We start from the raw sequence: 57671 nt of genomic DNA on the forward strand, positions 1-57671 counted from the left end.
CCCCGCCGCCGCGCCGAAACCGAGCCGACCAGGCCCCGGACGACCGCCCGGACACCCCAACCGCCACCGAGCAGCCCGCCACGACGTCCACATCGTCACAGCGGCCACCAGCAATAAGCCGAACAGCAACACCAAGAAACGAAGACCTCGAATAACCCGAGACCACGCCGCACAGGTTAAAGATCAAGCTAGGACCCAGACGGTGACCGGCAGCCCGGGGGTGTCGGTGACGATGAACCGTTTCCGGCCGTTGATCTTCTTCCTGCAGTCATACCACGGCTGTCGCGGTGCACGGCGTCGGCGGCTCGCACGCTCTGGGAGTCGATGACCCCCACCGTCGGTTCGGGTTGCCGAGCGATAGCCCGCCGGACCTGTTCCCGTAGTTTGGTGAGGATCCAATCGGTCACACCCCGCCGGTTCCACCGTTTGAAGTGGAAGTACACGGTCTGCCAGGGCGGAAAGTCCACCGGCAGGTACCGCCACGCCCGCATGTCGCGTGGGCGCTCGCGCGCCTGTTAGCCTACGAGGCGTAATCCGGCCACGACAGAGGGCTGGAAGTAGCGCAGGCCATTGCCCCGGACGTGGCGGGCGTTACGACCAAGGGTGTGCTACGCCCACTCTGTCAGCTCAAACTCACTCCTGTACTCGACGTGTGTGACATCGCTGGCCGGGCAGCATGGAGGGTCACGCATGCCTCACACAGCCCACACTGCCCACGCCCGACTCCGGGCGGCCTACACCGGCGAGCACATCACTGCAGCGCGGCAGGGAGTCGGACATGTAGGCGACCTCGGTCTGGACCGCTGCACGATCCCTCAACAGCGGTTGCGCGCGCTGCTCGCGACGTACCTGTTCGACGGAGCCGTTGCCGGCGCCTCGATTGTCAGCCGCTTGACCCACTACTCGCTTACGATGTCGCCCCGCATCGACGAACTCGTCGTGGTATCCGACTGCCCCACCAACGTCCTCGGCTACCTCGTCCCCAACGGAGAGGGCTCCGGATCGGCGGGCCTGCCGGGCCTACGACTTAGCCGCACGATCGGCACGGGGACCTATCAGCTGGTGCACCTACCCACCGGCGCGCGTATGACTCTCACTGATCAACGCCGTGGGGTCTTCGACGAGACCCGCTTCGCGGTGTACTCCCGCGAAACAAAAGACGGCTACCGCTGGTGGACGCCGGACGTGCCCCTCGCCGCCACGGAGCAGCACATGCTGCGGTTTAACCCCACTCCGGGCGGCGGGGCCGCCGCGATTCTGCGTGCACTGGCTATGCGCCTCGACGCCCGCGACGTAGCCGGTCGATGGGCCATCGGTCACTGGTTTTGCGACCCGCTCCAGCGGCCGAAACCCGGCAACGTTAACGACTTCCGCGGCCGCCGCCTCGTCGGCGGCGGCCGACGATGGCACTTGCAGTGGGGCGGGTACCCGTACCCCACCGACATCGTCGGCATGCTGCTCGATGAGGCTATCGGCCTGCCTGGAGTGACCGTCGCGAAAGCCGGCCCCGCCTACGACCTCCATCTCGACGGTCACACTCTAAGGATCCAGTCTGGAGCGGGTAGCTAGCGCCTCTCGCGGGCGGAGCAGCAGAGGCCCGACGTCACGGCCGAAACAGGCTCATCGTCGTCATGGCTGAATGCTGCTCCGCCATCCGAGCCTGCGGGAACCTTCACCAGTACCAGACCCCTACGTTCGAGTCCCTTCGGGCGCGCTTATCTCGACAGGGAAGATAGCCTTCCGGCTATCTTCCCTGTCGTCGTGTGAGTCAGGCCTGTGGCACACGTTCTCGAACTCGCGGAGCGTTGCGGAGTGGTCGCCGGCCTGAATCGTGACCGTTCGGTAGCGGCGGGCTTGGTGACGAAGCATCTGATGCTCCCGCCGGTGGTGTTCTCGATCCAGCGGGACACGGCCAGTGCGGCGAACATGATCGTCAGGTGCGCCTCGATCGATTCGCGGGTGTGGTGGAAGACGGGTCGTGCGCCGATGTCTGTCTTGGCATGCGGAGGTACTTCTCAACCTGCAGGAGCCGCCTGGAGGCGCCGATGACCTGCTGCGGGTAGGGGGCCGGCAGATTGGTGACGTAGCGGGTGCAGCGCGGTGACCGAGACCACGAGATCGACGCGATCCTCGTGTCCGTCGCTGCCCTTGCCCGAGGGCTTGACGTGGTTGCCGCTGTTGAACCTTTCTCCTCTTCAGGAGACGGTCGTTCGAGGTTAGGAGACGGGCCTTGCGTGCGGTAAGGAATTGAAGGTTCTCCACCGCAGTGTTGCTAATACGTCCAGCGGCCAGCTAGATGCATCCTGCGGGTGAGGGCTGGCCCCGCATGGGAAGTCGTCCAGTTGAGGTCGTTAGACTATGTCCGTACTGATTGCCTTCAGGTGACGAATACGATCGGTCATCGGTGCCGTGTTTTTCGCCGTCTTGCCGCCAGCAATAAGGTTGAGCGCTGGGCGGTCGGCGACGGCACCGAGTAGCTGCCGTATGCGTTCCACCGGCCAGCGCAGTTCCTGTGCAAGCGCGATGATGGTCAGGCCATGGTCGGCGGCTAGTTCGAAGGCTTTCCTGAGGAGTGTCGGCTGTTCGCCGGGAAAGCCGTCGATGGGCTCCAAAGCCGGTTTGGATTGGTTAAGGCGCTGGTAGGCGCGTGCGGCGGTGGTGTCGGTGTAGAGGCCTACTTCTCGGCAGCGATAGATGAGACTTTGGATTGAGGTGCCCCATGTGCGCTGGAGTTCAGCGAACGTCGCGAAGTTCACTCTCGCAGGTAGAAGCGGGGTAATGCTGTCGCGTGGGGTAAGGAATTCTGCAGCGAAGGCGTCGGCGTCTCGTTCTTGTCTGGAGTCACCGGGAAGGGCGTCGGCGTGGAGCACGAGGTGGGCGAGTTCGTGTGCGGCGGTGAAGCGCTGCCGGTAGACGTCCTGCGATCGGTCGCGGCTGATGACGATGAACGGCCGCGGTAGCCGGGAGGTCGAGAAGGCGTCCACTGTACGGAAGTCGCCGTCGGCTGGCGCATGGACGACGACGATGCCGTGGACTTCAAGGGTGCGCACGAGGTGCGGAATGGGCGCGGTGCCGAGATCCCAGTGCTGACGAAGAGCCCGGGCGGCTTGGACTGGCTCGGTGGGAAGGCTTGCGCCGGGATGAATCTCGCCGCCGGCGAACCCGGGAAGGTCTACGTGGGGCAGGAAGACGCGCCGTTCGAGGGCGTAGATGAGTTCCCAGATCTGCTCAGTGAAGGAGACGGCCTTGGCGCGCTGGTATGAGCGTGTCTCACGGAGATGGCGAAAGTGCGCTGCGGATGAGTCTAGGCGGGCGTAGGGGCGCCCGACCTGGAAGAAGCCGATCGGGTAGCCGAGGTGTTCGGCGAGGGCGATCAGAATCTCGGGTCGTGGCCGCGCGCCTGATTCGTACTGGCCGATGGCTGCAGCGCTGACCCCGACCCGGTCGGAGAGTTCCTTCTTGGTCAGTCCGGCGAGCTGGCGCGCTTGTGTCAGGCGTGCCGAGTCGAACTGCCTGGCGACAGCACTGGCTGACCCCGAGGGCGACTCCACGGGGAGGCCGCCGGCAGAGAACAGGTCATCGGGCTCGTCAGTTCTGGGCATCGCTTCGCTGTTGGTGGTCGCTATGTTCGGCTACGGGGCTGGCGGTGGCCTGCTCGGCGGCGGTACGGGCGCGCAGCGTCGGGCTGGCCAGCTCGGCCTGGTCGAATCGCGGCGACGCGGTCGAGGCCGACGGCTGGGTTACCAGGCGAAGTCCGGGGATCGGGTCCGCGGACGGGACGAGCAGGGGTTGCGCGGATACCCAGCTCGCTGTGCCTGTCTGGCTCACGCTGATCTGGCCCCATCCGATGTTGAGCAGCCCGTGCCGCTCGTGCGCGGCGTAGTAGATGATCACGATACCGTCTGGTTCCAGCCCGCGCAGCAGGTCGGTGGCGTGGGCGTCGGACTCGGACTCCATTCCCTCAAAGGCCGGCTGTTCATGATCGGGTTTGGGGCCGAAGAGCCGCGCCAGCTCCAGCGTCGTCTTGTTGATCTTCTTCAGGGCGCGAGGGCTGTCGTAGGCAGTCGCCAGGTCCTTCGCGTACTCCACCGGTAGCACGGCGACGTTGTTGATGACGACGATGCGGTAGCTCTTGCCCAGCGGGCGCACCGTCTGGGCGCCGGAGACCTCACCGAGGTGGTTGACCAGTTCCTCGTACCGCGCCGGCCAGCCTCCGCCGAAGGCGTGGCGCGACGTCAGGCGGACCGCGTGGTGGCCGTCCATCTGTCGTCCGACGGCGGCCTGGATGGCCGACGGGATGGCCTCCGTCAGCGTGGCTGCCACGTCGCGGCCGAACAGGGACGCCGCCCACGCTGCCGGCCGGATCTTCTTCGACACGATTCTCTCCTCATGCTTTACCTGCGTGCAGAAGGCTAGCATTTATGCTTTAGTTTTGAGCGCGATGACGCCACTTCGGTGACGCAGAGTGTGTTCCCGCAGATCACGCCGCCTTCGGTGTGGCGTGATCTGTTGTGCGCCGCGACCGCGGCGGACGTCGATCAGGCCGCACACGGTGTCCGGTTGCGGCGTTGCGGGTCGCCCAGGATGAGCGGCCGAGGAGGAAGGGGACGCATGACGGCGGATCTCACCAGGTTCGGCCGGGACACAGTCGTGACCACGGTGACGCAGGCCGCCAGTATCTGGACGTCGCCGGGAGCGCCGGGTGAGCGCTGGCAGCAGGTGGCTGAAATGCACGGGCGGGTCGCGCTGGCGCACCTGGCGCACGGCGAACCTCTGCTGCCACTGGTGGCCTTCACCGACCTGCTGACCGGCCCCCTGTCCAGGCTTCTGCCGCCCGCACTGAGGGAGGCGTGCGACGAGGTCTTGTTGGTGGAGGACGGACAGTTGAGCGCCGCTGCCGCTGACCTGCTGATGGAGAACCTCGCGCCGTCGATGACGGCCTCCGATGTCGTCGGCTGGTCGGTGCCGCGTCTGAGCGCGGAGAAGGTGCAGGGCTGGCTCTACGGACAGATGCTGGCGACGGGCACGGAGGAGGGGTACCGGCGGGCGCGACGGACCGTCATCGAACACGCGGCGGGTGAGATGTCGGAGGTGATCGACGCGATCAAGGCCGCAGGGCTGCCCCGCGAGGGCCTGGTCGAGGAGATCCCCGCGTGGGCGTGGGTGGCGCACGAGGGGGAGCGCTACTGGTTTGGGTGCCCTGTGTGCCGGTACCCGATGCGGTACCAACTCGGTCGGCTTGCTTGTGCCTACCCGCCGCACACGAAGGCTCTCGGCGGTTCGATCACGGTGAAGTTGGCCAAGGGCCGTGCACCGGTGGCCGGCGCGTGGAACGTCGAACGTGCCGCGCAGTTGGGCGGACCACAGGTCACCACTGCGGCTCCGGTCGCCGGACAGGTGTGCCTCACCCGGCCAGCTTGGCGGTACTCGACCATCCCCGGATGTGAGGAGGTCCGCCTGCACCGCGAACTCGAGATGATCCCGGGCGTCACCGCGAGACTGTGGCCGTACGTCGACCGGTACGACCTGCACGTGACAGCACCACGACGTCGACGGCCCTGGCGGGTCGATGTCAAGGACTACACCGACCCCGCGCGGCTGGCCAACGAGCTGCTGCGTCGGGGCAACATAGGCGAGTCCGACTTGCTGATCGTCGTCCCCGACTACCGGGCGGGCCATGTGGCGGTCCTCAACGAACGGCTGCGCCTTGCCACCGGATCACGGCGCCGGTTCGCCACGACGTCTCACCGATTCCTTACCGAGGTGAAGAGGGCCGCAGCCGGATGAGCAACCGTTCGCGTTTCCACAGAACCGCCAACCGGTTCCTCGTCGGACCGTCGCTGCGTCTGGCGCTCGGCCTGGCCGAACAGCTCTTCCCCACCGAGACCTGGGAAGGCGCGCCCGCGGTGGACCCCCGCGACGCGCGGTTCCTACTCTCCGGCCAGCTTGGGGTGTGGAGCCTCTGGCGCGACGGCCTCACCGCCACGCAACGACATGCGATCGACCGCCTCATCCATCTGCGCCCTCGCCGCCTGGCCACAGAAGGTGGCCTGCGCGTCAGCCTCGCCGAGCACCTGCGTAACAACCGGTCGCCCCGCTACCTTGGGGCCGGCGACTTCCTGCAGGTGATCGACGGTGTGCCGGTCGGTGATCTGATCACAGCCGCGCTGCAGGAGCTGGAGGATGCCTCATCCCCGCTGCGGGTTCCCCCAGAGGCGCTGGCCGGCAGGCGCTACAGCTCGTCGGTCTTCCTCGCGGGCCCCAGCCGTGACGAGTTCCGGCGCAACACCTACCTCATCCCGCGGGCGCCGGTGCCCTACCCGCCTGTCCCGGTTCTGGACGCCACCGCGCCAGCCGAGGTGGTGGCCGACCTCGCGGACATGCACGCCACCGCCGAACTGATCGACAAGAAGCGGGGTGACGATGCCTTCCGCCTGGCGGAGGTCCTGGACGGATTCTCGCGGAAGCTGCGGACGCCACAGGGCCAACCCGTCGACCGGCTGAAGCTCGCGGCAGGGCCCCTCCAGCTCATGATCGCTCCCACTGGTTCCGGCAAGAGCGTCTGGATGCGCGTCGCCGCCACCCACCTCGCCAGCCACAGAGGAGGCCGCCGCACCGTTGTCCTGCTCACCCCTGATGTCGAGAGCACGCTGGATCTTGTCGCGGCCATCCGCAGTGACCTCGCGGCGCTGAGCCTCGACATCCCCGTCGTCGCACTCATGTCCCACCGACGGCTCATCGAGGTGGCCGTCCAGCGCACCAACGACACACCGGAGGATCCAGCCGGTGCCAGGTGGTCCTGGCAGGAGCTCGGCTACTCCTGCATGCTGAGCGACGAAGAAGGCGCCGCATGGCAGCCCGGCCAGGAACCCTGCACGGATCTGCACGAGCCCGGCGTCGAAGGCCGCCACCGATGCCCTCTGATCGGAGCCTGCGAGAAGTGGGCGCCATGGCGGCAAGCCGCCGGCCCAGCCAAGATCATCGTCACCAACCACGCCTACTTCCAGCAGGGCTCGGTGCCGTTTCCCGTCATCACGAACGGCACACTCCACGGACGGATGAGCGCGCAGGAGCTGCTGCTGCGGCGCGCCGACATCGTCCTTGTCGACGAGGTCGACGCCTTCCAGGGACATGCGGTCGCTCAGTCCGGCCGCACCCTCGTCCTGGCCCGTCGTGACACGCAGAAACTGCTTCTGGAGAAGCTCGACGACCAGCGCAAGGAACAGGTCGAATCCGACAACGTGCCGGGCGAACTCGAACTCGCCTTCCAGCGGGCCATCCACCGGGTCGAGTTCCTCTCCGAGCGCTACCTGGCCGCCGTCGTCAACGGGTTCATCGACCCGCAGGACCCCCTCGGCCCCAAACAGGCCAGGCTGCACCTGCCACGCCGATGGGACAACCTCCTCGCCTGCCGCCTCTTCGGCCTCAACGAACTCGAAGACCGCCCCAGCGACGACCAACTCGACAGGTTCAAATCCCTGTTCACCCAGAACGAACCCGATCCTGACGCGCTACCCGCCGGCTGGGCGGACCTACGCAAGGAACTGCGCCTCGTCGTCGCCGACGAACCGGAATCCGACCTGATCCACAAAAGAAGCCAAGGCATCGTCAGCGCGATCCAAACGATCACCGCGCCCACCACCGACGAGGGCGAACCGGACGCCGACGTCGACTTGGACGCCAACGTCGACCTGGAGGAAACGGACTGCGGCCGTCAGACCGGGAAGGACGACGATCCGGCAGACCCCACCGCTTCGGCGTGGCAGCTCCAGACCGCACACCTTCTCCTACGCAGGGCGTTCCTTGGCGAACTCCAGCAGGGGCTCGCCGAGCTGGAAGCCCTACTGCCGCTGATGCGCGACAGCGGCATGCGGCTCGCTGACGACGTCGAGGCCGCGTTGGACCGCGCTCCCTCCTGGCAGGCAACACCCGAAGGACCGATCGGCCGAGCGGTCTTCGGATTCGCCGTCACCGGCGACCCGGAGAGCCGCTCCGACCGGCAGTTCACCGCAGAGATCCTCTCCGGCGACCCGCACGCCTACACCGCAGACCTCGGAATCACCACGGCTCCCGCGCTCACGGGCGCGCCCAGAGTCATCGTCGGACTCTCCGCGACCGCCTACCTACCCGGTTCCCCCACCAACCACGTCCATGCCGACGTCGCCTGCTACTACCCCGACATCGCCGGCACTGGCACTGGCAGGCTGACCGTCAGCAACGCGTCCGTCAACGACCACACGACCAACCGCGGGATCGTCATCTCCGGGGCAGCCCGCAACCGCAAGGCCCAACTACTCGAAGGCATCGGATCCGGCCTCTGGGACCAGATCCTCGAACAGAGACTGCGGGACCTGCACGACCACCGGGACGCCGAACGCCGTGCCCGTGCCCGGGTCCTGCTTGTCACGAACTCCTACGACCAGATGCTCGCCCTCTGCCGCGGCCTGATCGCCGGGGGAGCCCACCGCACCCGCATCGCCGTCGCCGTTCCCGCCGGTGACCGCCGCGGCCTGCAAATCCCCGACGACGTACTCGCCATCCCCGCCAGCCGGCTGCGGACCTTCCCGGGCACGGGCAGGGACGTGCTGATCTCACCCTTTGCACGGGTCGCCCGCGGGCTCAACATCGTCGTCGGCCACCGGTCCGCGCTCGACTCCATCTGGGTATGCGTCCGGCCCATCAAGCTCATCGACGAACCATCCGCACTGGTTGCCCACACCGGTGCCCACGCCCGCCGCAACCGGCACCCCGGCGAGGATCCGCGCAAGGAACTCGACAAACGCCACCGCATCGCCGCCAAACACCTGGAGCTCATCAACAGGTCCAACCCCGCCTTCGGGCGCCTGCCCCCCGACGTGCGAACCGCGATCTTCGCCGACGTCCTGGCCGACCTGATCCAACTTGCCGGGCGCGCAAGGCGTGGCGGCACCAACACCACTCTTCACCTGGTCGACAACGCCTTCCACCGAGGAGGCGCCGCACCGGGCAGCGACTTCGCCTCCCTCATCCGCAACCTCCATCGGCGATGGCGCGACGACAACCACTTGGACCAGGTCCGCTCCATCTACGGCACCACCATCGACGCGGTCTTCACGTTCGCCAGCATCAACGACAGGAACCCCTGATGCGTACCCTGGCCTTTCCCTACACCGAAGCGATGGCGGAGAAGATCCACGGCTACACCCTCGGCAGCGAGGTCAACGACACCTGGCAGGACCTGAACCGTCGATACACCCGCCACCCGAAGAACCTGCCGTACAGGGATCTGAGCCTCGGCCTGCGCTACGTGTCCAGCGACTACGCCACCATCTGCAAGGACCCCGACGGCCCCGGCACGCTGCTCCTGATGCGCAAGAAGATCGACACCGCCATCATCAGCCGGCTCTTCGCCGCCTTCGAACGAGACCTCGCGGCCCGGCACGGCGCACCATTCGAAGACCTCCTCGGCCCACTGCTACGCCTTACCAAGCCACGCACGATTCACATCGCCAAGTACCTCCAGGCGGGCACGGGGACGCACGCCGACATCCCGAACTGGGTCTTCGACGTCGCCACCTGGCGCACCATCGAACTCCTTCGAGGCGTCCTCAAGCTCCCCGACGGTACGGACCTGCTTCTCCGTCCCGACATCGACGGCAACCTCGTCGCCTTCAACCGCCCGCTTCCCGAGACGCACCCCAGGGCCGAACAAGGCATCCACTACATCAGTCTCGAACCCATCACCGTCCCCGGCTACCCCGGCATCCTGCTCAACATCGACGCCCACATCAGCGCCACCACCGGCTTCCCCGGCAACGCCAAGAGCCTCTGGATCGCCACCGACGACACCGGCATGCTGCTCACCGCCAGACACCGCTACGACCGCCCCAACGACCGAAACGTGATCACCGGGCTCCTTCCCCAACTCGTCGACTCCTTCAGCATCCACGGCGTGCCCGCCAACTTCACTGCAGATGACCTCCTCGCGACCCACCCCCGCATCCGCGCCCGACACGCCACGCCACCGGACAGGCACCCCATCGGCTCCGGACCGGGCCGCCGATTCCTCGACTGCGTGCTCGAGCACGCCACCGCCAGGCTCAACACGGAGTCGCTCGTCCTGGAAACCACACCCATCCACAACATCGACGCCCCCGGCGACCCCGACCGGCACGCGAAACTCGCCTCGGCCGTCAACGCGGCACCACAGCCGATCCACATCAGCGTCGTCTACCAGGACGACCTGCAGCGCCACCGGTCCGCCCAGGCGCTCACCGAAGTACTCAACCTCCCCGAGAACAGCCTCACCACCGCGGAGAGCACCTTCCTCGACGGCGCGCTCACCATCACCTTCGACAGTGCCAAGACCGACATGCTGGTCACTCCCGGACCCACGCACCTCCGGAACACCCTCGCCGAGCAGATCATCTCCACCAGGACCCCGGACGCCCTGCACCTCGTACTCGCCGAGAGCAACAAGGAACTCGCCGCAGCCAAGCCCGCCGAAGACCCCAAGCCGCAGCTTCGCCGCGCCCTGGCCGCCCACGGCACCGTCAGCCAGTTCATCGATCCAGCGTCGACGCCCAAGCCCGACGCCGCCGACCACCCCGCCAATGCCGCCGTACGAGACCTCCTCCGGGCAGCGGGACTCACCGCCACCACACCAACCCGGGTGTTCTCGCGCCCCCTGCAGCCGCAACCATGCGTCATCGTCGGTCTCTACACCCGCGAACAGAACCAACCCGCCACCCGCATGATCAGCCTCTCCGCCCTCGTCAGCGACGGAACCGACACACCCTGGCACATGCTCGGCTACCACCCCGACGCCCACGGCTGGAACGACCTCCCCACCGCCATCGCCGCACATCACGCCACCAACCTGAGCCAGTTCAACGACCCAAACCCCGCCACCCGAACAGCACTGGCCCGGGCCTACACAGAACGGGCCCTGCACCAGCTCCGCACCCGCTACGACGACATCCCGATGATCATCTACATCGACGGCTCCAACCGGTACCCACTGTGGTCCGGCACCACCAACAAAAACCTGGGTAACGAACAGCTCGACGCGCTGCCCCACCTCGGAATGATCAACCCAGCCGACATCTCACTGGTCAGGGTCAACACGGCATCAGACGGCAAACTGCCACAACCCGTCAGAGCAACCGGAAAGCGGGCGAACGCTGACGACGGTGCAGTCCCAGCCACCGAACGGCTCTACCACCTTCCCGGCGCACGCCAGGACACCTACTACCTGATCAACCGATGGGACTGCACCCGGTTTGGTTGACTCCTGACCTGTGAGGATGCGTTCCTCGCTGGAAGGATGTCTGTCATGCCGAAAGCGTTTCCGCCGGAGTTCCGTCGTGACGTGGTCGCGGTCGCGCGTAAGGGCGAGGCGCCGTTGCGGCAGATCGCGAAGGACTTCGGGATCTCCGAGGGCTGTCTGCACCGCTGGCTCAAGCTCGCCGATGTCGAGGACGGTGTCCGTTCCGGGGCCACCAGCAGCGAGTCAGCGGAACTGCGAGAGCTGCGTCGGCGTAACAAGCTTCTGGAGCAGGAGAACGAGATCCTGCGGCGGGCGGCGGCGTTCTTCGCCCGGGATATCTCCCCAAAATGATGTACCCGCTGGTCGGTGACCTGGCCGCGGACGGGATCCCCGTCGCGGTGACCTGCCGGGTGTTGGGGTTCAGTAAGCAGGCCTACTACGCATGGCGCGCCGAGCCGGTGTCGCGACGTGACGTCGACGACGCCCATCTGATCAACGCCGCCCTGGACATCCACCACGATGATCCGGCGTTCGGGTACCGGTTCATCGCCGACGAACTCCCCGCCCACGGCATCACCGCCGGCCCGAACCGGGTCGCCCGGCTGTGCTCACAGCAGCGCATCTGGTCGGTGTTCGCCAAGCGCAAGGGGCTCACGCGGCGGGCCGGGCCGCCGGTGCACGACGACCTGGTGCACCGCCGGTTCACCGCCGACGCCCCGAACCGGCTGTGGCTGACCGACATCACCGAACACCCCACCGCCGAGGGCAAGCTCTACCTGTGCGTGATCAAGGACGTGTACTCCGGCCGGATCGTCGGCTACTCCATCGACACCCGGATGAAAGCCTCTCTGGCCGTCGCGGCGCTGTCCAACGCGGTCCGACTACGCGATCCGGCCGGCACCGTGGTCCACTCGGACAGGGGCAGCCAATTCCGGTCTAGGAAATTTGTGAAGGCATTGCACCGCAACGGATTGGTCGGCTCGATGGGCCGCGTCGGCGCCTGCGGCGACAACGCCGCGATGGAATCGTTCTTCGCCCTACTGCAACGCAACGTCCTGGACCGGCAACGCTGGAGCACCCGCCACGACCTGCGCCTGGCGATGGTGACCTGGATCGAACGGACCTACCACCGCCGACGACGGCAACAACGCCTCGGACGCCTCACCCCGATCGAGTTTGAGACAATCAACCAGCCCACACACCCGACCTGAACCACTCAACCCCGCGAGTCAACCAAACCCGGGGCAGTCCCTCGGCGGAGACGTATCCCTCCGCCACGTCACGGCGTACCGCCTCCGGATCCCGCAACCCCGGATCACCATGACCACCACCACCAGCGGTCAACAACGACACCCGATCACCCGCCACCACCGCAGTCCGACGCGTACTCACCCGCGCCTCACGATCCGTCCCCGGAAACACCACCACCTGATTCGGCTCCGGCGACAACCCACCCGCCAACGCCCACGGCGCACTCCGCGTCTTCTTGATCACCGAAAGAAACTCCCCCGACGACACGAAACGAATATCCCGCCGCAACCCACACCCACCCCGGAACCGCCCCGCACCACCCGAATCCGTCCGAATCTCCACCCGCTCGAAGAACATCCCGGTCTTGGCCTCCAGGACTTCGACGGGGGTGTTGCGGGCCTGGGTCTGGCACAGGTGGTTCGCCGGGCCGATGCCGTCGTGGTCGACGGTGCCGCCCCAGCCCACCGGGTCGTTGTTGCTGACCGCGAAGATCTGACCGGTCTCCGGGTGCGCGCCGACCATCATGAACCCGGGCACGTCACCACCGCTGGACGCGGGCAGCCGCTCCGGCATCCCCTGCGCCAACGCCTTGTAGATCAGCTCCAGGGCGACCGTCCCGGTCCACTGGGTGAAGGTCGCCGCCGGGTAGACCGCGTGGAACAGCGTGCCCGGCTCGGCGCGTACCCGCAGCGGGGCGAAGTGCCCGGCGTTGCTCTGCTCGGCGGGGGTGGTGATCGCCTTGAAGGCGACCCGGCAGGTGGCGATGGTGGCGCCGAGCGGCAGGTTGACCGGGCCGGGGACCGCCGGTGAGGAACCGGCGAAGTCCACGGTGAACGTGCCGTCGGCGATGGTCACCGTGGCCCGCATCAGGATCGGCTGGTCGGTGACGCCGTCGTCGTCGAGCCAGTCCTCGGCCGTCCAGGTGCCCTGCGGTAGGGCGGCGACCGCCTCGGCGGCGGATTCGGCGGCCGTGGCGATGAGCCGCTCGACCACGGCGTCCACGGTGGCCGTGCCGTGCCGGCGGTACACCTCGGTGAGTCGACGCTCACCGGTACGCAGCGCGGCGATCTGCGCGTGCAGATCACCGAGGACCGCGTCCGGCATCCGCGAGTTGAACCGGATCAGCTCGTGGATCTCCCGCACCGGTTCTCCCCGGGACACCACCTTCGTCCCCGGGAAGATCAGCCCCTCCTGGTGCATGTCCGTCGAGTCCAGCACGTACCCCGGGTCCTTCGCCCCGAGGTCCATCCAGTGCGCGCGGATGCAGAGGAAGCCGATCAGCTCCTCCCCGTCGGCGCCTTTCGGGTCGGGCAGGAAGACCGGGGCGAACAGGGTGGCGTCGTAGCTGTGCGCGGCGTTCCAGTACGGGTAGTTGAGCAGCACCACGTCGCCGGGATGCAGGTTCTCCCGCCCCACGTACTCCACGCCTCTGGCCAGCGAGTAGTCGTTCGCGCCGAGGAACCGGGACAGTCCGGTCGACTCCGCGACCAGCCGCAGATGGCGGTCGTAGACGGAGATGCCGAAGTCGTGCACCTCGTAGATGACCGGGTTGAAGGCGGTACGCACCAGCGTCACCCGCATCTCCTCGGCGGCGGAGGTGAGGTAGCTGCCGATCACCTCGACGGTCGCGCCGTCGACCGGGGGCTCACCCATCGACGTCCACCCCGTAGACCTCCCGGGCGGCCTCGGCGGAGACGTATCCCTCCGCCACGTCACGGCGTACCGCCTCCGGATCCCGCAACCCCGGATCACCATGACCACCACCACCAGCGGTCAACAACGACACCCGATCACCCGCCACCACCGCAGTCCGACGCGTACTCACCCGCGCCTCACGATCCGTCCCCGGAAACACCACCACCTGATTCGGCTCCGGCGACAACCCACCCGCCAACGCCCACGGCGCACTCCGCGTCTTCTTGATCACCGAAAGAAACTCCCCCGACGACACGAAACGAATATCCCGCCGCAACCCACACCCACCCCGGAACCGCCCCGCACCACCCGAATCCGTCCGAATCTCCACCCGCTCGAAGAACATCCCGGTGCGGGTCGGCGGAGACGTATCCCTCCGCCACGTCACGGCGTACCGCCTCCGGATCCCGCAACCCCGGATCACCATGACCACCACCACCAGCGGTCAACAACGACACCCGATCACCCGCCACCACCGCAGTCCGACGCGTACTCACCCGCGCCTCACGATCCGTCCCCGGAAACACCACCACCTGATTCGGCTCCGGCGACAACCCACCCGCCAACGCCCACGGCGCACTCCGCGTCTTCTTGATCACCGAAAGAAACTCCCCCGACGACACGAAACGAATATCCCGCCGCAACCCACACCCACCCCGGAACCGCCCCGCACCACCCGAATCCGTCCGAATCTCCACCCGCTCGAAGAACATCCCGGTGCGGGCCTCCATCACCTCGATCGGCGTGCCCCGCCCGGTGCTGCCGGAGACGTGGGTGGCGGCCTCCATGCCGTCGTGCTCGGGGGTGCCGCCCCAGCCGACCAGGTCGTTGTTGCTCACCGCGAAGATCTGACCCGTCTCCGGGTGCGCGCCGACCATCATGAACCCGGGCACGTCACCACCACTGGACGCCGGCAACCGCTCCGGCATCCCCTGCGCCAACGCCTTGAGGATCAACTCGACGGCGACGATGCCGGTCCAGAGCGTGAAGGTCGGCTGCGGGTAGACCGCGTGGAACAGGGTGCCCGGCTCGGCGCGTACCTCCAGCGGGGCGACGGTGCCGGCGTTCGACGGCTCGTCCGGCGAGGTCAGCGACTTGAGGACGACCTTGCAGATCGCCTCGGTGGCACCGAACGGCATGTTGATCGGCCCCCGGGTGGCCGATGCCGAGCCGGCGAAGTCCACCACGAAACGTTCGTCGCTGACGGTGACCGTGACCCGCATCTTGACCGGGTCCTCGGTGATGCCGTCGTCGTCGACCCAGTCCTCGGCCGTCCAGGTGCCCTGCGGGAGGGTGGCCAGCGCGGCCCGGGTGCGGGCCTCACCGTCGGCGATGATGTGGTCGACGGCGGCGGAGACGGTGTCGCGGCCGAACTTCTCGATGATCTCCAGCAGTCGACGCTCGCCGGTACGCAGCGCGGCGATCTGCGCGTGCAGATCACCCAGCACCGCGTCCGGCATCCGCGAGTTGAACCGGATCAACTCGTGGATCTCCCGCACCGGCACACCCCGGGACACCACCTTCGTCCCCGGGAAGATCAACCCCTCCTGGTGCATGTCCGTCGAGTCCAACACGTACCCCGGGTCCTTCGCCCCCAGGTCCATCCAGTGCGCCCGGACACAGAGGAACCCGACCAGGTCGCCGTCGGCGTCCGCCGGGTCGGGGCGGAACACCGGCGCGAACAGCGTCGCGTCGTACGCGTGCGCGGCGTTCCAGTACGGGTAGTTCAGCAGCACCACGTCACCCCGGTGCAGGTTCTCCCGACCCACGTACTCCACGCCCTTGGCCAGCGAGAAGTCGTTCGCGCCGAGGAAGAAGGTCAGCCCGGTGGCCTCGGCGACCAGGCGCAGGTCGGCGTCGTAGATCGACAGGCCGAAGTCGTGCACCTCGTAGATGACCGGGTTGAACGAGGTCCGGATCAGGGTGGCCCGCATCTCCTCGGCCGCCGACAGCAGATAGCTGCGGACGACCTCGACCTGCGCTCCGTCCAGTGTGGTCATGCCGACTCCTCCAGGGTGACCAGCAGGTAGCGGTGCTCGTCGACGGTGACGCGCTGGCCACTGGGCACGACCGTGGTGGAGGTGCCCTCGTCGACCAGGGCCGGACCGCTGAACGTGTCGCCCGGCTCCAGCGCAGCCCGGTCGTACACCGCGAACGGGACCACCGCGCGCGAGCCGAAGTCGTACGCGTCGCGGTGGGTGAGCAGCGCCCGGGACGGGTCACCGTCGCCGCGCGGGTGGGTGCCCAGCTCCGGGCGGGTGGTCCGGCCGATGCCACGGACCCGCAGGTTGAGCAGTTGCAGCGGATTGTCCATGGTGTGGCCGTACCGGGCCCGGTGCACCTCGTCGAAGGCGCCGCGCACCGCGTCACGATCCAGCGTCGACCCGACGGTCACCATCAGGCTGTGCTCCTGGCCCAGGTAGCGCACCTCGAACTGGCGCTCCAGCACGGCCTGGTCGGCCGGCACGCCCTGCTCCACCAGCGAGGCGACCGCCTCCGCCTCGACGGCCTTGAACAGCTCCTCCAGCTCGTCCAGCCCCACCTCGTCGAGGCCGGCCATCACGGTACGGCTGAAGTCGTTCACGATGTCCGCCGACAGCATGCCCCAGGCGGAGAAGCCGGACGGCGCGAACGGCACGACGACCTCGCCGATGCCCATCTCGCGGGCCAGCAGCGGAGCCAGCAGCGGCCCGGCACCGCCGAAGGCCAGCAGCGAGAAGTGCCGGGGGTCGTGCCCCCGCTCCACGGTGATCTGGCGGACCGCACCCACCGTACGGGCCAGCAGCACGTCGAAGACTCCGGCGGCGGCGGAGGTGGCGTCCCGCCCGAGCGGCTGCGCCAGTTGCTCGTCGATCGCCGCCCGCGCAGCCTGGTCGTGCAGGCCCATGGTGCCGGCGAGGAACCGGTCCGGGTCCATGTAGCCGAGCACCACCGCCGCGTCGGTGACGGTCGGTCGGGTGCCGCCCCGGCCGTAGCAGACCGGTCCCGGGTCGGCCCCGGCGCTCTGCGGCCCCACCTTCAGCAGCCCCCGGTCCAGCCAGGCGATCGAGCCGCCACCGGCACCGATGGTCCGGATGTCGTACGTCGGGATCAGCAGCGGGAAGTGCTCCAACTGCGCCTCGTACGCGGCCACGGCGGTGCCGCTCTCGATGACGCAGGCGTCCAGCGAGGTGCCGCCGATGTCGAACGTCAGCAGCCGCTCCCGGCCCAGCTCCGAGGCGAGGTACGCGGCACCGACGATGCCACCGGCCGGGCCGGACAGCACGGTGTGCGTCGGTGACGTCTTCGCCACCGCGCTGGTCATCGAACCACCGCCGGAGCGCATGATCAGGAACTGTCCGGTGAAGCCCCGCTCGGCGAGACCGGACTCCAACTCGTCGACGTACCGCTCGAAGATCGGCCGGATGTACGCCTCCAGCACAGTGGTGCTGGTCCGCTCGTACTCGCGGTACTCGCGCACGATGTCGGTGGAGAGCGAGAGGCTGACCTCGGGGAACTCCTCGCGGATCAGCCGGGCCGCCTCGCGTTCGTGGGTGGGGTCCAGGAACGAGTGCAGGAAGCAGATGGCGATCGAGGTCACCTGCTGGTCCACCACCAGCGTGCGGGCGGCGGCGCGGACGCTCTCCGGGTCCAGCTCCTCCACCACCCGGCCCCGGTGGTCGAGGCGACCGCGCACCCCGGCGGTGAAGCGGCGCTGCACCAGGCTCGGCGGGCGCTGGTACTGGAAGTCGTACATGTGGTCGGAGGGCACGTTGCCCCGGCCGATCAGGAAGATGTCGCGGAAGCCCTCGTTGGTGATGATCCCGGTCCGGCCGCCGCGCCGCTCCAGCACCGCGTTGAGTCCCAGCGTGGTGCCGTGCGTGAACAGCTCCACCTCGGCCAGGTCGGTGCCGAGCGCCTCGATGGCGGCGAGCACCCCGTCGGCGGGACGGGCCGGGGTGGTGGACGCCTTGCGGAAGCGCACCCGGTTGGTGCGGGTGTCCAGTTCCATCGCGTCGACGAACGTGCCGCCGATGTCGACGGCCAGCCGGATGGGACGACGGGTCATGGCGTGTCGGCCTGCTTTCCGATCAGGGCGGGAAGTTCCGGGACGCGCCAGCAGGCGGCCCGGCTCGCGCCGTACGACTGAAGTTCCTGCGGCTGGGAGCGACAGGTGTCGGTGACGAAGGGGCACCGGGCGGCGAGCGCGCAGCCGGTGGCCGCGTCGGTCTCCTCCAGGTCCTTGACCAGCTCCACCCCCGCGACGGACGCGGGTGGCGCGCCGAGTCGCGGCGCGCTGGCCAGCAGTGCCCGGGTGTAGGGGTGGCGGGGGTCGTCGAACACGACGTCGACGGGCCCCTCCTCGACCACGCGACCGAGGTAGAGCACCGCCACCCGGTCGGCGAAGCCCCGGACGGTGGCCAGGTCGTGCGAGATGAAGACCGAGGCCCGGTCGGTGTCGGCGGTGACGTCGGCGATCACGTCGAGGATCTGGGCCTGCACGGTGACGTCGAGGGCCGAGGTGGGCTCGTCGAAGACGATCAGGTCGGGCTCGCCGACCAGGGCGCGGGCGATACCGATGCGCTGGGCCTGACCGCCGGAGAGTTCGTGCGGGTAGCGCCGCAGGATGGACCGGTCGAGTTCCATCCGGTCCAGCACGGCGGCGACCCGGGCCTCCCGCTGGGCGGCGGGCAGGCCGGCGGCCCGCAGCGGCTCGGCGATGGAGTCGCCGACGGTACGCCTCGGGCTCAGCGACCCGATCGGGTCCTGGAAGACGAGCTGGGCGCGGGTCCGCAGTCGACGCAGTTTCCGGCCTCGGGGTGCGGGGCGGCCCGGTTGCCGGACCAGGTGCTGCCCGGCGACGGCGACGGACCCGGAGGAGGGTGCGACCAGCCCCATGATGAGTTTGGCGAGGGTGCTCTTGCCGCAGCCGCTCTCGCCGACCACGCCGAGCGTCTCGCCGGGTGCCAGGCGCAGGCTCACGCCGCGCAGCGCATGGTGTCCGCCGGAACCGAAGCGGCTGCGGTAGACCACATGCGCGTCCTCGATCTCCAGCACGGCGGACCCGGACTCCGTCGCGTCGGGTGCGACGGTGGGCGTGGGGGCCGCCTCGTCGGTGGCGATCGGGCCGGTCTGCGGGTGATAGCAGGCCAGCGACCAGTCGGCGGCGGGCGCGTCCGTCCCACCGGCCGGCGCGTCCATCGGGGTGGTGGGCGGACGGCTGCTGGTGCAGGTGTCGTCGGCGTGCGGGCAGCGGGCCGCGAACGGGCACTGGTGCGGTGCCTCGCGCAGCAGCGGCATGGCGCCGGGGGTGGCCACCACCGGTCGACCGCCGACGTCGGGCACCGAGCGCAGCAGCGCCCGGGTGTAGGGGTGCGCCGGTTCCCGGAAGACCTGGTCGGCCGGTCCGCTCTCGACCACCGTGCCCGCGTAGAGCACCACCACCCGGTCGCAGACCTCGGCGATCGACGCGAGGTCGTGCGAGATCAGCAGGACACTGCGACCGTCCACCTCGGCGGCGTGCCGGAACTGGCGCAGGATCTCCCGGGTGAGCGTCACGTCCAGGCCGGTGGTCGGCTCGTCGGCGATCAGCAGACCCGGTGCGCAGCCGGTGGCCAGCGAGATCATCACCCGCTGGGCCATGCCTCCGGACAGCTCGTGCGGGTACGCCTCCAGGCGGCGTTGCGGGTTGCGGATGCCGACCGCCTCGAACAGCTCCCGCGCGGCCTCGCGGGCCCGTTCGGCGGACATGTCCTGGTGGGTGACGAGCCGGTCGGTGAGCTGGCGTCCGACGGTGCGGGTGGGGCTGAGCGCCCCGCGCGGGTTCTGGAAGCAGATCGCCGCCCCGCGTCCCCGGTGCGCGGCGAGGGCCGTCTCGTCCATCCGCAGCACGTCCGCGTCGTCGAAGCGGACCCGCCCGCTGGCGTGCGCGCCGGTGGGCAGCAGGCCGACCACCGCACGGGCCACCATGCTCTTGCCGCCGCCGCTCTCGCCGACCAGGCCGACCACCTCGCCGGGCCGGACGGTGAGGCTGACGTCGCTGAGGGCGGCCACCTGCCGGCCGGCACGGTGGATGACCACGGAGAGGTTCTCGATGGAGAGCATGGTTACCGCCGCTTCGCGTTCGCGCGTTCCTGCAGGCCCTCGCCGAGCAGGCTGAACCCCAGCACGGAGACGAACAGGGCCAGGCCGGGCGGCACACTGGTCCACCACCGGCCGCCGACCACGTCCGGGGCACCGAGGCTGATCATGGCGCCCCACTCGGCCTCCGGGATGCTGACGCCCAGCCCGAGGAAGGAGAGCCCGGCCAGGGTGAGCATCGCCCAGCCGCAGTTCAGCGGCGCGATCGTCCGGACCGGGGTGAGGCTGTTGGGCAGCAGGTGCCGCCAGAGGATGCCGGTCGTCGAGGCCCCGGAGGTCACCGCGGCGTCGACGAAGGGCAGTTCCCGCTGGGTGCGTACCTCGGCGCGGACCAATCGGGCGTACGCGGGGGCGTTCACCGCCGCGATGGTGATGATGAGGTTGACCGTCCCGTTGCCGAGCAGGGCCGCCACCGCCAGGGCCAGGATGAAGGTGGGGAACGCCTGGAAGATGTCGACGATCCGCATGAGCACGTCGTCGATCCAGCCGCCCCGGTAACCGGCCACCAGGCCGAGCAGCGTGCCGACCACCACCGCCAGGGCCACCGCGGCGACCGCGATGCCCAGGTCCAGCCGGGCCGCGTGCAGCACCCGGCTCCAGATGTCCATGCCGTTGGTGTCGGTGCCGAGCAGGTGCGCGCCGCCGGGCGCGGCCAGGGTGGCGTTCGGGTCGACCTCGGTCGCGCCCCAGGAGGAGAGCAGCGGCGCGGCCAGGGCGGCCAGCGCGACCACGGCCAGGATGGTCGCGCCCGTGATGATCAGGATGCGGGAGAAGCGGTCGTCCCGACTGCCGGTGACGATCACCGCGTCGGCGCCGGCGTCCCCGGGGCCGACACCGCGCAGGTCTGCCATCAGATCCTCACTCTCGGGTCGAGGATCGCGTGGACCACGTCGGCGATGAGGAACACCAGCACGTAGCAGAGCGCGATCACCACAACGGACGCCTGCACCACCGGGTAGTCCCGGTACAGCAGGCCGCGCAGCGCCCACTGGCCGAAGCCCTGCCAGGAGAAGACGTACTCGACCAGGACGGTCGAGCCGATGGCGGTGCCGAAGACCAACGCGGCCAGGGCCGGCAGCCGCAGCAGCGTGGAGCGCAGCAGGTAGCCGTAGAGCAGGGTCCGTTGCGGCAGCCCGTGCGCCGCCGCCGCGGTGTACGCCTCGGAGTTGAGCACCTCCAGCGCCGACGCCCGGACGCTGCGCAGCAGCGGTGCCATCACGCCGACGACCAGGGTCAGCACCGGCAAGGCCAGGTACGCGGCGGCGCTGGCCAGCGCCGGTCCGTTCCCGGTGAGCGCGGCGTCGACGAGGCCGGCGCCGGTCAGCGGGGTCAGGTTCGTGTCCGGGTCGACCCGTCCGCTGGGCGCCGGGAACCAGCCCAGCATGCTGTAGCCGACCAGCACGAGCACCAGGCCCAGCCAGAACTCCGGGATGGAGTTGCCGACCAGGGCGAAGATCCGGACGCCGTGGTCGCCGAGACTGTTGGCGCGCCGGGCCGACCAGACCCCCAGCACGGTCGCCACCACCAGCGCGATGGAGACCGCGATGACCACCAGCTCCAGGGTGGGTCCGATCCGCAGCGCCATCTCCGCGCCGACCGAACCGCCGCTCTGGATGGACGTGCCGAAGTCGCCGGTGACCAGCCCACCGAGGTAGTCGAGGAACTGCCGCCACAGCGGCTGGTCCAACCCGAACCGGGCGCGGGCCGCCTCGGCGTCCGCCTCGCTGGCGTTCTGGCCGAGGATGCTGCGGACCGGGTCGCCGGGCAGCACCCGGACGATGAGGAAGGTCAGGACGACCACCCCGAGCAACACCGGGATGAGCTGGAGCAGCCGCCTGACGACGAAACGAAGGATTCGCATGAAGGGAGCCGGCCGCGCCTAGGCCGACCTGGTCAGGTAGCGCAACCGGGCGAGGCCGTCCATCGGCTGCACCCAGCCGGCCACCGCCTCACGGACCGGGAGGTTGAAGTTGGGCTGGCAGATCACCACCCACGGCACGTCCTCGGCGAGGATCTGCTGGACCCGCTGCCACAGCGCGTTGCGGGCGGCCTCCTCGACGGTGGTGTGCGACCGCTCGTAGATCTGCTCGATCTCGGCGTTCGTGTAGTTCGAGTAGTTGAGGTTCGCGCCCTTCACGAAGCTCGTCGCGAGCATGTACTCGACGTCGTTGACCCAGAGCTGCCCGGAGGTGAGCTGGAGCGGGATGTTCTTGCGAGTCCGCCGCTCACCGAGGGTCGCCGGGTCCAGCGGGGTCAGCTTGAGGTTGATGCCGGCCTTCGCCGCCTCGCTCTGCACCTGCACCGCGATGCGCTGCTGCTCCTCGTTGTCGGCCTCGAAGACCAGTTCCGACTCGACCGAGGCCCGACCGGCGGCGTTCAACGCGGCGCGGGCCCGGTCCACGTCGTGGGTGAACGGGTAGCCACTCTCGTCGTACCCGGGCATGTCCAGCGGCACCGGGCTCTTGGCGGCACGGGCGTCACCGCCGTACACGTTGTTGATGATCTGCTCGTACGGCACCGCCCAGGCCAGGGCCTTGCGGACGTCGACGTTGTCGAACGGCGCCGAGGTGACCGACATCTGGATCGCGACCTGGCGGTTGCTGGCCGCCGAGATCACCTTGACGCCGTCGGTGCTGCGCAGGTCCTCGATGTCGCGCTGGCTGACGCCGAGGGCGATGTCGATGTCACCGGCCTGGAGTTGCAGCCGCTGGTTCGAGGCGGCGGGCACCACGGAGATCCGGATGGTCGGCGTCTTGGGCGCGTCCGGACCCGGGTAGCCGGTGTTCGCCGCCAGCTCGATCTCCTGCCCCTGGGTGGCCTTGGCGACGTTGTAGTAGCCGCCGGTGGGGGCGTTCTTGGCGAACCACTCCTTGGCCCACGGGTCGTCGGCGGTGGCGTGCTTCTTGGCCTCCTCCGAGTCGAAGACGTACAGCGAGATCGCCTGGATCTGCCGGGTCAGCGCGCTGGGGAACGCCTGGTGGAACTCGACGGTGTAGTCGTCGACGACCTTGACCTGGTCGGCCTCGGTCAGGCCGATGGTGCGGTAGATGCCGGCCACGTTCGCCTGGGCGGCGAAGGCGCGGTCCTTGGACCACTTCACGTCGGCGGCCGTCATCTCGTTGCCGCTGGCGAACGTGACGCCCCGGCGCAGCTTCAAGGTCCAGACCTTCTGCTCCGCGTCCGGCTCGAAGGACTCGGCGAAGGTCGGGGTGACGTTCTGGGTGTCGAGGATCTGGCTGTCACCGGCGGTGGTGACGCCGTAGTCGATCATGTAGGGGAAGACGTTCTTGAACATCATCAGCGCGGTCAGGTCGAAGCCGACGAAGTCCTGATCCCAGCTGGACAGGTAGCTCGACACCGCGATCCGCAGCGTGCTGGCGGTCTGACCGCCGGACGTCGAGTCGTCCGAGTTCGAGTCGCTGTTCGCGGCGCAGGCGCCGGTGGCGAGCAGGAGCGCGAAACTGCCGCCCAGTTGCAGCACCCCGCGACGGGAGAAGGCGGGCGAGGAGGAGCCCACACCAGGTGTACGTGCCATGAAGTAGTCCTCCTAGAACTACGAGGCGGACGGGCCGCGCAGCGGACCCACTCGTGTTCTATCGGATTAAGTGGAAGTGAACAAGACCCCCAACCCTGTTCACGACCGAACTCCCGAAATTGTCAGCCAGACCCGGCCGAACGGCTGATGAAGTGCGGCGCAAGTGTTCACACAAGTTCACACAACTGATACGTACGGCTGTTCACCGCACCCCGCCCACCGGGTAACAGGGCCGGTCGACGCGCCCGACCCTGTAGCCAGGCTCCACGGACCCTCCAGCCCCCCGGGCGAGCATCAGGCACCACCCAGCGAGGAGGTTGCCCCGATGCCGACGCTCTTCGATCCGGTCCGGCTGGGTCGCCTACGGCTGCCCAGCCGGATCGTGATGGCCCCGATGGGCCGCGGACGTGCCACCCGGGACGGGACTCCCCTGCCCTACGTGGCCGACTACTACGCGCAGCGGGCCGAGGCCGGACTCATCGTCAGCGAGGCGACCAACCCGGCCCCCCGGGCGGTGGGCCACGCGTACAGCGTGCAGTGGCACACCCCCGCGCAGACCCAGGCGTGGACGGCGGTGGCCCGGGCCGTCCACGACGCCGGTGGCCGCATCGTGCTCCAGATCATGCACGCCGGACGAATCGGTCATCCGGCCCTGTACGGGCACCGGCCGCTGGCGCCGTCGCCGGTGCCGGCGGCCGGGCTGGCCCGGACGTTCGACGGGCCGAAGGAACACCCTGAGCCGCGGGAGATGACACCGGCCGACATCACCGACGCGATCGAGGACGTCGTGCGGTGCGCCGAGACGGCCGTCGCCGCCGGATTCGACGGCGTGGAGCTGCACGGCGCCAACGGCTACCTGGTCCACCAGTTCCTGTCGTCGGTCACCAACCGCCGCACCGACGAGTACGGCGGCGCACCGCACCGACGGGTGCGCTTCGCCGTCGAACTGGTCGAGGCGGTCGGCGCGGCGGTCGGCGCGGACCGGGTCGGACTGCGGCTGTCGCCCGGCTTCGGGCTCAACGACATGAGCGAGCCGGACGCCGCCGAGGTGTACCCCGCCCTGCTCCAGGCGCTGCGACCGCTCGACCTGGCGTACCTGCACCTGGTGCACGGCTCCGACCGGGACCTGACCCGGGTCGTCCGGGCCCGGTGGGACGGGGCGGTGGTGCTCAACCCGGGCACCGGCCACCTCGGGCCGGAGGCCACCCGGGCGGCGGTGGCCGACGCCCTGGCCGCCGGCTTCGACGCGCTCGCCTTCGGCAAGCAGTTCCTCGCCAACCCCGACCTGCCCCGCCGTCTGGCCGACGGCACCGCGTTCAACCCGCCGGACCCGACGACCTTCTATCAGGGCGGTCGCCGGGGCTATCTCGACTACCCCCGCACCGACGACACGGAAGGGAACACCGCGCCATGGTCGTATTCGTCAACAAGCTCACGCTGATCGGCGCCGCCGAGGACCTCGAACGCCACTACGCCAGCGTGGCCGAGTACATGCAGACCCGTCCGGGGCTGATCCGGTACGTGCTGAGCCGCTCGCAGAAGGATCCGTCGACGTACTACAACATCGCCGAGTGGACCGACGAGGAGTCCTTCCGCACGGCGTTGCACGAGCCGGAGTTCCGGACCCGGCTGGACCGGTTGACCGGCATCATCAAGGGCGAACCGCACCTGACCGAGCCGGTCTTCCAGTACGAGGCCGACCGCGTCACCGGTTGATGCACCAGTCCACGGCCGCCGGAGCACGCTCCGGCGGCCGTCGCCTGTGTCAGTAGTTCCCGAGACCGCCGCAGACGTTCAGCGCCTGCCCGGTGAGCGAGGCGGCCGTGTCGGTGACCAGGTAGCCGACCAGCCCGGCCACCTCCTCCGGCGTCGAGTACCGGCCCAGCGGGATCTTCGCCTCGAACCGCTGCCGCACCGCGTCCTCGGTGGTCTGCCAGTGTGCCGCGTACCCCTGACGCACCCGGACCGCCATCGGCGTCTCCACGTACCCGGGGCACACCGCGTTGACGGTGACGCCGGTGCCGGCCAGCTCGAACCCGACCGCCTTGGTGAAGCCGACCACCCCGTGCTTGGAGGCGGTGTACGGCGCCGCGAGCGCGACGCCCTGCTTGCCGGCGGTCGAGGCGATGTTGACGATGCGGCCCCACCCGGCCTCGCGCATGCCGCCGGCCCGCAGCACCTCGCGGGTCACCCGGAACACCGAGGTGAGGTTGGTGGCGAGCACGTCCTCCCAGAGCGTGTCGTCCAGCTCGGCGGTGACGCCCCCGCCGGACCGGCCGGCATTGTTCACCAGCACCGTCACCGGGCCGAACCGCTGCACCGCCCCGGCGACCAGCCGGACAACGTCGTCCGGGGACCGTACGTCGGCCGCGACCCCGTCGACCTCCAGGCCGCGACCGCGCAGCTTGTCGACGACGGTGGCCACCTGCGCCGCGTCGCGGGCACAGAAGTAGACGGCGAAGCCCTGCTCGGCCAGCGTCTCCACGACGGCCAGCCCGATCCCGCTCGTGCCGCCGGTCACCAGCGCCGCGCCGGGACGCTTCGGTGTCGTCATCTCCGTTGTCCTCCTCGATCGGTCCATCACAGGGTGAGTACGACGCGGCCGGTGACCCGGCGCTCCAGCAGGGCCCGCACCGCCGTGGCGGCATCGGTCCAGTCCGCCTGCAACCCGACGTGCGGACGAAGCCGCCCGTCCACCACGAGCCCGAACAGCGTCGCCAGGTCCTCGTCGGCCCCGTGCCGTTCCAGCTCGTCGAGGAGGAACAGGTGCTCCAGGCGTACCCCGGCGCGGGCGTGACCCCAGTCCGGCGGCAGGACCAGGTCGGCGCGCACGGTGTTGCCGAAGACCACCGCCACCCCGCCTCGGCGCAACCGCACGAACGCCTCCCGGAACACCGGCCCGCCGACGCTGTCCACGACGACGTCGACCGCGCCCTGCGGCGGTGCCGCGTATCCGGCGTGCACCCGGTGGCCCCGCTCGGTCAGGTGCCGGCCGCGTTCCGGGGTGCCCACCCAGCCCAGGACGGCGCCGCCGCCGGCCGCCGCCAGGTCCGCCACGAAGCCGCCGACGCCGCCGCTGGCACCGGTCACCAGCACCGCGCGGCCCAGCAGCCATCCGGCGCGCCGCAGCGCGTACAGGGCGGTCAGTCCGGCCACCGGCACCGCCGCCGCGACGGTCGGGGTCACCTCGGCCGGCACCGCCGCGAGCCGGTCGGTGCGCACGGCCGCGAGCTGTGCCCACCCGGTCGAGGCGGCCACGCCCGCGACGGGTGTGCCGACCGGTGGTCCGGTGCCGTCGTCGGCGGCGCGGACCACCGTGCCGGCGACGTCCAACCCGAGCCGGGCGCCGGGTGGCTGCCGGGCGGCGAGCAGAAGGTCCGCGCGGTTCACCGCGACGGCGTGCACCTCGACGAGCGCCTCACCGGGCGCCGGCCGGGGCTCGGGTACGGACTCCAGTCGGAGTCCGTCGGGCTCGTCCGCGGACGTGACCAGTGCTTTCACATCGACCTCCACCGGTACGACGGGTTCCCGCCCTTCGTACCGGCGGGTCCTGGAGTCCTGGTGGAGGGTCACCGGTGAGAGGGGAGTCACTGGGATATGCGTTGCCGGTGCCGCCCGACCCGAGCACCATGTCCGAGGCGGGCGACGGTAGTCGACCTGACACTGTGCGTGCGTTCCGCCGCTCGACGGGGGACTCGGTGACCGACTTTCGCATTCTCGGGCCGCTGCAGGTCACAATCGACGGACGACCGGTGCCGATCGGCGCCCCGAAACAACAGGCACTCCTGGTGACGCTGCTGTGGCGGGTCAACGAGGAGGTGCCGCTGGACGAGCTCTACCCCCGGTTGTGGGGTGACCGCCCACCGGCCCGACCCGCCGCCGCACTGCACGTGCACGTGGCCCGGCTGCGCGCGGTGCTCGGCGACCGGCCCGGAGTGCCGGCGAACTCGCCCCGCCCCCGGGTGCGGTCCCTCGGTGGTGGCTACGCGCTGCGTACCCCGCCGGAGACCGTCGACCTGCACCGGTTCCGCACCTCCGCCCGTAGGGCGGAACAGGCCCGACTCGGCGACGACCCGGCCGGCGAACTCACCCACGTCCGGGCGGCGTTGGCGCAGTGGCAGGAGGATCCGGCGCGACCGTCCACCGTGGAGTCTCTCGCGGTGGTGCCCTCGCTCGCCGAGGAGGTCACCCCGGTGCTGGTCGAGGAGCGGTTACGGCTGCTCGAACGACGCTACGAACTGGAGCTGGCCACCCGGCCGCCCGGTGAACTCGTGGCGGAACTGCGGGCCCTGGTCGTCGCGTACCCGGTGTGCGAACGGCTGTGGTGCCTGCTGGTCACCGCGCTGCAACGTGCCGGTGACCGGGCGGCGGCCCTGGCCGCGTACGAGCGGGCCCGCGCGACACTGCGGACCCGACTGGGGCTGACGCCCGGGCCGGAGCTGGAGGCGGTGTACCGGCGGGTCGCCGGGGACGGCTGGCACACGCACACCGACCTACCGCCGGTCGACGCCGACCGGGAGCCGCGCGGCCCCGGCTGGACGGCCGTCGCCGCCGCGCTGGCCGGTCGGGAGGCCGGCACCGCGCTGCCCCTGGTGTGCCTCGCCGGTCCGCCCGGCCCGGACCGCACCGCCGACGTGGCGGCGCTGGCACGCCGGCTGCGCGCGACGTTCCCGGACGGGCAGTGGTACGTGCGCCTGACCGACCCCGCCGGTCGGCCGTGTGACCCGGCCGAGGTGCTCGCCGGGCTGCTGCGACGCTCCGGTCTGGCCGCCGACGCCGTGCCACGGCACCGCCGGGAACTGGTCACCGCGTACCGGGCCCGGCTCGCCGACCGGCGTGTGCTGCTGGTGCTGGACGACGTCCGCGACGCCGAGCAGGTGTACGACCTGCTGCCGGGCACTTCCCGGTGCGCGGTGCTGACCGTCGGCGACACGGTGGTGCCGGAGCTGGTGGCGCTGCACGGCGCCCGCCCGTTCGCGCCGCAGGCGTGGGGCGGCCCGCCCGCCTCCCGGCACGGTGGGCCCGGGGAGCGTCCGGCCGCCACCGCGCACGTCTCATCGCCGCAACAGGGTCCGTAGCACCTGCTCCAGCCGCGCCTCGGGATCGGGCAACGGGCCCACCGCCCGCCAGGCCACGAAACGGTCCGGCCGCACCAGCGTGGCGCCGTCGGGCCCGATGCCGTAGCGGGCGTCGAACTGGCCGTCCCGGTCGGCGTACTCCCCCGTCGGGCCGATCGTGTGCACGACCAGGGGCACGCCGAGCCGCTCGGCGGCCTGCCTCGCCGGTTCCGCCCAGGCGGCCCCCGCCGACCCGGTCAGCAGCACGAACCCCGTGCCGAACAGTGCCGTCGTCGAGGTGTCGGCGCCGTCCGGGCCGGTGAGCGGCAGGAAGGGCGCCCGCGATCCGGGCCGGCCGGTCGCCGTGGTCGGGTCCTCCACGAGCGTGCCGTCGTCGCCGGGTTCGAGCAGGACCGCACCGGCCGGGTACCGGTAGCCGAAGGCGAGCACGGCCGGTGGCAGCGGGGCGGGCACGCTGTCGTCGCGCAGCTCCGGCGCCACCCGCTCGACCAGGTTGGCGAACTGCTGCTCGACGAGCAGCCGGGCGTACGGCCCCCGTTCGGCCTGGTACGTCGAGAGCAGGTCGGGCCCCGCCCAGCCCTGGACCACGGCGGCGAGCCGCCAGCCCAGGTACCACCCGTCCATGATCGCCGTGTTGCCGCCGAGCCCGCCGGTCGGCGGCATCACGTGGGCGGCGTCGCCGGCCAGCAGCACCCGCTCCACCTGGAACCGTTCGGCGACCGCGCAGGCGATCGAGGTCTCGCCGTACTCGGTGATGTCCATCGGCAGGTCCGCGTCGAGTCCCAGGTCGACGGTGATCTGCCGGGCGATCGCTTCCCGGGACCGGTGCCAGCCCTCCGGCAGCTCCGGGGTGAGGTTGCGGAAGTAGCCGTACAGGCCGGGGATCTCGGTGTTGAACAGCACCGCCCGGTTGACGTGGAAGGCCGCGAACCGGGAGCCGTCGGCGGCACCGGGCGTGTGCGCCAGCGGCTCGCTGAGGTCGGCCTTGAACAGCACCCGCAGGACCTGCCCCACCACGCCACGCCCCTGCAGGGGTACGCCGAGCGACTCCCGCACCGGGCTGCGCCAGCCGTCGGCCGCGACCAGGTACGGCGCCCGCACCCGGTGACGCGTACCGGTCTCGGTCTCCTCCAGGAACGCGGTCACACCGTCGTCGTCCTGCGCCAGGCCGAGCAGCCGGGTGCCGAAGCGCACCTCGGCGCCGAGGTCACGGGCCCGCTCGGCGAGAGCGGCCTCCGCACCGGACTGGCTGGCCGTCCCCCACTCCTCGGGCGACACGTGCCGCATGGTCAGCTCCCGGCCGCTGACCAGCGTCCTGGTGACCGGGCCGCCCAGTCGGGGCGCGAGCACCATGGAGAACTCGGTACGGTCCGGACGGCTCAGGTCGCGGATCCGGTCCACCAGGCCGGCCACCCGCAGCGCCTCCATGGTGTGCGGGTACTGACCGGTCGCCTTGACCCCGGTCGACGTGCCGGCGCGGCGCTCCACGACCAGGGGACGCACCCCGTGCAGGCTCGCGAAGATGGCGGTGCTCAGACCGGCCGGGCCGGCACCGACCACCACCAGCGGCCGGTGCTCGACGGCGGTCACGGGACCAGCACCACGCGGCCGAGCTGGCGACGGTCCTCGATGAGCCGGTGTGCCTGCGCCGCCTCCTCCAGGGGCAGGACCGCGTGCACCGCCACCCGCAGCCGGCCGTCCCGGACCAGCTCGGTCAGCTCCCGCTGATGGCGTTCCGCCTCCTCGGGGGCGGCGGCGAGCCAGGCGTCGAACGCGGTGCCCACGATGCTCTTGAGACCGAGCAAATCGGTCAGGGCGACCCGCGCCACGTCGCCGTCGGCGCCCGCGAATCCGTAGTAGACCAGACGGCCGAGCGGTTTCAGCAACGCGAGGCTGGGTGCGAACACCGGCCCTTCGACGCTGTCCAGGACCACGTCCACTCCGGCGCCACCGGTCGCCGCCCGCACCTGCTCGGCCCAGTCCGGTGCGGTGTAGTCGACCACGACGTCGGCACCGTGGTCGCGGACGAACGCCGCCTTCTCCGGCGAGCCGACCGTGCCGATCACGGTCCCGGCGCCGCGCAGCTTCGCCAGTTGGGTCACCAGGTGCCCGATCGCCCCGGCGGCGGCGTGCACGAGCACCGACTCGCCGGGGGCGAGCCGGCCGACGCTGAGCACGTTCGCGGCGACCTGGGCGGTCGAGGCGAGCGCGGTGGCGACCGGCGCCGACACGTCGTCGGGTACGGCGACGGCCTGCCCGTCGGTGACGAGGACGTGGTCGGCGTACGCGTCGGCCACGCCCCAGGCGGCCAGCCGGTCGCCGACCGCGAAGCGGTGCGCGCCCGGTCCGGCCGCCTCCACCCGGCCCACCACGTCCCCGCGCGGCGCACTGGGCACCGGTGACGGGAACGGTGCGGTGCCGGAGCGCAGCTGGGTCTCGATGAAGTTGACGCCCACGGCCTCGACCCGGACGCGCAACTGGCCCTCGCCGGGCTCCGGCACCGGCACCTTGTCGACGGTCAACACCTCGGGACCGCCGTGCTCGGAGTAACGGATGACGCGCATGCGGGGGCTCCTCTTCCGTCGACCGGCGGCGCGGTGCCGCCACCGCCGGTTCTAGCCGTGGACACTCGCGGCCGGGTCGAGGACGCCCCCAGCGTCAGGCGGGTTGTCGTGGCGCGCGCAGCGGTCCGGGCACGAACGCGGCGGCCAAACCGGCCACGAGCGCGAACCCGACCACGAACCAGTACGTCCGGCCGTACGCCTCGGGGGCGAAGGTCCCGGCGGCGGCGAGACGGTCCTGGAGGGCGACCGCCACCACGGCGATGCCCAGCGCCCCGCCGATCTGGTTGAGGATGAACAGCGCGCTGGTGGCCCGGGGCGCGTCGGCGTCACCGACGGCGAGGTACATGAACGCCATCACGCCCGGCACCGTGAACCCGATCCCGAATCCGCCGACGCCGAACGCGACGGCGGTCACCGTCTGCGACGTGTCCGGTCCGACGCCGGAGAGCACCAGCGCGGCGAGTGCGGCGAGCAGCATGCCGATCGGTGCGGTGGCCCGCGCGGTGAGGCGGGAACCGGTCTTGCCGACGGCGATGGCACCGGCGGCGCCGAGGATGCCGGAGGGGACCATCAGCAGGCCGGCGTGCAGTGCGCCGAACCCGCGCGCCTGCTGGTAGTAGAGCGGGGTGAGGAACAGCAGCGCGTTGGCGACCGCGCCGACGAGCAGCATGGTGACCACCGACGTGGTGAACCCGCGCTTCTGGAACAGCCGTACGTCGATCAGCGGTGCGCTGGTACGCAGGGAGTGCAGCACGTACGCCACGAGCAGGGCCGCGCCGACGACGAAGGCGGTGACCGCCCGCCCGTCACCGAAGTCGCCGCGGTGCGCGGCGGTGACGAGGCCGTAGATCAGCGCGGCGAATCCGGGCGAGAGCAGGGCCAGGCCGAGCAGGTCCAGTTTCGGCGCGGTGGTGTCCCCGGTGGGACCGTCGGCGGGCAGCACACGAAGCGCGAGCACCAGCGCCACCACGCCGACCGGCAGGTTGATGAAGAACATCCACCGCCAGCTGATGTCGTCGACGAAGAAGCCGCCGAGGATCGGGCCGAGCACCGGGCCGACGGTGAGCGGGATCGAGATGAGGCCCATCGCCTTGGTGACGCGGGCGGGGCCGGCGGCGCGGGCGATCAGTGCCTGCACGACCGGGAAGATCATGCCGCCGCCGATCCCCTGGACCACGCGGAACGCGATCAGGCTCTCGGCGGACCAGGCCAGACCGGACAGCAGCGAGCCGAGGGTGAACAGCACGACGGCGAAGATCCACACTCGTCGGCCGCCGAACCGGTCCACCCCCCACCCGGCGACCGGGGTGGCCATCGCGACGGCGAGCAGATAGACCGCGGTGACCCACTGGATGGTGGACAGCGGCGCGTCGAACACCGCGGTCAGGCGCGGCACCGCGACGTTGACGATCGTCTCGTCGAGAAGCGCCATGAGCAGGGCCAGCAGCAGGACCCCGGCCATCTTGAGGAAGGCCGGGTCGAGGCGGTCGTCGGTGACCGGGGTCGGGCCGGTGGGATCGGGCGCGTCGTCGGGTGCCCGCCGCGACGCGGCCCCCTCGGTTGCGGCCAGAGACGGCGTGTCACTGGACATGGTGTGGACCTCCGAGCCGGGTGATCGGGGATTGACGCTGGGATACTACATGCATGTGCACACATTATTCTGGCGCACTTCAGCGTGCCGTACGCGTGTTTCCCTGCCCCGACTCGCAGTCAGGCACGAAAAGAAGATGCTGTTACATTGAATGAGCAGCGACATGTAGGGTAGGGCGGTAGCAGACGAAGGGGGCCCGATGGCGGAGCGACGCGACGGACAGCCCGACCTGCTCGCCCTGTGGCGGCAGCTGACCGTCCTCACCGGTCGACTCGGGCAGACGCTGGACCGACGGCTCACCCGCGACTTCGACCTGACCCTCACCGAGCTGCTCGTGCTCGACGAGCTGACCCGGGGCAACCCTCGGGGCATGCGTATCCAGGACCTCAGCGACGCGGTCGCCCTCGACCAGTCCTCGATGAGCCGCCTGGTCACCCGCCTGACCGCCAAGCAACTCGCGGCCCGGGTGAGCTGCGCGCACGACCGCCGTGGGGTCTACTGCCAGATCACCGAGCCCGGCCTGGAACGGCACGCCCTGGCCGCCCAGGCATGCCGGGCGGAGCTGGCCACCGCACTGGACGCCGCCGCCTTCGACGAGCGCCTGGCCTCCGTCGTCGCGCGGCTCACCCGCCCCGTCGGCCTGCCCGCCGACGCCTGACACGCAGGGAGCACCCGTGCAGCTGTCGATCCTCGACCAGTCGATGATCCCCGAGGGGTCCACTCCGGCCCAGGCCCTGCACCACACTCTCGACCTGGCCCGCGCGGCCGACGCGCTGGGCTATCACCGCTACTGGCTCGCCGAGCACCACGCCACGCCGTCGTTCGCGAGCCCGGCCCCCGAGGTCATGGTGGCCCGGCTCAGCGGTGAGACGAGCGGGATCCGCATCGGCAGCGGCGGCGTGCTGCTGCCGTACTACAGCCCGTTCAAGGTCGCCGAGACCTTCCGGGTGCTGCACGCCCTCGCACCGGGCCGGGTCGACCTCGGCATCGGGCGGGGCGCAGGAGCCAGTTCCCGCGACGCCCGGCTGCTCAACCCGCACCTCTACACCTCCTCCGACGACGCGTTCGGCGACCAGGTCGACGCGGTGCGCGCGTTCCTCGGCGCCGTCGGCGACCAGGGCGGCATCATGCCGTCGGTGGAGGGCACCCCCCAGGTCTGGCTGCTCGGCGCGAGTCCGCCCAGCGCGGCCCTCGCCGGTCGACTCGGGCTGCCGTATTCCTTCGCGCACTTCGGTCGCCCGGAGCTTGTCACCGAGGCGGTGCAGACCTACCGGCGGCATTTCGACCCGCGCACCGGCGGCACCCCCCGGGTGATGGTCGGCATCGGCGTCTACTGCGCGCCGACCCGCGAGGAGGCGGAGCAGATCTTCGCCAGCCAGCGCCTCTTCCGGCACCGGATGTCGCGGGGCGACCTGCGACCCGTGCCCCCCGCCGAGGTGGCGCTCGCCCAGCTACCCGGTCTCGCCGAGGATCTGTCGACCGAGCGCACCGAGTGGCCGCGCTACCTGGTCGACTCCCCCGACGAGGTCGCGCGGCAGCTCACCGCGATGAGCGAGGCGGTGGGCGTGGACGAGTTCGTCGTCCTGTCCACGATCCACGACCACCGGGCCCGGGTGCGCTCGTACGCGCTTCTGGCCGAGGCCTGCGGCCTGCCCCCGCGCGACGTGCCCCGACGGTCGACGCTCGCCACCCTGCAACCCACATGACGAATATGACCGGCACGCATTTCCCGTCCGGAAACATCGAGGCGCGACGATAGAAGGCCCACCGTCCAGGAGGCCGCGTGACCGCGACAGCCGGAACCGGGCAGACCGCCGACGACGAGTACCGCGTCCTGGGACCCCTGGTCGCGACGCTCTCCGGCTGCCCGGTGCCGGTCACCGCCCCGAAGCAACGCGTCTTCCTCGCGGCGCTGCTGCTGCGGGCGAACACCTGGGTCGGCGCGCCGGAACTGGTCGGCGCGGCGTGGCACGACCGACCCCCGGAGAACCCCCGGGCCGCCCTCCACGTGCACCTCTCCCGGCTGCGCGCCCTCTTCGCCGGCATCCGCCCCGACGTGCCCGCGCCGATCGAGACCCGACCGGGCGCGTACCGCATCGTCGTACCGCCCGGGTCACTGGACCTGCACCGCTACCGCGAGGCGGCGACACGGGCCCGGGAGGCACGACGCGCCGGACGGCCGGACGTCGAAATGTACTGGGTGCGGCAGGCGCTGGCGGAGTGGCGCGGGGAACCACTCGCCCTGGTGCCGTCGGTACGCATCCGGCAGGAGGTGGTCACCGGCCTGGTGACGGATCTGCTGCACCTGACGGAACGACGCTTCGAACTCGAACTGGCCCTGGGTCGGCATGCCGAGGTCGTCGGGGAACTGCGTACCGCCGTCGTCGCGCACCCGCAGCGGGAACGCCTCTGGGCGCAGCTCATGGAGGCGCTCGCCGGCAGCGGTGACCGGGCCGCCGCACTCGCCGCGTACCACCGGGCCCGCGACCGACTGCGCGAGGAGTTCGACGCGACGCCCGGCCTGGAGCTGCGGCAGCGGTACCGACGACTGCTGGCCGAGACCGGCGACGCCGCGCGGCCCCGGACGCCGCAGCGTCGGACCGACCGTCCCGTGGTGGCCGCCCGCAGCGGCTGGCGGGCGCAGTGCCAACTACCCCCGGACGTCGCGGACTTCGCCGGGCGAGGCGACTCCCTCCAGGAGCTGCACGCGGCGCTGCGCGCGACGCCGGGCGGGCCACCGGTGGTCTGCCTGACCGGGGCACCGGGCGTCGGCAAGTCGGCGCTGGCGGTCCGCACCGCACACCGCCTGCGGGACCGGTTCCCCGACGGCCAGTGGTACGTGCACGCCAGTGAGGCCGACGGCGCAGGCCGCGACTGGCCGCAGATCCTCGCCGAACTACTGACCGCCGCCGGAGAGGACCGTCCACCGGCCACCCCGGCCGCCGGGGCCCGCGCGTTGCAGCGCCGCCTCGCCGGTCGCCGGGTACTCATCGTCATCGACGACCTGCACGACGCCTCGGCGCTGCGCGGCCTCTTCCCACTCGCCGCCGACTGCGCGGTCCTCGTCACGCACCGCGGGCGACCGGAGGCCCTCACCTCCTGCCCCGGCGTCCGGGTCGTCGCTCTCGACGTGCTCTCCCCCGCCGAGTCGGCGGCGCTGCTGACCGTCATGATCGGACCGGACCGGGTCACGCGGGAACGCGCGGCGCTGGCGGCGCTCGTCGACCACTGCGACCGCCTGCCGCTGGCGCTGCGGATCGCCGGGGCCCACCTCGCCACCCATCCGAGCCAGGGCATCGGCGAATTCGTCGAGCTGCTCGGCGCCAACCCGCTCGACGCGCTGAGCCTGCCCGGCAGCCGTCGCGCGGCGGTCCGCACCGCGTTCCACCTCGCCTACACCGCGCTGCCGGCGCGTACCCGGAGGATCTTCCGGCTGCTGGCGCTCGTGCCGGGGGTGTCGCACCGCGCCGAGACCGTCGCGGAGCTGGCCGGCCTACCCGTCGCCACCGCGTCGCACGCACTGGACGAGTTGGTCCGCGCCCAACTCGTCGAGCAGGGCCGGGACGGGGCGGTACGCCTGCACAGCCTGATGGCACGCTACGCCGCCGAGCGGGGCACCGCCGAGGACGCCCCCGCGTACCGCCGGGCGGCGCTGCGCCGGTTGGGCGGGTGGTATCTGCGCACCGCCGACGAGGCGGTCGGGCTGTGCCACCCGGAGGTGGTCCGGGTGCCCGTCACCCCCCGGACCTCGACCTTCGCCGGGCGCCGGGCGGCTCGCGGCTGGCTGGCACGGGAACGCCGCAACCTCGTCGCGGTGGCGGTGCACGCCGCGTCCACGGGGCTGGTGCCGCTGGCGGTCCGGCTGACCGACGTGTTGCGCGGTCCGTGCGGAGCCGACCGGCACCACGCCGACTGGCGGTCGGCCGCCGAGGCGGCGGTCGGCGCGACCGATCCGGCCCGGGCGCCGGTGCACGCCGCGATCGCGCGGCTCAACCTCGGCCTGGCGTTGCAGGGCCTGCACCACCTGGACGCCGCCGAGCCGCACCTGCAACACGCCCGCGACCGGTTGCACCGGCACGGGCCGGCACCGCTGGAGATCGTCGCGCTCACGGCGCTGGCCACGCACCGTCTCCAGCGCCCCCGCAAACGGTTCGACGAGGCCATCCGCCTGCTGCACCGTGGTCTGCGGCTGTGCCGGCGACTCGGTCTGCGGCAGGCGCAGGCGCGCTGCCTGCTGCACCTCGGGATGGCCCATCACGGGCGCGGTGACCTGCGGCTGGCCCGCCGGTACCTGTTGACGGCGGCACGTGTCGGCGACCGCCTCGGTTCCTGCTCGGCCCAGCCGGAGATCCTGGCCCGACTCGGCACGGTCTGCGGCGACCTGGGCGCGCACCGGGAGGCGGCCCGATGGCTGCGTGAGGCGTTGCGGCTCGGGCGGTGCGCCCGGTCGGCGCACTCCGTGGCGCTCGCCTCCTACGGCCTGGCCCGGGTCGGTCGGGCCACCGGTCACCGGGACCGCGCGCACCGGCACGTGGGCCGGGCGATGGCGTTCGCCGAGGAGGGCGGGTACGTGGCACTGCTGGTCAACGGCCGCAACCTGCTGGCCGCGTTGCACCAGGACGGGGGCCGGGCGGATCTGGCGGAGCCGGAGTACCGGCGTGCGTTGCACGAGGCCGAGCGCATCGGCCACCCGCAGGCCCGGTGCGAGGCGCTGACCGGGCTGGCCCTGCTGGCCCAGCGGCGCGGCCACCACCGGGAGGCGCGCGGCCACGTCCGCCAGGCGGCCGGCGCGGCCCGGGCCGCCGCCTCGGCCCGTCTGCAGGCACACGTCCGGCAGGTGAGCGCCGGGCTCCGGCGAACCTCTAGCGCGAGCTGACACGCTGCCCCGGCAACGACCGGCGGCACGCGGAGGAGGCACATGCTCGCGCTACGGACACGGCGACTGTTCGACGGGGTCCGCCCGGTGCCGATGGCGCGACCCACCGTGCTCCTCTCCGGCGGCGTGATCGAGGCGGTCCTGGACGGTCCACCGCCGCGCGGCGCCGAACTGGTCGACCTCGGCGACACGACGCTGCTGCCCGGGCTCGTCGACGCCCACGTCCACCTGGCCTTCGACGCGACGCCGGACACCATGGGCAGTCTCGCAGTCGCCGACGACGACACCCTGCTGGCCCGGATGCGGACCGCCGCCACGGCGACACTCGACGCCGGTGTCACCACCGCCCGTGACCTCGGCGACCGGGGTTACCTGGGGCTCCGGGTCCGGGCCGAGACCGCCGACGCACCGCACCTCGGGCCCCGGCTGCTCGTCGCCGGGCCACCGATCACGTCGTACGGCGGACACTGCTGGTTCCTCGGCGGGGAGGTCGACGGCGTCGACGCGATCCGCGCCGCGGTGCGGCACCGGGCCGAACGCGGTGTCGACGTGGTGAAGGTCGTGGTGACCGGCGGCCAGCTCACCCCCGGTTCACTGCCGCACGAGATGCAGTTCGGGCCGGTGGAGTTGGCCGCGGTCGTGCGGGAGTCACACCGGTACGGGCTGCCGGTCACCGGGCACTGCCATGCCGCCGACGGTGTCGCCGCCGCGGTCTCCGCCGGCTTCGACGGCATCGAACACTGCACGTTCGTCACCGCCGACGGCGTGCACGCGGACCCGGCACTGCTGGCCCGGATGGCGGCGGCCGGGACCCGGATCACGCTCACCCTCGGCACCGTCGGAAACGGGGGCGGCGGTGGCGGCGGTGACCCGCGCCGGGCGGCCGTGCACGCGGCCCTGCGTCGGGTGGCCGGCTCCGGCGTTCCCGTCGCCTGCGCCAGCGACGCCGGCTGCGGGCCGGGCAAGCCCCACGGGTCGTCGCTGGCGTACGGGGTCGAGGCGATGGTGGATCTCGGTGTCCCGCCCACGGCCGCGCTCCGGGCGGTCACCTCCGGCGCCGCGCAGGTCTGCGGCCTCGCCGACCGGGTCGGCCGGATCGCGCCGGGGTACGACGCCGACCTGCTCGCGGTGCACGGTGACCCGACCGTCGAGCCCGGTGCGCTGCGGCGGGTGGCCGCCGTCCTCCGTGCCGGGCAACGGGTGCGGTGACTCTTCCAACGACTCTCCACCCGACGCCGATGGGCGCACGGGAGGCTCGACGGGTACCCCGACCGAGCCGGCAGGAGGTCTCCCGTGTCCGATCCCACCGTCCACACCACACGGCACACCGTCGACGTGAACGCGCCCGTCGACGCGGTGTACCCGATCATCGCCGACGTCACCCGCTGGCCGTACACGTTCGCTCCCACCGTCCACGTCGACCTGCTCGACCGGGACGACGACGGGCCGCAGCAACGTGAACGGCTGCGGCTCTGGGCCACCGCCAACGGGGTGGTGCGCTCCTGGATCTCTCGTCGGACACTGACACCGGCCGAGGGCCGGATCACGTTCCGGCAGGAGGTGTCGGCGGCGCCGGTGGCTTCGATGGGCGGCGAGTGGCTGCTCGAACAACTCGACGGCGGCACCCGGGTCGTCCTGCTGCACGACTACTCCGTCGTGGACGACGATCCCGACGCCGCCGCCTGGGTGGCGCGGGCCGTCGAGCACAACAGCACCGCCGAGCTGGCGGCGCTGCGCGCGGCGGCGGAGTCCGCCGATGACGGCACCCTGCTCTCCTTCGCCGACGAGGTGTACGTGGCCGCCCCGGCACCGGAGGTGTACGACTTCCTGTACCACGCCGACCGCTGGCGGGAGCGGTTGCCACACGTGGCCCGGGTGGAGCTGACCGAGGACGAGCCCGGCGTGCAGATCCTGGAGATGGACACCGTCGCGCCGGACGACAGTGTGCACACCACCCGGTCGGTGCGGGTCTGCTTCCCGTCCGACCGGATCGTCTACAAGCAGACGGTGCTGCCGCCGCTGCTCGCGGCGCACACCGGCACCTGGACGCTGCGCCCCGAGCGCGACGGTGTGGTCGCCACGTCGCACCACACGGTCGTGCTGCGCCCGGACCGGGTCGGCGCGCTGCTCGGCGACTCGGCGACCCTCGCCGACGCCCGGGACCTGGTCCGCCGCTCGCTGGGCACCAACAGCCGTCGCACGTTGGAGCAGGCACGTCGCCACCTGCAACCGGTGGCCGACTGATCGCGAGCTTTGCCGCGCGGCGCAGCGTGACGGGCGCGGCGGGCCGACCGGCCCGCCGCGCCCGTCACGCTGCTCAGACCCCGGTCGCCGTCCGGTTGACGTAGTCCAGCAGCGACCGTGGTGTGTCGCAGCTCTCGACCACCTCGTCCGGCAGCGTCACGGCGTACTCGCGGGAGATCCGGGAGACGGTCTCCAGCAGGGCGAGCGAGTCGAAACCCAGGTCGACGAAGGGGGTGTCCAGGATCTCGCGATCCAGGTCGACGGAGTCGTCCTCGCCGGCCGACGCGCGCAGGATGCGGCGCAGGTCGTCGAGGTGGAGCGGCTGGTCGGCGGTCATGGGCGTCCTTTCGGGTCGGTGTCGGTGCGGGTCACGGGGCGACGCGGCGGAGCACGGCGGCGGCGTTGAAGCCGCCCCGGCCCCGGGCCACCACCAGCACGCGGTGCAGCGGCAGTGACCGGGGCTCGCCGGTGACCAGGTCGATCGGGCAGTCGGGGGCGGGTGCGTCCACCCCGACGGTGTGCGGCGCGACGCCGTCGCGGATGGCGAGCAGCGCGGTGGCGAGATCCAGTGCGGCGGCACCGGCCTGGAGCCGGCCGACCGTGCTCTTGGGCGCGGTGACCGGCACCCGTCGTGGCCCGAACACCTCCGCCAGGTCGGCCGCCTCGGTCCGGTCGGCCACGCGGTCCCCGGCGCCGTCGGCGAAGACCAGGTCCACGTCTGCGGGCGTGATGCCGGCGTCGCGCAACGCGCCGGTGATCGCGCGGCGCAGCCCGGTCGCGGGCACACCCGCCGGGTCGAACGTCGCCGCGTAGCCGGCCAGTTCGCCGTAGACCCGGGCGCCCCGGGCCCGCGCGGACTCCGCGTCCTCCAGCACCAGGTGCGCGCCCCCCTCGCCGGGCACGGCACCGTCGGCGTCCACGTCGAACGGCAGGTACGCCCGACTTGGGTCGTCGCGGGTGCTGAACCCGCCGGTGCTGAGCCAACCGGCGAGGCCGAGCGGGCAGAGTGCGCCGTCGACGCCGCCGGTGAGCACCACCGGGGTGCCCCTACGGATCTGCCGTCGCGCGTGCCCGACCGCGTCGAGCCCGCCCGCGTGGTCGGTCACCAGGGCGGCCCCGGGCCCCCGCAGATTGTGCCGGATCGAGATCTGGCCCGAGTTGACCGCATAGAACCAGGCGAAGGACTGGTAGGCGCTGACGTGGCTGCCGCCCTTGCTCCAGAGGTTCTCCAGTTCCCGCTGCCCGAACTCGAAGCCGCCCATCGAGGAGGCGGTGGCCACGCCGACGTCGTACCGGACGCCCTCGACCGCCGGCACCCCGGCGTCGGTCAGGGCCTGCTCGGCCGCGTACAGGCTCAGTCGGGTCATCCGGTCGGTCTGGGGCAGCAGCCGTCCCGGCAGGTGCTCCTCGGCGACGAAGTCGGGCACCTCACCGGCGAGCCGCAGCGGGTAGCCGGTGGCGTCGAAGCGGGTGATCGACCGGATGCCGCTGTGCCCCCGCACGGTGGCCTGCCAGTACGCCTCGACGTCGAGACCGGTGGGTGCGGCCACGCCGAGGCCGGTGACGACCGGGGCGTTCACGCCGCCCGCCGATCGGGCCGGGCCAGCACCACCGCGCTCTGGAAGCCACCGAATCCGCTGCCGACGCTGAGCACCGTGTCGGTGCGGTGCTCGCGGGCGACGTTCGGCACGTAGTCGAGGTCGCACTCGGGGTCGGGTACGTGCAGGTTGGCCGTGGGCGGCACCAGGTGGTGCTCCATCGCCAGGGCGCAGGCCACCAGTTCCAACGCCCCGATCGCGCCGAGCGAGTGCCCGATCATGGACTTGATCGAGCTGACCGGCACCCGGTGGGCGTGTGCGCCGAGGCTGCGTTTGAAGGCCGCCGTCTCGTGCCGGTCGTTCTGCTTGGTGCTGGACCCGTGGGCGTTGACGTAGTCGACCTGCTCGGGAGCCAGGTGCGCCTCGGCCAGCGCCACCCGGATCGCCTCGGCCATCTCCACGCCGTCGGCGCGCAGCCCGGTCATGTGGTAGCCGTTGCAGCGGCTGCCGAAGCCGGCGACCTCGGCGTACACCGGGGCGCCCCGGCGGCGGGCGTGCTCCAGCTCCTCCAGGACCAGCACTCCGGCGCCCTCGCCGAGCACCAGGCCGTTGCGCGTCGAGTCGAAGGGACGCGACGCGTGTTCCGGGTCGTCGTTGCGCGGGCTGGTGGCCTTGATGGCGTCGAAGCAGGCCAGGGTGATCGGTGAGATCGGCGCGTCGGTGCCGCCGGTGACCACCACGTCGGCGCTGCCCTCACGGATCAGTTCGGCGCCGTGCCCGACCGCGTCGAGGCCGGAGGTGCAGCCGTCGGAGACCAGGGCGACGGGTCCCTGCGCGCCGACGACGTGTGCCACCTCGGCCGCCACCGCGCTGGGCACGAACCAGTCGTAGAGCTGCGGCACCGCGTACGTCGGGTCGACCAGCCAGGAGCGCCCGCCGTCGCTGAGCACGACGTACTCCCGCTCCATGCTGGTGGTGCAGCCGACCGCGCAGCCCAGCGACACCGCCACCCGGTGGCCCTCCTCGCCCGGCAGGTCGAGCCCGCTGTCCGCGACCGCCTCCCGGGCGGCGACCACGGCGAACTGCGTGGCCCGGTCCATCCGCCGGGCCTCCTGTGGACCGAGCCCGGCCTCGACCGGGTCGAAGTCGCACTCGGCGGCGATGCGCGAGCGGTAGGGCGACGGGTCGAAGGCGGTGATGCCCCGGGTTGCGGTGCGGCCTGAGGAGAGCAGGTCCCAGAACTGCTTGACGGTGCTACCACCCGGGGCGACGGCCCCGAGTCCGGTGACGACCACGCGACGGCTCATGCTCCGACGGTCGCAGCCGGTGCTCAAGCGACGGTCGAGCCCTCCTGGAAACGGAGGCCGCCCACGGCGGTGTGGGCCGTGGCGACGGCGACCAGGTCCGCGTCGCGGCTGCCGGCGTGTGCCGGGAGCGCGGCCAGTGCCACGCACCGGCCCTGCCGCACCGCCGGGTGGCGGCGGGCCAGCGCGGTGAGCCCGTGCGGCGCACCGGCCTCGACGAGCACCTGCGGCGCCGTGGCCAGCAGGGTGTCCAGCGCGGCGCCGAACTGGACCGGTGCGGCCGGTTGGGCGGCCCAGTAGGTCGGGTCGGTGGCCACCTCGGCGGTCATCAGGCGGCCGGTGTAGCAGGAGAACAGCGGCAGGCGCGGCGGGCGCAGCGGCAGCGTGCGCAGCAGCGGTTCGGCGCGCGCGGCGGCGACGGCGAGCGACGGACTGTGGAACGCGGTGGTCGACCTGGCCCGGCGGCAGGTCACGGCGTCGGCGCGCAGTCGCTGCTCGACGTGGGCCAGGGGCGTCTCCGGGCCGGCGAGCAGCAGTTGGCCCGGTCCGTTGACCGCGCCGACGACCACCCCGTCACCGAGGTACGGCCGCACCCGCTCGGGGGTGGCCGCGACGGCGAGCATGCCGCCGGGCGGGGCGTCGGCGAGGTGCCCGAGCCGGTCGCGGAGCACGCGTACCGCGTCGGGCAGGCTCAGCACGTCGGCGAGCGTCGCCGCCACCACCTCGCCGACGCTGTGGCCGAGCAGGGCCACCGGCTCCGGGCCGTCGTCGAGCAGCGTCCGCCCGAGTCCCCAGCCGATCGCGAAGAGCAGCGGCTGCGCGCGACGCAGGTCGTCCAGGGGCACGGCCGGGCGGTCGGTGAGCCAGTCGGCGCGGATCGCGTCGCCCTCCGGGCCCCAGAGCGCGAACACCTCGTCGACGTGGCGGCGGAAACCCGGGTGTCCGTGGTAGAGGCCGGTCGCCGTGCCGGGTCGTTGGGCGCCCTGGCCGGGGAAGAGCAGGGCCACGCGTCGGGTCGTGGGTGCAGACATGTCCCGACCGTCGCACCCGTCCCTTGAGGGCGGCTGAAGGCGTACCCGCTCGACGGGTTCTCGAGTCCCGGCCGAGCACGCCGCGCGACCGTGGCGGTACGCGACGGCGGTGCCGAGGCGAACCCCCGGCGCGCTCCGCGCCATCGCCCGCCCCACGACCGGCCGGCGATCCGCCGCCGGACCGACGCCACGAGCGACGATCCGGCGGCGGTGGACGGCCGGAGCCCGTCGCGATCCGGTGATCCGAGGGAGCGGCAGACAGATGCGATTCGACGGGGTCCGGGTGGCCGGCGTGGCCGCGTACGTGCCGGGGCGGACGCGGGTGGTCGACGCGGTGGCAGACGGCCGGTGCAGTCAACGGCTCGCGACGCAGACCGGCCTGCACGCGGTGAGCGTGTCGACCGAGGAGTCCGGTCCGGAACTGGCGGTACGCGCCGCCGAGCTGGCCGTGAAACGCTCCGGGCACACCCCGGACGAGGTGGCGCTGCTGTTGCACGCCACCGTCTACCACCAGGGACACGACGTGTGGGCGCCGGCGTCGTACATCCAGCGGATGGTGCTCGGCAACCGCTGCCCGGCGTTGGAGATCCGTCAGCTCTCCAACGGTGGACTCGCCGCCCTCGATCTGGCGGCGGCGTACCTCACCGCCGCGCCGCGACGTGCCGCGGCGCTGCTCACCACCGGGGACAGGTTCTGCGCGCCGGGCTTCGACCGGTGGAACAGCGACCCCGGCACGGTCTACGGCGACGCCGGTACGGCGCTGGTGCTCTCCCGGGACACCGGGTTCGCGCGTCTGCTGAGTCTGGTGACGGTCTCCGAGCCGGACCTGGAAGGGCTGCACCGTGGCGACGACCCGTTCGGTGTCGCGCCGTTGGCGCAGCGGCAACCGGTGGACCTGGAGGCGGTCAAGAAGGCGTTCGTCGCCCGCACCGGCGTGTCGTACAGCATCACCCGCGTGGTGGCGGGCCAGGCGGAGGCGGTGGACCGGGCGCTCGCCGAGGCCGGGCTGGCCTTCACCGACGTGGACCGGTACGTGTTGCCGCACTTCGGGTTGCGCCGGCTCACCTCGTCGTACCTGCGGCCGTGGCAGGTGGACCGGGCCGTCACCACCTGGGACTGGGCCAGCACGGTCGGCCACCTCGGGGCGGGCGACCAGTTCAGCGGCCTCGCGCATCTGGTGGAGACCGGGACGCTGCGCCCCGGCGAGCGGGTGCTGCTCGCCGGGGTCGGAGCGGGATACACGTGGACCTGTGCGGTGCTGGAGATCGACGAGGTGCCGGGATGGGCGGGGTGAGTCCCGGTGTGCCTCAGGCCGCCGGGTTCACCGTCGACCGTTCGACCCCGCTGGCCTCCAGATGCCACTTGGTCAGGATCCGGCGGTACGTGCCGTCGGCGATCAGCCGGTCCACCGCGGCCCGCAGCGGTTCGGCGAGACCGGCGCCCTTACTGGTGGCCAGGCCCACGTCGCGGCGGCCCAGCTCGCCGACGAAGCGCAGCCCGGGCTGCTGGCTCGCCGCGTAGCGCAGCACGCTGGAGGTGCTGACCAGGATGTCGACGTGGCCCTCCCGCAGGGCGAGGAAGTGCGCGGCGGCGTCGCTGTAGGTGCTGATCTTGTAGGGCTTGCCGGCGTCGACGCAGACCCGCTCCCGCTGGCGCAGGTCCTGCTCGAAGGTGCTGCCCACGCCGGTGCCGATGGTCAGCCCGCACAGCTGCGACACGTCGGTGACCTCCCGCAACGAGCTGTCGTCGCGGACCATGAAGCCGGTGCCGTCGGTGAGGTAGACGGTGAAGTCCAGCACCTTCTTGCGTTCCTCGGTGACGGCGAAGTTGGCGGTGCCGACGTCGAACCGGCCGGCGGTCAGCCCGGTCAGCAGCGACGCGCCGCTGACCTGCTCGCGGCTGACGGTCAGGCCGAGGACCCGGGCCGCCGCGTCGGCGATGTCGATGTCGACGCCGCGCGGCGGGCCGCCGTCCTGGGGGTGGAAGGCGATCGGCGGGGTACCCACCGCCGAGCCGACGGTCAACCGGCCCCGCTCACGGATCTCGGCCGGCAGCAGCGCCGCGATGTCGGGTGCGGCCTGCACCTGCGACACCACGTCCTGGGCGCCGAGGTCGGCGGGCGCCTCCCCGCCGGTGGGGGCCGGCGCGGCGTGGACGCACGCGGTCAGCAGGCCGAGCACGGCGGCCGCTGTCCCGGCGACCAGCCAGCGGGTGTGACGCGACAAGTACACGTTGTCTCCTAACGGTGGAGGATGGTGGCGAAGAACCGGGCGGTGCGCTCCTCGCGGGGGCGGTCGAGCATCTCGGCTGGTGGCCCCTGCTCGACGATGCGACCCCGGTCCATGAAGACGATCTCGTCGGCGACCTCGGCGGCGAAGCGCAGCTCGTGGGTGACGATCAGCATCGTCATGCCGCCCGCGGCGAGGTCGCGGACCACCGCGAGCACCTCGCCGATGAGTTCCGGGTCCAGCGCGCTGGTCGGCTCGTCGAAGAGCATCACCTTGGGACGCAGCGCCAGGGCGCGGGCGATGGCGACGCGCTGCTGTTCGCCGCCGGAGAGCTCGCGCGGGTAGGAACGCTCCTTGTGTGCCAGGCCGACGCGGTCCAGCAACTCGCGGGCGCGGGCGACCGCCGCGTCACGCGGCAGCCGCTGCACCGCGATGGGCGCCTCGACGAGGTTCTGCACGACGGTCAGGTGCGGGAACAGGTTCAGCGCCTGGAACACCATCCCGACCTCGGTACGGTGCCGGGCCAGCAGCCGTGGTGACGCCTCGACCAGTCGGCCGCGCCGCAGCACGTGGCCGACCGGACGGCCGTCGACCAGGACCATGCCGGCGTCGGCCCGTTCGAGGCGGTTGACGCAGCGCAGCAGCGTGCTCTTGCCCGAGCCGGACGGGCCGACGACGCAGGTGACGGTCCCCCGGTCGACGGTGAGGTCCACGCCGTCGAGCACGGTGGTGGCGCCGAACGCCTTGCGGACGCCGACGAGCTGCACCATCGGCCGGAGCGGGTCGTCGTCGTGCACCGTGGCGCTCACCGTTCCACCCCCTCGGCGAGGGCGCGCAGGCGGGCGCGCAGCGGGAGACCGTTCCGGCCGCTGCCCCGCCCGAAGTAGCGTTCGAGGAGATATTGCAGTCCGCTGAGGATGGTGGTGAAGACCAGGTACCACAGCGTCGCCACGAGCAGCAGCGGAATCACCAGGTAGTTGCGGTTGTAGATCAGTTGGACCGAGAACAGCAGGTCCTGTCCGGCGATCACGCTCACCACCGAGGTGCCCTTGAGCAACGCGGCGGCCTGGTTCGCCGAGGGCGGCACGATGGCGCGCATCGCCGGTGGCAGCACGATCCGCCACAGCGTCCGCGTCCGCGACAGTCCCAGCGCCTGGGCCGCCTCGGTCTGCGACTTGTCCACCGACAACAGCCCGGCCCGCACGATCTCGCTGGCGTGCGCCGCCTCGTGCAGGGTCAGGCCGATGACCGCGGCGAGGAAGCCGTTGATCAGACCTCGGGTCTGCACGTCCAGCAGGGTCGGGCCGAACGGCACCTCGACGGTGATGCGGGGGTAGAGCAGCGAGATGTTGTACCAGAACAGGAGCTGCACCAGGATCGGCACGGACCGGAACAGCCAGGTGTACCCCCAGCTCACCGACTGCAACAGCAGGCTGCCGGAGAGCCGCATGACCGCCAGCAGCGTACCCAGGGCGAAGCCGCCGACCAGCGCGATCGCGGTGAGCAGGAGGGTGATCCGGAGCCCGTCGAGGATGACGTCGGCGGTGAGGTACTGGGCCACCACGTCCCACTGGAGTGCGGGGTTGCGGGCCAGGTTCTGGAGTGCGAACAGCAGCACCACCAGTCCGGCCAGCGCGGCGACCCGGCGGCTGCGCCGGTACGCGGGTGGGGCGGGCGGGGCGGTGAGGTAGGTGTCGGTCGGTACGACCGTGTGGGTGGTCACCGGTGGCCGTCAGAACCGGGGCAGCACGTGCGTGGCGAACAGCCGCAGGGAGCGGGCGGCCTGCTCGTACGGGACGTTGCCGGAGACCACCTGCAGGCTCAGCGTCACGTCGCCGAACCACTCGCGGATGTTCTCCACCGCCGCGATCACCTGCTCCGGTGAGCCGACGAGAGCCTTGCCGGCGGCGACCTGCCGGTCGAAGTCGCCCTTTCCGACCCGCTCCACGATCTTCTCGTAGCCGGGGTAGTCGGCGCTGCGGGTGTGCGCCCAGGCCGAGACCGCGTCGGCGAGCGTCCGGTGGGACTGCTCGGAGTAGCCGCGCCCGAGCCTGCGGGCCTCGTCGGGATCCTCCGCCAGGAACGCGTTGTAGCTCATGTGGACGTCCTCGTCGGTCGGGGTGACACCGTTCGCCGCCGCGGCCTTGCGGTACAGCGCCAGCACGTCCTGCACCTGTTCACGGGAGTTGATCGAGGGCACCAGCATCACGCCGTGGCCGTTGCGTCCGGCGGCCTCGGCCGACTCCGGCGACTTGGCGGTGGCCACCAGGATCCGGGGGTGCGGCTGTTGCACCGGTCGGGGCAGCAGGGTGACCGGGCCGAAGCGGTGGAACCGGCCCTCCCACACCGCGTTCTCGGTGGTCCAGAGCAGTGTGCAGGCGGCCACCCCCTCGTCGAAGCGGGCCCGGCTCTCGTCCAGCGGAATCCCGAACGCGTGGAACTCGTCGGGCAGGAACGCCCGGCCGAAGCCGACGTCGAGCCGGCCGTCGGAGATGCCGTCGAGCATCGCGAGTTTGCCGGCGAGCTTCACCGGGTGGGTGAAGGCGGGCAGCACCGCGCCGGTGACCAGGCGGATCCGCCGGGTCCGGGCGGCCGCGGCGGCGAGGAACGTGACCGGGTCCGGGCTGTAGCCGCCGTACGGGGAGAAATAGTGCTCGACGGTCTTGACGTGGTGGAAGCCCAACTCGTCGGCCAGCTCCGCCAGCCGCAGGCTCTCGGAGAAGTACTGCCCGGCCGGTTTGTCCTGCGGGCCGACGGTCGGGAACAGGTTGATGCCGAACTTCATGCCAGCTCCCTCGGGTTCGGACGGGCCACGACCGGTGCGACCGTGGCGGCGTCGGACCAGGCGCGGTACGTCCCGCGCCGGTACAGCAGTGGGGCGTGCCCGGTCACCGTGACCGCCTCGACCAGGCCGACGACCACGGTGTGGTCACCGAGCGGCACCGCGTGCCGCACCGTGCACTCGGCGTGGGCGGCGGCCGCGTCGTCGAGCCGTGGCGCGCCCCGGGCGCCCGGAGACCCCGTCCAGGGGACGTCGGTGAACTTGTCCGCTCCGCTGCCGGCGAACCGGGCGGCGAGGTCGCGCCGGTGTCCGGCGAGGTAGTTGACCGTGAAGGCGCCGCTGCGCAGGATGCGCGGCAGGGTGCGGGACCGTTCGTCCAGGCACACCAGCAGCAGCGGCGGGTCCAGCGACACCTCGCACACCGCGCTGGTGGTCAGCCCGGCCGGTTCGTCGCCGTCCAGGGTGGTCACCACCGCCACGACGCCGGGTACCGTGCCGAACAGCGCCCGGAACGTGGACGCGTCGACCGCCATGCGTACCCCTCCCACCCGCGCCTCGGTGCGCGGCCGGCCCGCGCTCCGCCGACACTGGCGGTCCTCGCTAGAGGCCAGGTACACCGGCGCTGGAGAGATCGACACCGGCCTCCGTGAGGCGGCGGCGCAGCAGGGCGGTCGCGTTTCGGTGCAGCGGGAAGTCCGATCCCGGCGGCAGGACTCCGCTGCCCTCCAGCAGCCGCACCACCCGGGCGGTGACGACGCAGAACCGGAACGCCGCGTCGACCTCGTGGTACTCCAGGTGTTCCAGCGGGCGGCCCAGCAGCCGGGCGTAGTACGCCACCGTCTCGGCCCGGGTCGGCAGGCCGGGCAGGCGCGCGGCGCCGATGCCGGTGCTCAGGAAGCGGTCCATGTGCAGGAACCAGGCGAGGTCGCTCTCCGGGCGGCCGACGTCGACCAGTTCCCAGTCGAGCAGGGCGGCGGGCCGGTCCCCGGCGAAGACGATGTTGCCGAGCCGGGCGTCGCCCCACAGCGGTGTGGGCACGGCCGGTGCCGGTGGCCGGTGGGCGCGCAGCCACGCCACCGCCGCCGTGACGGCCGGGTTGTCGACGGCACCGAAGTGATCCAGGTGTCCGGCATAGAACTCCGGGTCGCCGGAGGGCGCGGCGGTGACCGGCAGGGTCGCCGGATCGAGACGGTGCAGCCGGCCCATCGCCGCGAGCGCCCGCCACCACACCGCCCGCTGCCGGGCCGGCGAGGCGTCGGCGAGCCATCCCTGCCGGTGGTACGACGGCAGGTCCGCCGGCACCTCCCCGGCGACGCGGGCCATCACCACGAACGGCGCGCCCAGCGGTTGCGGGTCGGGTTCGTGGCCGAGCACCGGTGCCACCGGTACGGCGGTGTCGGCGAGCGCCACCTGCACCGCGATCTGTTCCCGCCAGCGCAGGTCGGGGAAGATGCGGTGCCCGGTCGGGGCGACCCGTACCGCGAGGGGCACGGTGCGCTCCCGGCCGTGCTCGCGCCACCTGGCGTCACAGAGCAGGATCTCGGCGGAGAAGCCGGCGGTGGGAGGTACGGTCACCGGCCCCACCACCACGTCGCGCACGGGCAGGGCGTCCCGCAGCCACTGCGCGAGCCGGGTACGGGTCAGTTCGGAATCACGCTGCACGGGTATCGGCACGGACGTCTCCGATCAGGATGTGCCACCGGGTGGTGTGGGTACGAGGAAGGGCCGCCGACCGGCGTCGAGCGCGCAGAGCGCGTCCAGGCTGAGCACCGGCGCGGCGGGCGGGGGCGGATCGAGCCATCCGGCGCCGGTGCGGACGGCCTGGTGGAGTCGCCGGAGCGGTGCCGACGGCGGGACACCGAGGTCGCGGCGCAGTGCGGCGGCGAGTCGTTCGTAGACCCGTACCGCGTCGGCCTGCCGACCGCTGCGGTGCAACGCGGTGATCAGGCTGGCGTGGATCGGCTCGCTGAGGGGATGCCGACCGGCCAGGGCGGTGGCCGTGGGCACCACCTGCCGGTGCCGGCCGCAGCGCAGCTCCGCCTCCAGGTACCGCTCGACCAGCAGCAGCCGCCACTGGTCGAGGTGACCGGCGATCTGCTGGGCGACGGGACCGGTGCGGACGTCGGCGAGCACCGCGCCGCGCCACAGCGCGAGCGCCTCGCGCCACGATCGGGCGGCGCGGGTCGGGTCGCCGGCCGCGGCCCGCTCCTCCCCCTCCCGTACCCGCGTGTGGACCACGCCGAGGTCGGTGTCGAGCGGGTCGACGCGCAGGCGGTAGCCGTGCCCGCAGGTGACCACCCGCGCCGGCACGTCGGCGTGTGCCAGGACCCGGCGCAGGTGCATGACGTACGTCTGCAGGGTGGTCGCCGCGCTGCGCGGCGGATGGTCGTGCCACAGCTCCCGCATGCAGGTGGCGGCCGGCACCACCTGGTCGGCGCGCAGCACCAGCAGGCCGAGCAGTTGTCGTTGCTTGGGCGCGGTGGGGCCGGCGTCACCGTCGGGGCCACCGACCCGCAGGCCACCCAGGACGTCGATGGTCATCGCCGGACCTCCCGGTCGAGACGGCTTCTCCAGCCGGAACCGAGCCCGGTTGGGCTCACTGGGGGCGGTGACCCCGCGGTGCGACCGGAGGTGAGATGACGGACCAGCCAGGAGCCACGCTGGTGCCGGTGGCACCGGACGTGTACGCGTACGTCCAGCGGCCGGGCGGCTGGTGTGTCGGTAACGCCGGCATCGTCGTCGGCACCGACCGGGTCGTGGTGGTGGACACCGCCGCCACCCGCGATCGGGCCCGGGCACTGCTCGCGCAGGTACGCCGGGTCGCGCCGGACCGTCCGCAGGTGGTGGTGAACACCCACCATCACGGTGACCACGTCTTCGGCAACTGCGTCTTCCCGGCCGACGCCGAGATCGTGGCGCACGACCTGGCGCACGCCGAGATGGCGCGGACCGGGCTGGCCATGCGCGAACTCTGGCCCGACGTGGACTGGTCCGGGATCCGGCTGCGCCTGCCCGACGTGACGCTGCGCGAGCAGCTCACCCTGGACCCCGGCGGGGTACGCGTCGAGCTGATGCACGTGGGTCCCGCGCACACCACCAACGACGTGGTGGTGTGGCTGCCGCAGCGGCGGGTGCTGTTCGCCGGGGACGTCGTCTTCTCGGGACGGACGCCCTTCGTGCTGATGGGATCGGTGACCGGGTCGCTGGACGCGCTGGCACGGCTCCGGGCGCTGCGACCCCGGGTGGTGGTGTCCGGGCACGGTGAGGTCACCGGGCCGGAGGTCCTCGACGACACCGAGGCGTACCTGCGCTGGCTGCGGGGGCTGGCCCGGCGGGGCCTCGCCGACCGGCTGCCCGCGTTGGCGGCGGCCCGGAGCGCCACCGGGCATCCGTTCGCCCACCTGCCGGAGGCGGAGCGGCTCGTCGCCAACCTGCACCGGGCGTACGCGGAGGAACGCGGCGAGGTGCCCGGGGCGTACCTGCCGTCGCGGCCGGTCGTCCGGGAGATGGTCCACCTGCACGGCGGCCCGCTCGTCACGTCGGTGTAGCGGTGGACGACGGTCGGTGCGCTGCACCGGCCACGACAGGACCGGACCGGTGGTCCGGCAGACGCGGAAGGGAGTTCTCATGGTCCTCAAGGGAAAGGTCGCGGTGGTCACCGGCGGCACGGCCGGCCTGGGCAGGGTCATCGCACGGGCACTCACCGACGCCGGCGCCACGGTGGTGTCCGCGTCGCGTGGCGCACCGGAGGACGGGGACCGGTTCCCGGTCGACGTGACCGACCGGGCCTCCGTCGACGCGCTGGTGGCCGGCGTGCAGGACCGGTACGGCGGGTTGGACATCCTGGTCGCCAACGCCGGGATCAGCCGACCCGGTCCGCTGGTCGGCCTGCCGGTGTCGCAGTGGGACGAGGTGCTCGCCACCAATCTCACCGGCGTGCTGCACTGCGTACAGGCCGCCGCGCCCCTGCTGCGGGCCTCCGGTGCCGGACGGGTCGTCACGGTCAGCTCGTTGCTGGCCCGGCGGCCGATCGTGGGGGCCGGCGCGTACAGCGTGTCGAAGGCGGCGATCGAGACGCTGACCCGGGTTCTCGCCGCCGAGTTGGGCGGCGACGGCGTCACCGTGAACGCCGTCGCACCCGGCGTCGTCGACGAGGGCATGGGTCGCCAGATCCTGGCCAACGAACGGCTCTGGGGTCGGCTGCGCGGATCGCTGGCGTCGGGCCGGGCCGCGACCGGTGACGAGGTGGCCCGGGCGGTGCTCTTCCTCGCCTCGCCGGACAGCTCGTACGTCAACGGGCACGTGCTGCACGTCGACGGCGGTCTGGACTACTAGCCCGGACGCCGTGCGGCGGCGGTCCGGACCGGACCGCCGCCCCGGCTCAGGTCCCGTCATGGGCGACGTGGCGACGGCGGACGAACCAGCCGTCGCCGCGCCGTTCCAGGACGTCCTCGGCGGTGGTGCTGAGGTACACCCGCGCCTCGCCACCGCCGCGCGAGGTCTCGAACACCGTCGCGTAGTAGCGGGTCCGCACCGTGTCCTCGCCCGCCGGTTCGGCCGTCACGGCGCCGTACCAGTGCCGGCGGATGAGCCCACGCTCGGCGATGCTGTCCATTCCGCGGCGCATGGAGGCGGCGATCGCGGACCGGCCCCGGCGCGGTTCGGGCTTGACGTTCTGCGCGAACTCGCCGTCCTCGGTGAACTGGTCCGCCCACTCCTCCGCCCGACCCTCGTCGAGGAGCTGGAAGTGCCGGGCGTAGAACTGCAGGATCTCGGCGTACGTGCGGGCGTCGATGACGGGCGGGCGGGTGCGGGCGGGCTCGGTGACCGGCATGGCTGCCTCCTTCGCGACGGTGACGGTGGTCAGTTGACGAGCAGGTGGTGCACACTGCGGTCGGCGGACGACCCGACGGGCAGGTCCAGGGCGGGTTCGGCGCGCAGCACGGCCCGTTCCAGGCGTTGTAGTCGCCGTGACGGCTCCAGCCCGAACCGCTCACCGAGCGTGGTGCGCAGGTGCCGCAGCTCGGCCAGCGCCTCGGTGGTACGGCCACTGCGGTACAGCGCCAGCACCAGTTGGGCGCAGAGGTTCTCGTGGGTGGGATGCCGGCGTACCAGTGTGCGCAGCTCGCCCAGCAGCTCGCGGTGCCGACCGATCCGCAGGTCGGCCTCGACCCGCTCCTCCTGCACCGCGAGGTGCACCTCGCGCAGGCCGTCGAGACGACCCCGCAGGATCGGACCGGCCTGCACGTCGACCAGGGCCGGGCCGCGCCACATGTCCAGCGCCGCGCGCAGCAGCCGGGCCGCCTCCGGGTACCGGCCGGCGGCGAGCGCCTCGCTGCCGTCGCCGGCCACCCGCTGGAAGTCCTCCAGGTCCAGCTCGCCCGGCTCCAGGTGCAGGGCGTAGCCGCGTTCCCGGGTGACGATGCGACCGCCGTGGCGCGGCTCCGCCTCCAGGCGCAGCACCCGGCGCAGGTTCATCACGTACGTCTGGAGTGTGGAGTGCGCGCTGTGCGGTGGTTGCTCACCCCACAGCTCGTCGACACAGTCGTCGATGGTGACGACGGTGTTGGCGTGCAGGAGCAGGAGTGCGAGTAACTGCCGTTGCTTCGGCGCGCTGGGCAGTCGCCCCGGCATCATGGTCAACGGACCCAACACCTTGAACCGCATGTCTCCCCCTTGTCGCGCGATGTCGCAGCGACCAGGACTATGCCGAGGAGCCCTTTCGATCCCCTTACCGCCGGGCGCTCCCCAGTTCACTGACCTCCTAAAACCTACTGAAAAGATAGGCTTTCCCGAGGGGTCGGATGTAAGGAGGGGTCCCCTGCTATACACCAGGCGATAGCAGGGGACCCCTCCTTACATCCGGGGGGCGGCGGCGAGCAGCGTGCGGGTGTACGGGTGGCGGGGCGCGGCGGTGACCTGCGCGGTCGCGCCCTGCTCGACGATGCGGCCCTGGTGCATGACCGCGATCCGGTCGGCGAGCTGCCGGACGACGGCGAGATCGTGGGAGATGAACAGGCAGGCCAGCCCCAGGTGGTCACGAAGGTCGCAGATCAGGTTGAGGACCTTCGCCTGCACCGACACGTCGAGCGCGGTGACCGGTTCGTCGCAGACCAGCAGGCGGGGACCGAGCGCCAACGCCCGGGCGATCGCCACGCGTTGCCGCTGCCCGCCGGAGAGGTCGCGGGGTCGGCGGTCACCCGCCGGTGGGTCCAGCCCGACGAGGTCCAGCAGCTCGGCGACCCGCGCGGCCCGGGACCGGGCGTCGCCGATCCGGTGGATGTGCAGCGGCTCCGCCACCGCCTGCCGCGCCGTCTGGCGAGGGCTGAGGGTCAGGTAGGGGTCCTGGAAGACCATCTGGATCTGCCGCCGGTGCGCGCGCAGCTCCCGACCGCGCAGCCCGTGCACGTCCACCCCGCCGAACCGGACCACACCCGTGTGCGGCCGGTGCAGGCCGGTGATCACGCGGGCGAGTGTCGTCTTGCCGCATCCCGACTCGCCGACGAGTCCGACGATCTCCCCCGCGTCGACCCGGAGCGTGACCTCCTCGACCACCCGAGGGACTGCGCGGGAGCCGGAGTAGCCGGCGCTGACCTGGTCCACCCGCAGCATCGGTCAGCCACCGTCCCGCTCACCGACGGCGGCCGGCAGCTCGGCGCGGCCGGGCGCCCGCAGGCACGCCGACCGGTGCCCGGTCCGTGGGTCCACCGTCACCGGTACGGGTGTCTCGTGGGCGCAGGCGGGCACCGCGATCGGGCACCGGGGCGCGAACGCACAGCCCGGCGCGTCGTCCGGGCCGGCACCGGAGCGCCCCGGCATGGTGCGGAAACGGGTGCCGGGTGCCGCTCCCGGTCGGGGCACGGCGTCGAGCAGACCACGGGTGTACGGGTGGGCGGGGTCACCGGTCACGGCGTCGAGCGGTCCGGACTCGACGATCCGGCCGGCGTAGACGACGGCGACCCGGTCGGCCAGCCGGGTCACCACGGCCAGGTCGTGACTGACGATGATCATGGACACGTCCAGCTCCTCGCGGAGGCGGGCCAGCAGGTCGAGCAGGTGGTACTGCACGGTGACGTCCAGGGCGGAGGTGGGTTCGTCGGCGACCAGCAGGGCGGGTCGCCCGGCGAGGGCGACAGCGATCTGCGCGCGTTGCCGCATCCCACCGGAGAGCTGGTGCGGATGGCGCCGGGCGACGGTGGCCGGGTCGGTCAGGCCCGCCAGGCGCAGCAGGTCCTCGGTGACGCGGCGGGTCGCCGCCCGGCCGCCACCGCGACCGGCGTTGCGGACGGCCTCGTCGACGTGCGCGCCGATGGTCCGCAACGGGTTGAGAGTGGCGAGGCTGTCCTGGAAGACCACGCCCACCCGGCGGCCGTGGAGTCGGCGGCGGGCGGACGGGGCGAGGCCGACGAGGTCGTGGACGTCGGGTCCGATCCGCAGCATCGCCGAGCCGGAGACGGTCGCGCTCGGGTCCAGCAGGCCGAACGGGGCCAGCGCCGAGGTGGTCTTGCCGCTGCCGCTCTCGCCGACGATCGCCAGGATCTCGCCCCGGGCCACCTCGTAGTCGACTCCCGCGACGACCCGACGCCGCCCGCCGCCGGACGGATAGCTGACCACGAGGTCGCGAACCCGTAGTAGGCCACCGTCCCGCACGCCGCGAACCGCGTCGTCGCCCGAAGCGGAAGGTCCGCCCGCAGCGTGAGGTCCGTCCGCAGCGGAAGGACCGCCCGCAGCGGAAGGACCGCCCGCAGCGTGAGGTCCGCCCGGAGCGGAAGGACCGCCGGCACCGGGAGAACCGCCGGCAGCCACGGCGTCACCGGGAGCGGGAGCCCCGGCGGGAACGGGAGGTCCGCCGGGAGCAGGGGACGCGTCGGCCGACGCCGGACGTCGGGCTCGCGGGCGCGTCGGGAGCACCCACCGCAGGATCGAGGGGCGTTCGTCGCCGGCCGCCAGGCGCTCGCCGAGCAGGTTGCTGGCGAGCACGATCGCGGTGATCGCGATGCCCGGCGGGTACGCCAGCCACCAGGCCGAGCCCAGATGCGGTCGCCCCTCGACGAGCATCTGGCCCCACTCGGCGTGCGGTGGCGGGATGCCCAGGCCGAGGAAGCTCAACGTGGCCACGCCGAGCACGATGGCGCCGACGTCGGTGCTGGCGTAGACCAGGCACGGGCCGAGCGCGGGCGGCAGCAGGTGCCGGCCGAGGATGCGGGCGGGTCCGGCGCCGAGCAGCCGCAGGGCGTCCAGGTGCGGGCTGTCGCGCAGACCGGCGACCCGGGCGCGGGCGATGCGGGCGTACGGGGACCAGGCCCACAACGACATCGCGATGACGAGATTCTCCATGCCCGCACCGCGTACGCCGACGACGGCCAGCGCCACCAGCATGCCGGGCAGCGAGACGGCCATGTCGACGATCCGGGCCACGATCCGGTCGACCCGGCCGCCCAGGTACCCGGCGATCGTGCCGACCACCACTCCGACGGTCACCGAGATCGCCAGGACCGCCGCGGTGACGGTGAGGGAGATCCGCGCGCCGTGCAGGATCCGGCTGAGCTGGTCGCGACCGAGCTGGTCGGTGCCGAGCAGGTGCTC

At 71.9% G+C, this 57671-nt stretch carries 46 protein-coding genes and 3 pseudogenes (2 of these 49 only partly in view); 17 read left to right on the plus strand and 32 right to left on the minus strand.

Going from position 1 to position 57671, the window contains the following annotated elements:
• Nucleotides 1–328, plus strand: the 3' end of a protein-coding gene (locus tag HUT12_RS05185; RefSeq protein WP_254876721.1) for an NF041680 family putative transposase. Its footprint begins 1292 nt before the window's first position; only the last 328 of its 1620 coding nucleotides appear in the window; its start codon lies off the left edge, out of view; it ends in the stop codon at nucleotides 326–328.
• Between the two features lie 79 nt (nucleotides 329–407).
• Here HUT12_RS05185 and HUT12_RS33340 read toward each other — a convergent pair.
• Nucleotides 408–491 (minus strand): annotated as a pseudogene (locus tag HUT12_RS33340) (IS5/IS1182 family transposase); the annotation flags it as partial.
• 334 nt (nucleotides 492–825) lie between these two features.
• Between HUT12_RS33340 and HUT12_RS05195 the strand changes: the two are divergent.
• Nucleotides 826–1569: a hypothetical protein gene (locus HUT12_RS05195; RefSeq protein ID WP_176092663.1), complete on the plus strand. Its 744-nt coding sequence runs from the start codon at nucleotides 826–828 to the stop codon at nucleotides 1567–1569.
• 302 nt (nucleotides 1570–1871) lie between these two features.
• On the opposite strand, the pseudogene HUT12_RS32670 reads toward HUT12_RS05195, so the two are convergent.
• From HUT12_RS32670 to HUT12_RS05205, 3 genes and pseudogenes are all read right to left on the minus strand, one after another.
• A pseudogene (locus HUT12_RS32670) lies at nucleotides 1872–2020 on the minus strand (IS1634 family transposase); the annotation flags it as partial.
• Nucleotides 2021–2351: 331 nt separating this feature from the next.
• Nucleotides 2352–3602 (minus strand): XRE family transcriptional regulator, encoded by a 1251-nt coding sequence (locus HUT12_RS05200; protein ID WP_176092664.1) that lies wholly within the window; start codon nucleotides 3600–3602, stop codon nucleotides 2352–2354.
• Complete coding sequence (locus HUT12_RS05205) at nucleotides 3589–4377, minus strand: hypothetical protein (protein WP_176092665.1); 789 nt, start codon at nucleotides 4375–4377, stop codon at nucleotides 3589–3591. The genes HUT12_RS05200 and HUT12_RS05205 overlap by 14 nt, the downstream gene beginning before the upstream one ends.
• A gap of 234 nt (nucleotides 4378–4611) precedes the next feature.
• On the opposite strand from HUT12_RS05205, the gene HUT12_RS05210 reads away from it, so the two are divergent.
• From HUT12_RS05210 to HUT12_RS05225, 4 genes are all read left to right on the plus strand, one after another.
• Nucleotides 4612–5787 carry a hypothetical protein gene (locus HUT12_RS05210; protein ID WP_176092666.1) on the plus strand — a complete coding sequence of 392 codons (1176 nt, stop codon included), beginning with the start codon at nucleotides 4612–4614 and terminating at the stop codon, nucleotides 5785–5787.
• Complete coding sequence (locus HUT12_RS05215) at nucleotides 5784–9125, plus strand: hypothetical protein (protein ID WP_176092667.1); 3342 nt, start codon at nucleotides 5784–5786, stop codon at nucleotides 9123–9125. Before HUT12_RS05210 ends, HUT12_RS05215 begins: the two co-directional genes overlap by 4 nt.
• Nucleotides 9125–11269, plus strand: a complete 2145-nt coding sequence (locus tag HUT12_RS05220; protein ID WP_176092668.1) for an RNaseH domain-containing protein — start codon at nucleotides 9125–9127, stop codon at nucleotides 11267–11269. The genes HUT12_RS05215 and HUT12_RS05220 overlap by 1 nt, the downstream gene beginning before the upstream one ends.
• 45 nt (nucleotides 11270–11314) lie before the next feature.
• Nucleotides 11315–12459, plus strand: a protein-coding gene (locus HUT12_RS05225) for an IS3 family transposase (RefSeq protein ID WP_176092604.1) whose coding sequence is annotated in 2 segments (ribosomal slippage) — nucleotides 11315–11588 and nucleotides 11588–12459 — 1146 coding nt in all. Because the reading frame shifts where the segments join, the coding sequence is not laid out codon by codon here.
• On the opposite strand, the gene HUT12_RS05230 is transcribed toward HUT12_RS05225, so the two are convergent.
• The 8 genes and pseudogenes from HUT12_RS05230 to HUT12_RS05265 all read right to left on the minus strand — a co-directional run bounded on the left by HUT12_RS05230 (nucleotide 12434) and on the right by HUT12_RS05265 (nucleotide 23849).
• Nucleotides 12434–14152 (minus strand): hydantoinase B/oxoprolinase family protein, encoded by a 1719-nt coding sequence (locus HUT12_RS05230; protein WP_176092669.1) that lies wholly within the window; start codon nucleotides 14150–14152, stop codon nucleotides 12434–12436. The genes HUT12_RS05225 and HUT12_RS05230 overlap by 26 nt on opposite strands.
• A complete protein-coding gene (locus tag HUT12_RS05235) occupies nucleotides 14145–14621 on the minus strand; it encodes a hydantoinase B/oxoprolinase family protein (protein ID WP_368660229.1) in 477 nt (158 codons plus the stop codon). The genes HUT12_RS05230 and HUT12_RS05235 overlap by 8 nt, the downstream gene beginning before the upstream one ends.
• 1 nt (nucleotide 14622) lies before the next feature.
• A pseudogene (locus tag HUT12_RS05240) lies at nucleotides 14623–16194 on the minus strand (hydantoinase B/oxoprolinase family protein); the annotation flags it as partial.
• On the minus strand, nucleotides 16191–18242 hold the full coding sequence (locus HUT12_RS05245; RefSeq protein ID WP_176092671.1) for a hydantoinase/oxoprolinase family protein: 2052 nt from the start codon (nucleotides 18240–18242) through the stop codon (nucleotides 16191–16193). The pseudogene HUT12_RS05240 and the gene HUT12_RS05245, both read right to left, overlap by 4 nt.
• Nucleotides 18239–20278, minus strand: coding sequence for an ABC transporter ATP-binding protein (locus HUT12_RS05250; protein WP_176092672.1), 2040 nt, complete (start codon nucleotides 20276–20278; stop codon nucleotides 18239–18241). The genes HUT12_RS05245 and HUT12_RS05250 overlap by 4 nt, the downstream gene beginning before the upstream one ends.
• Nucleotides 20279–20280: 2 nt before the next feature.
• On the minus strand, nucleotides 20281–21165 hold the full coding sequence (locus tag HUT12_RS05255; protein WP_176092673.1) for an ABC transporter permease: 885 nt from the start codon (nucleotides 21163–21165) through the stop codon (nucleotides 20281–20283).
• The gene (locus HUT12_RS05260) at nucleotides 21165–22175 is read right to left on the minus strand and encodes an ABC transporter permease (protein WP_131054863.1); all 1011 of its coding nucleotides are present in this window, start codon (nucleotides 22173–22175) and stop codon (nucleotides 21165–21167) included. Before HUT12_RS05260 ends, HUT12_RS05255 begins: the two co-directional genes overlap by 1 nt.
• 18 nt (nucleotides 22176–22193) lie before the next feature.
• The gene (locus HUT12_RS05265) at nucleotides 22194–23849 is read right to left on the minus strand and encodes an ABC transporter substrate-binding protein (protein ID WP_176092674.1); all 1656 of its coding nucleotides are present in this window, start codon (nucleotides 23847–23849) and stop codon (nucleotides 22194–22196) included.
• Between the two features lie 325 nt (nucleotides 23850–24174).
• Here HUT12_RS05265 and HUT12_RS05270 point away from each other — a divergent pair, with 325 nt between their 5' ends.
• Both HUT12_RS05270 and HUT12_RS05275 read left to right on the plus strand, forming a co-directional pair.
• Nucleotides 24175–25290, plus strand: a complete 1116-nt coding sequence (locus tag HUT12_RS05270) for an alkene reductase (RefSeq protein WP_176092675.1) — start codon at nucleotides 24175–24177, stop codon at nucleotides 25288–25290.
• Nucleotides 25260–25565, plus strand: a complete 306-nt coding sequence (locus HUT12_RS05275) for an antibiotic biosynthesis monooxygenase (RefSeq protein WP_131054866.1) — start codon at nucleotides 25260–25262, stop codon at nucleotides 25563–25565. The genes HUT12_RS05270 and HUT12_RS05275 overlap by 31 nt, the downstream gene beginning before the upstream one ends.
• Before the next feature lie 49 nt (nucleotides 25566–25614).
• Here the strand turns inward: HUT12_RS05275 and HUT12_RS05280 are convergent, their stop codons facing one another.
• Together HUT12_RS05280 and HUT12_RS05285 are read right to left on the minus strand one after the other, a co-directional pair.
• The gene (locus HUT12_RS05280) at nucleotides 25615–26403 is read right to left on the minus strand and encodes an SDR family NAD(P)-dependent oxidoreductase (protein ID WP_176092676.1); all 789 of its coding nucleotides are present in this window, start codon (nucleotides 26401–26403) and stop codon (nucleotides 25615–25617) included.
• A gap of 26 nt (nucleotides 26404–26429) precedes the next feature.
• Nucleotides 26430–27422: a zinc-binding dehydrogenase gene (locus HUT12_RS05285; RefSeq protein WP_254876723.1), complete on the minus strand. Its 993-nt coding sequence runs from the start codon at nucleotides 27420–27422 to the stop codon at nucleotides 26430–26432.
• Between the two features lie 125 nt (nucleotides 27423–27547).
• On the opposite strand from HUT12_RS05285, the gene HUT12_RS05290 reads away from it, so the two are divergent.
• A complete protein-coding gene (locus HUT12_RS05290; RefSeq protein ID WP_176092677.1) occupies nucleotides 27548–28927 on the plus strand; it encodes a BTAD domain-containing putative transcriptional regulator in 1380 nt (459 codons plus the stop codon).
• On the opposite strand, the gene HUT12_RS05295 is transcribed toward HUT12_RS05290, so the two are convergent.
• From HUT12_RS05295 to HUT12_RS05305, 3 genes are all read right to left on the minus strand, one after another.
• A complete protein-coding gene (locus HUT12_RS05295) occupies nucleotides 28904–30517 on the minus strand; it encodes an FAD-dependent oxidoreductase (protein ID WP_131053976.1) in 1614 nt (537 codons plus the stop codon). The genes HUT12_RS05290 and HUT12_RS05295 overlap by 24 nt on opposite strands.
• Nucleotides 30514–31491, minus strand: coding sequence for a zinc-binding dehydrogenase (locus tag HUT12_RS05300; RefSeq protein WP_131053975.1), 978 nt, complete (start codon nucleotides 31489–31491; stop codon nucleotides 30514–30516). Before HUT12_RS05300 ends, HUT12_RS05295 begins: the two co-directional genes overlap by 4 nt.
• Before the next feature lie 94 nt (nucleotides 31492–31585).
• Nucleotides 31586–33082: a DHA2 family efflux MFS transporter permease subunit gene (locus HUT12_RS05305; RefSeq protein ID WP_176092678.1), complete on the minus strand. Its 1497-nt coding sequence runs from the start codon at nucleotides 33080–33082 to the stop codon at nucleotides 31586–31588.
• Between the two features lie 199 nt (nucleotides 33083–33281).
• On the opposite strand from HUT12_RS05305, the gene HUT12_RS05310 reads away from it, so the two are divergent.
• The 5 genes from HUT12_RS05310 (at nucleotide 33282) to HUT12_RS05330 (ending at nucleotide 40202) form a co-directional block, all read left to right on the plus strand.
• The gene (locus HUT12_RS05310; RefSeq protein ID WP_131053973.1) at nucleotides 33282–33740 is read left to right on the plus strand and encodes a MarR family winged helix-turn-helix transcriptional regulator; all 459 of its coding nucleotides are present in this window, start codon (nucleotides 33282–33284) and stop codon (nucleotides 33738–33740) included.
• Nucleotides 33741–33756: 16 nt separating this feature from the next.
• Nucleotides 33757–34788, plus strand: a complete 1032-nt coding sequence (locus tag HUT12_RS05315; RefSeq protein ID WP_176092679.1) for an LLM class flavin-dependent oxidoreductase — start codon at nucleotides 33757–33759, stop codon at nucleotides 34786–34788.
• A gap of 77 nt (nucleotides 34789–34865) precedes the next feature.
• Nucleotides 34866–37958: a BTAD domain-containing putative transcriptional regulator gene (locus HUT12_RS05320; RefSeq protein WP_176092680.1), complete on the plus strand. Its 3093-nt coding sequence runs from the start codon at nucleotides 34866–34868 to the stop codon at nucleotides 37956–37958.
• Nucleotides 37959–38000: 42 nt separating this feature from the next.
• Complete coding sequence (locus tag HUT12_RS05325; RefSeq protein WP_176092681.1) at nucleotides 38001–39167, plus strand: amidohydrolase family protein; 1167 nt, start codon at nucleotides 38001–38003, stop codon at nucleotides 39165–39167.
• An 84-nt stretch (nucleotides 39168–39251) separates the two neighbouring features.
• Complete coding sequence (locus HUT12_RS05330; protein WP_176092682.1) at nucleotides 39252–40202, plus strand: aromatase/cyclase; 951 nt, start codon at nucleotides 39252–39254, stop codon at nucleotides 40200–40202.
• 73 nt (nucleotides 40203–40275) lie between these two features.
• Here the strand turns inward: HUT12_RS05330 and HUT12_RS05335 are convergent, their stop codons facing one another.
• From HUT12_RS05335 to HUT12_RS05350, 4 genes are read right to left on the minus strand one after another with little or no spacing between them, the layout of a single operon-like run.
• Nucleotides 40276–40539, minus strand: coding sequence for an acyl carrier protein (locus HUT12_RS05335; protein WP_176092683.1), 264 nt, complete (start codon nucleotides 40537–40539; stop codon nucleotides 40276–40278).
• Nucleotides 40540–40570: 31 nt separating this feature from the next.
• Nucleotides 40571–41782, minus strand: coding sequence for a ketosynthase chain-length factor (locus HUT12_RS05340; RefSeq protein ID WP_176092684.1), 1212 nt, complete (start codon nucleotides 41780–41782; stop codon nucleotides 40571–40573).
• Complete coding sequence (locus HUT12_RS05345) at nucleotides 41779–43047, minus strand: beta-ketoacyl synthase (RefSeq protein ID WP_131057750.1); 1269 nt, start codon at nucleotides 43045–43047, stop codon at nucleotides 41779–41781. The genes HUT12_RS05340 and HUT12_RS05345 overlap by 4 nt, the downstream gene beginning before the upstream one ends.
• A gap of 23 nt (nucleotides 43048–43070) precedes the next feature.
• The gene (locus tag HUT12_RS05350; protein ID WP_176092685.1) at nucleotides 43071–44075 is read right to left on the minus strand and encodes an acyltransferase domain-containing protein; all 1005 of its coding nucleotides are present in this window, start codon (nucleotides 44073–44075) and stop codon (nucleotides 43071–43073) included.
• Between the two features lie 262 nt (nucleotides 44076–44337).
• Here HUT12_RS05350 and HUT12_RS05355 point away from each other — a divergent pair, with 262 nt between their 5' ends.
• The gene (locus HUT12_RS05355) at nucleotides 44338–45369 is read left to right on the plus strand and encodes a ketoacyl-ACP synthase III family protein (protein WP_176092686.1); all 1032 of its coding nucleotides are present in this window, start codon (nucleotides 44338–44340) and stop codon (nucleotides 45367–45369) included.
• A gap of 13 nt (nucleotides 45370–45382) precedes the next feature.
• On the opposite strand, the gene HUT12_RS05360 is transcribed toward HUT12_RS05355, so the two are convergent.
• The 7 genes from HUT12_RS05360 to HUT12_RS05390 all read right to left on the minus strand — a co-directional run bounded on the left by HUT12_RS05360 (nucleotide 45383) and on the right by HUT12_RS05390 (nucleotide 51626).
• A complete protein-coding gene (locus HUT12_RS05360) occupies nucleotides 45383–46306 on the minus strand; it encodes an ABC transporter substrate-binding protein (protein WP_254876724.1) in 924 nt (307 codons plus the stop codon).
• An 8-nt stretch (nucleotides 46307–46314) separates the two neighbouring features.
• On the minus strand, nucleotides 46315–47073 hold the full coding sequence (locus HUT12_RS05365) for an amino acid ABC transporter ATP-binding protein (protein ID WP_131055100.1): 759 nt from the start codon (nucleotides 47071–47073) through the stop codon (nucleotides 46315–46317).
• Nucleotides 47074–47108: 35 nt separating this feature from the next.
• Entirely contained in the window at nucleotides 47109–48026 is a 918-nt protein-coding gene (locus HUT12_RS05370; protein WP_131055088.1) for an amino acid ABC transporter permease, read from the minus strand.
• Between the two features lie 9 nt (nucleotides 48027–48035).
• Nucleotides 48036–49088 carry an LLM class flavin-dependent oxidoreductase gene (locus tag HUT12_RS05375; protein WP_176092687.1) on the minus strand — a complete coding sequence of 351 codons (1053 nt, stop codon included), beginning with the start codon at nucleotides 49086–49088 and terminating at the stop codon, nucleotides 48036–48038.
• Nucleotides 49085–49618, minus strand: a complete 534-nt coding sequence (locus HUT12_RS05380) for a flavin reductase family protein (protein WP_131055092.1) — start codon at nucleotides 49616–49618, stop codon at nucleotides 49085–49087. The genes HUT12_RS05375 and HUT12_RS05380 overlap by 4 nt, the downstream gene beginning before the upstream one ends.
• A gap of 67 nt (nucleotides 49619–49685) precedes the next feature.
• Entirely contained in the window at nucleotides 49686–50759 is a 1074-nt protein-coding gene (locus HUT12_RS05385; protein ID WP_131055094.1) for a phosphotransferase family protein, read from the minus strand.
• 12 nt (nucleotides 50760–50771) lie between these two features.
• The gene (locus tag HUT12_RS05390) at nucleotides 50772–51626 is read right to left on the minus strand and encodes an AfsR/SARP family transcriptional regulator (RefSeq protein ID WP_176092688.1); all 855 of its coding nucleotides are present in this window, start codon (nucleotides 51624–51626) and stop codon (nucleotides 50772–50774) included.
• A 95-nt stretch (nucleotides 51627–51721) separates the two neighbouring features.
• Between HUT12_RS05390 and HUT12_RS05395 the strand changes: the two genes are divergently transcribed.
• Both HUT12_RS05395 and HUT12_RS05400 read left to right on the plus strand, forming a co-directional pair.
• Nucleotides 51722–52633, plus strand: coding sequence for an MBL fold metallo-hydrolase (locus HUT12_RS05395; RefSeq protein WP_176092689.1), 912 nt, complete (start codon nucleotides 51722–51724; stop codon nucleotides 52631–52633).
• Nucleotides 52634–52712: 79 nt separating this feature from the next.
• Nucleotides 52713–53420: an SDR family NAD(P)-dependent oxidoreductase gene (locus HUT12_RS05400; protein ID WP_131051583.1), complete on the plus strand. Its 708-nt coding sequence runs from the start codon at nucleotides 52713–52715 to the stop codon at nucleotides 53418–53420.
• A 46-nt stretch (nucleotides 53421–53466) separates the two neighbouring features.
• Here the strand turns inward: HUT12_RS05400 and HUT12_RS05405 are convergent, their stop codons facing one another.
• From HUT12_RS05405 to HUT12_RS32565, 4 genes are all read right to left on the minus strand, one after another.
• Entirely contained in the window at nucleotides 53467–53919 is a 453-nt protein-coding gene (locus tag HUT12_RS05405) for a nuclear transport factor 2 family protein (RefSeq protein WP_131051582.1), read from the minus strand.
• Nucleotides 53920–53948: 29 nt separating this feature from the next.
• Complete coding sequence (locus tag HUT12_RS05410; RefSeq protein ID WP_131051581.1) at nucleotides 53949–54752, minus strand: AfsR/SARP family transcriptional regulator; 804 nt, start codon at nucleotides 54750–54752, stop codon at nucleotides 53949–53951.
• A 189-nt stretch (nucleotides 54753–54941) separates the two neighbouring features.
• The gene (locus tag HUT12_RS32560) at nucleotides 54942–55697 is read right to left on the minus strand and encodes an ABC transporter ATP-binding protein (RefSeq protein WP_217705954.1); all 756 of its coding nucleotides are present in this window, start codon (nucleotides 55695–55697) and stop codon (nucleotides 54942–54944) included.
• Nucleotides 55698–55700: 3 nt separating this feature from the next.
• Nucleotides 55701–57671, minus strand: the 3' portion of a protein-coding gene (locus tag HUT12_RS32565; protein ID WP_217705955.1) for a dipeptide/oligopeptide/nickel ABC transporter permease/ATP-binding protein. Its footprint extends 156 nt past the window's final position; 1971 of the gene's 2127 nt are visible here — the last part of the coding sequence; its start codon lies off the right edge, out of view — the gene reads right to left on this strand; it ends in the stop codon at nucleotides 55701–55703.

Origin of the sequence: Verrucosispora sp. NA02020, from assembly GCF_013364215.1 — a bacterium.
Classification (GTDB): domain Bacteria; phylum Actinomycetota; class Actinomycetes; order Mycobacteriales; family Micromonosporaceae; genus Micromonospora.

Bases quoted from the DNA above. Each gene is read 5' to 3' on its own strand.
- HUT12_RS05300 (WP_131053975.1), bottom strand. From the start codon at position 31,491: ATGCGCGTCATCCGTTACTCCGAGCACGGCGGTCCCGAGGTGTTGACC.
- HUT12_RS05365 (WP_131055100.1), bottom strand. From the start codon at position 47,073: ATGGTGCAGCTCGTCGGCGTCCGCAAGGCGTTCGGCGCCACCACCGTG.
- HUT12_RS05280 (WP_176092676.1), bottom strand. From the start codon at position 26,403: ATGACGACACCGAAGCGTCCCGGCGCGGCGCTGGTGACCGGCGGCACG.
- HUT12_RS05395 (WP_176092689.1), top strand. From the start codon at position 51,722: ATGACGGACCAGCCAGGAGCCACGCTGGTGCCGGTGGCACCGGACGTG.
- HUT12_RS05275 (WP_131054866.1), top strand. From the start codon at position 25,260: ATGGTCGTATTCGTCAACAAGCTCACGCTGATCGGCGCCGCCGAGGAC.
- HUT12_RS05310 (WP_131053973.1), top strand. From the start codon at position 33,282: ATGGCGGAGCGACGCGACGGACAGCCCGACCTGCTCGCCCTGTGGCGG.
- HUT12_RS05325 (WP_176092681.1), top strand. From the start codon at position 38,001: ATGCTCGCGCTACGGACACGGCGACTGTTCGACGGGGTCCGCCCGGTG.
- HUT12_RS05380 (WP_131055092.1), bottom strand. From the start codon at position 49,618: ATGGCGGTCGACGCGTCCACGTTCCGGGCGCTGTTCGGCACGGTACCC.
- HUT12_RS05235 (WP_368660229.1), bottom strand. From the start codon at position 14,621: ATGGTGATCCGGGGTTGCGGGATCCGGAGGCGGTACGCCGTGACGTGG.
- HUT12_RS05250 (WP_176092672.1), bottom strand. From the start codon at position 20,278: ATGCTCTCCATCGAGAACCTCTCCGTGGTCATCCACCGTGCCGGCCGG.
- HUT12_RS05335 (WP_176092683.1), bottom strand. From the start codon at position 40,539: ATGACCGCCGACCAGCCGCTCCACCTCGACGACCTGCGCCGCATCCTG.
- HUT12_RS05390 (WP_176092688.1), bottom strand. From the start codon at position 51,626: ATGACCATCGACGTCCTGGGTGGCCTGCGGGTCGGTGGCCCCGACGGT.
- HUT12_RS05405 (WP_131051582.1), bottom strand. From the start codon at position 53,919: ATGCCGGTCACCGAGCCCGCCCGCACCCGCCCGCCCGTCATCGACGCC.
- HUT12_RS05255 (WP_176092673.1), bottom strand. From the start codon at position 21,165: ATGGCAGACCTGCGCGGTGTCGGCCCCGGGGACGCCGGCGCCGACGCG.
- HUT12_RS05355 (WP_176092686.1), top strand. From the start codon at position 44,338: ATGCGATTCGACGGGGTCCGGGTGGCCGGCGTGGCCGCGTACGTGCCG.
- HUT12_RS05245 (WP_176092671.1), bottom strand. From the start codon at position 18,242: ATGACCCGTCGTCCCATCCGGCTGGCCGTCGACATCGGCGGCACGTTC.
- HUT12_RS05260 (WP_131054863.1), bottom strand. From the start codon at position 22,175: ATGCGAATCCTTCGTTTCGTCGTCAGGCGGCTGCTCCAGCTCATCCCG.
- HUT12_RS32560 (WP_217705954.1), bottom strand. From the start codon at position 55,697: ATGCTGCGGGTGGACCAGGTCAGCGCCGGCTACTCCGGCTCCCGCGCA.
- HUT12_RS05350 (WP_176092685.1), bottom strand. From the start codon at position 44,075: ATGTCTGCACCCACGACCCGACGCGTGGCCCTGCTCTTCCCCGGCCAG.
- HUT12_RS05410 (WP_131051581.1), bottom strand. From the start codon at position 54,752: ATGCGGTTCAAGGTGTTGGGTCCGTTGACCATGATGCCGGGGCGACTG.
- HUT12_RS05400 (WP_131051583.1), top strand. From the start codon at position 52,713: ATGGTCCTCAAGGGAAAGGTCGCGGTGGTCACCGGCGGCACGGCCGGC.
- HUT12_RS05230 (WP_176092669.1), bottom strand. From the start codon at position 14,152: ATGGGTGAGCCCCCGGTCGACGGCGCGACCGTCGAGGTGATCGGCAGC.
- HUT12_RS05305 (WP_176092678.1), bottom strand. From the start codon at position 33,082: ATGTCCAGTGACACGCCGTCTCTGGCCGCAACCGAGGGGGCCGCGTCG.
- HUT12_RS05270 (WP_176092675.1), top strand. From the start codon at position 24,175: ATGCCGACGCTCTTCGATCCGGTCCGGCTGGGTCGCCTACGGCTGCCC.
- HUT12_RS05215 (WP_176092667.1), top strand. From the start codon at position 5,784: ATGAGCAACCGTTCGCGTTTCCACAGAACCGCCAACCGGTTCCTCGTC.
- HUT12_RS05345 (WP_131057750.1), bottom strand. From the start codon at position 43,047: ATGAGCCGTCGCGTGGTCGTCACCGGACTCGGGGCCGTCGCCCCGGGT.
- HUT12_RS05220 (WP_176092668.1), top strand. From the start codon at position 9,125: ATGCGTACCCTGGCCTTTCCCTACACCGAAGCGATGGCGGAGAAGATC.
- HUT12_RS05210 (WP_176092666.1), top strand. From the start codon at position 4,612: ATGACGGCGGATCTCACCAGGTTCGGCCGGGACACAGTCGTGACCACG.
- HUT12_RS05375 (WP_176092687.1), bottom strand. From the start codon at position 49,088: ATGAAGTTCGGCATCAACCTGTTCCCGACCGTCGGCCCGCAGGACAAA.
- HUT12_RS05200 (WP_176092664.1), bottom strand. From the start codon at position 3,602: ATGCCCAGAACTGACGAGCCCGATGACCTGTTCTCTGCCGGCGGCCTC.
- HUT12_RS05265 (WP_176092674.1), bottom strand. From the start codon at position 23,849: ATGGCACGTACACCTGGTGTGGGCTCCTCCTCGCCCGCCTTCTCCCGT.